The 53,167-nt window shown below is 70.5% G+C and carries 67 protein-coding genes (1 of these 67 cut by a window edge); 21 read left to right on the top strand and 46 right to left on the bottom strand.

The genetic code is table 11. The features are described from left to right. Together IEZ08_RS32920 and IEZ08_RS32915 are read right to left on the bottom strand one after the other, a co-directional pair. On the bottom strand, nt 1–319 hold the beginning of the coding sequence (locus tag IEZ08_RS32920) for an SAM-dependent methyltransferase (protein ID WP_189243713.1). It extends 506 nt beyond the left edge of the window; the window shows 319 of its 825 coding nt (coding positions 1–319); its start codon is at nt 317–319; its stop codon lies beyond the left edge, outside the window. Between the two features lie 99 nt (nt 320–418). Beyond that, nucleotides 419–895: a hypothetical protein gene (locus IEZ08_RS32915; RefSeq protein ID WP_189243712.1), complete on the bottom strand. Its 477-nt coding sequence runs from the start codon at nt 893–895 to the stop codon at nt 419–421. Nucleotides 896–1,107: 212 nt separating this feature from the next. Between IEZ08_RS32915 and IEZ08_RS32910 the strand changes: the two genes are divergently transcribed. Further along, nucleotides 1,108–2,400: a hypothetical protein gene (locus IEZ08_RS32910; RefSeq protein ID WP_189243711.1), complete on the top strand. Its 1,293-nt coding sequence runs from the start codon at nt 1,108–1,110 to the stop codon at nt 2,398–2,400. 5 nt (nt 2,401–2,405) lie between these two features. Here the strand turns inward: IEZ08_RS32910 and IEZ08_RS32905 are convergent, their stop codons facing one another. The 3 genes from IEZ08_RS32905 to IEZ08_RS32895 all read right to left on the bottom strand — a co-directional run bounded on the left by IEZ08_RS32905 (nt 2,406) and on the right by IEZ08_RS32895 (nt 4,684). After that, entirely contained in the window at nt 2,406–2,735 is a 330-nt protein-coding gene (locus IEZ08_RS32905) for a hypothetical protein (protein WP_189243710.1), read from the bottom strand. A gap of 38 nt (nt 2,736–2,773) precedes the next feature. Then, on the bottom strand, nt 2,774–3,607 hold the full coding sequence (locus tag IEZ08_RS32900) for a hypothetical protein (protein ID WP_189243709.1): 834 nt from the start codon (nt 3,605–3,607) through the stop codon (nt 2,774–2,776). Between the two features lie 105 nt (nt 3,608–3,712). Further along, complete coding sequence (locus IEZ08_RS32895) at nt 3,713–4,684, bottom strand: lytic transglycosylase domain-containing protein (protein ID WP_189243708.1); 972 nt, start codon at nt 4,682–4,684, stop codon at nt 3,713–3,715. 139 nt (nt 4,685–4,823) lie between these two features. Here IEZ08_RS32895 and IEZ08_RS32890 point away from each other — a divergent pair, with 139 nt between their 5' ends. From IEZ08_RS32890 to IEZ08_RS32840, 11 genes are all read left to right on the top strand, one after another. After that, nucleotides 4,824–5,279, top strand: a complete 456-nt coding sequence (locus IEZ08_RS32890; RefSeq protein ID WP_189243707.1) for a hypothetical protein — start codon at nt 4,824–4,826, stop codon at nt 5,277–5,279. After that, nucleotides 5,276–5,734 (top strand): hypothetical protein, encoded by a 459-nt coding sequence (locus IEZ08_RS32885; RefSeq protein WP_189243706.1) that lies wholly within the window; start codon nt 5,276–5,278, stop codon nt 5,732–5,734. The genes IEZ08_RS32890 and IEZ08_RS32885 overlap by 4 nt, the downstream gene beginning before the upstream one ends. 12 nt (nt 5,735–5,746) lie before the next feature. Further along, a complete protein-coding gene (locus IEZ08_RS32880) occupies nt 5,747–6,544 on the top strand; it encodes a hypothetical protein (protein WP_189243705.1) in 798 nt (265 codons plus the stop codon). A 5-nt stretch (nt 6,545–6,549) separates the two neighbouring features. Further along, nucleotides 6,550–8,244: a TrbL/VirB6 family protein gene (locus IEZ08_RS32875; protein ID WP_189243704.1), complete on the top strand. Its 1,695-nt coding sequence runs from the start codon at nt 6,550–6,552 to the stop codon at nt 8,242–8,244. 12 nt (nt 8,245–8,256) lie between these two features. Then, nucleotides 8,257–9,696, top strand: a complete 1,440-nt coding sequence (locus IEZ08_RS32870; protein WP_189243703.1) for an SCO6880 family protein — start codon at nt 8,257–8,259, stop codon at nt 9,694–9,696. Further along, a complete protein-coding gene (locus IEZ08_RS32865) occupies nt 9,689–11,173 on the top strand; it encodes a putative type IV secretion/conjugal transfer ATPase (protein ID WP_189243702.1) in 1,485 nt (494 codons plus the stop codon). Before IEZ08_RS32870 ends, IEZ08_RS32865 begins: the two co-directional genes overlap by 8 nt. Then, complete coding sequence (locus IEZ08_RS32860; protein ID WP_189243701.1) at nt 11,170–12,951, top strand: type IV secretory system conjugative DNA transfer family protein; 1,782 nt, start codon at nt 11,170–11,172, stop codon at nt 12,949–12,951. Before IEZ08_RS32865 ends, IEZ08_RS32860 begins: the two co-directional genes overlap by 4 nt. Continuing rightward, nucleotides 12,951–13,883, top strand: coding sequence for a hypothetical protein (locus IEZ08_RS32855; protein WP_189243700.1), 933 nt, complete (start codon nt 12,951–12,953; stop codon nt 13,881–13,883). The genes IEZ08_RS32860 and IEZ08_RS32855 overlap by 1 nt, the downstream gene beginning before the upstream one ends. A gap of 41 nt (nt 13,884–13,924) precedes the next feature. Further along, nucleotides 13,925–14,641, top strand: coding sequence for a hypothetical protein (locus IEZ08_RS32850; protein ID WP_189243699.1), 717 nt, complete (start codon nt 13,925–13,927; stop codon nt 14,639–14,641). 43 nt (nt 14,642–14,684) lie between these two features. Then, entirely contained in the window at nt 14,685–15,470 is a 786-nt protein-coding gene (locus tag IEZ08_RS32845) for a DUF4913 domain-containing protein (protein WP_203863594.1), read from the top strand. A 65-nt stretch (nt 15,471–15,535) separates the two neighbouring features. After that, nucleotides 15,536–15,877 carry a hypothetical protein gene (locus IEZ08_RS32840; protein ID WP_189243698.1) on the top strand — a complete coding sequence of 114 codons (342 nt, stop codon included), beginning with the start codon at nt 15,536–15,538 and terminating at the stop codon, nt 15,875–15,877. Between the two features lie 171 nt (nt 15,878–16,048). On the opposite strand, the gene IEZ08_RS32835 is transcribed toward IEZ08_RS32840, so the two are convergent. After that, a complete protein-coding gene (locus IEZ08_RS32835) occupies nt 16,049–16,285 on the bottom strand; it encodes a hypothetical protein (protein WP_189243697.1) in 237 nt (78 codons plus the stop codon). A 222-nt stretch (nt 16,286–16,507) separates the two neighbouring features. Between IEZ08_RS32835 and IEZ08_RS32830 the strand changes: the two genes are divergently transcribed. After that, complete coding sequence (locus tag IEZ08_RS32830) at nt 16,508–19,210, top strand: SEL1-like repeat protein (protein ID WP_189243696.1); 2,703 nt, start codon at nt 16,508–16,510, stop codon at nt 19,208–19,210. A gap of 16 nt (nt 19,211–19,226) precedes the next feature. Here IEZ08_RS32830 and IEZ08_RS32825 read toward each other — a convergent pair whose 3' ends face one another. Then, nucleotides 19,227–19,412, bottom strand: coding sequence for a hypothetical protein (locus tag IEZ08_RS32825; protein ID WP_189243695.1), 186 nt, complete (start codon nt 19,410–19,412; stop codon nt 19,227–19,229). Here IEZ08_RS32825 and IEZ08_RS32820 point away from each other — a divergent pair. Beyond that, nucleotides 19,411–19,716 carry a DUF8825 domain-containing protein gene (locus IEZ08_RS32820; protein ID WP_189243694.1) on the top strand — a complete coding sequence of 102 codons (306 nt, stop codon included), beginning with the start codon at nt 19,411–19,413 and terminating at the stop codon, nt 19,714–19,716. The genes IEZ08_RS32825 and IEZ08_RS32820 overlap by 2 nt on opposite strands. A 29-nt stretch (nt 19,717–19,745) precedes the next feature. On the opposite strand, the gene IEZ08_RS32815 is transcribed toward IEZ08_RS32820, so the two are convergent. The 12 genes from IEZ08_RS32815 to IEZ08_RS32760 form a co-directional block, all read right to left on the bottom strand. Beyond that, complete coding sequence (locus IEZ08_RS32815) at nt 19,746–19,982, bottom strand: hypothetical protein (RefSeq protein WP_189243693.1); 237 nt, start codon at nt 19,980–19,982, stop codon at nt 19,746–19,748. An 83-nt stretch (nt 19,983–20,065) separates the two neighbouring features. Next, nucleotides 20,066–20,851, bottom strand: a complete 786-nt coding sequence (locus IEZ08_RS32810) for an aldo/keto reductase (RefSeq protein WP_189243692.1) — start codon at nt 20,849–20,851, stop codon at nt 20,066–20,068. Beyond that, nucleotides 20,848–21,447, bottom strand: coding sequence for an AAA family ATPase (locus IEZ08_RS32805; protein ID WP_189243691.1), 600 nt, complete (start codon nt 21,445–21,447; stop codon nt 20,848–20,850). The genes IEZ08_RS32810 and IEZ08_RS32805 overlap by 4 nt, the downstream gene beginning before the upstream one ends. Continuing rightward, nucleotides 21,441–22,049 carry a 3'-5' exonuclease gene (locus tag IEZ08_RS32800; RefSeq protein WP_189243690.1) on the bottom strand — a complete coding sequence of 203 codons (609 nt, stop codon included), beginning with the start codon at nt 22,047–22,049 and terminating at the stop codon, nt 21,441–21,443. The genes IEZ08_RS32805 and IEZ08_RS32800 overlap by 7 nt, the downstream gene beginning before the upstream one ends. A 10-nt stretch (nt 22,050–22,059) precedes the next feature. Beyond that, entirely contained in the window at nt 22,060–23,235 is a 1,176-nt protein-coding gene (locus IEZ08_RS32795; protein WP_189243689.1) for a radical SAM protein, read from the bottom strand. Continuing rightward, nucleotides 23,232–23,747 (bottom strand): nucleoside-diphosphate kinase, encoded by a 516-nt coding sequence (locus tag IEZ08_RS32790; RefSeq protein ID WP_189243688.1) that lies wholly within the window; start codon nt 23,745–23,747, stop codon nt 23,232–23,234. The genes IEZ08_RS32795 and IEZ08_RS32790 overlap by 4 nt, the downstream gene beginning before the upstream one ends. Beyond that, complete coding sequence (locus tag IEZ08_RS32785; protein WP_189243687.1) at nt 23,744–24,742, bottom strand: thymidylate synthase; 999 nt, start codon at nt 24,740–24,742, stop codon at nt 23,744–23,746. Before IEZ08_RS32785 ends, IEZ08_RS32790 begins: the two co-directional genes overlap by 4 nt. Further along, nucleotides 24,742–25,791 carry a hypothetical protein gene (locus tag IEZ08_RS32780; RefSeq protein WP_189243686.1) on the bottom strand — a complete coding sequence of 350 codons (1,050 nt, stop codon included), beginning with the start codon at nt 25,789–25,791 and terminating at the stop codon, nt 24,742–24,744. Before IEZ08_RS32780 ends, IEZ08_RS32785 begins: the two co-directional genes overlap by 1 nt. A gap of 143 nt (nt 25,792–25,934) precedes the next feature. After that, complete coding sequence (locus IEZ08_RS32775) at nt 25,935–26,138, bottom strand: hypothetical protein (protein ID WP_189243685.1); 204 nt, start codon at nt 26,136–26,138, stop codon at nt 25,935–25,937. Continuing rightward, complete coding sequence (locus IEZ08_RS32770) at nt 26,135–26,281, bottom strand: hypothetical protein (protein ID WP_189243684.1); 147 nt, start codon at nt 26,279–26,281, stop codon at nt 26,135–26,137. Before IEZ08_RS32770 ends, IEZ08_RS32775 begins: the two co-directional genes overlap by 4 nt. Nucleotides 26,282–26,285: 4 nt before the next feature. Next, nucleotides 26,286–26,684, bottom strand: a complete 399-nt coding sequence (locus IEZ08_RS32765) for a hypothetical protein (RefSeq protein WP_189243683.1) — start codon at nt 26,682–26,684, stop codon at nt 26,286–26,288. Nucleotides 26,685–26,794: 110 nt separating this feature from the next. Further along, nucleotides 26,795–27,979, bottom strand: coding sequence for a helix-turn-helix domain-containing protein (locus tag IEZ08_RS32760; RefSeq protein WP_189243682.1), 1,185 nt, complete (start codon nt 27,977–27,979; stop codon nt 26,795–26,797). Between the two features lie 239 nt (nt 27,980–28,218). On the opposite strand from IEZ08_RS32760, the gene IEZ08_RS32755 reads away from it, so the two are divergent. Next, complete coding sequence (locus IEZ08_RS32755; protein WP_189243681.1) at nt 28,219–29,280, top strand: DUF8611 domain-containing protein; 1,062 nt, start codon at nt 28,219–28,221, stop codon at nt 29,278–29,280. Between the two features lie 11 nt (nt 29,281–29,291). On the opposite strand, the gene IEZ08_RS32750 is transcribed toward IEZ08_RS32755, so the two are convergent. The 9 genes from IEZ08_RS32750 to IEZ08_RS32710 form a co-directional block, all read right to left on the bottom strand. Beyond that, a complete protein-coding gene (locus IEZ08_RS32750; protein ID WP_229803769.1) occupies nt 29,292–29,801 on the bottom strand; it encodes a hypothetical protein in 510 nt (169 codons plus the stop codon). Nucleotides 29,802–29,958: 157 nt separating this feature from the next. Continuing rightward, nucleotides 29,959–30,489 carry a hypothetical protein gene (locus IEZ08_RS32745; protein ID WP_189243680.1) on the bottom strand — a complete coding sequence of 177 codons (531 nt, stop codon included), beginning with the start codon at nt 30,487–30,489 and terminating at the stop codon, nt 29,959–29,961. Between the two features lie 33 nt (nt 30,490–30,522). Further along, nucleotides 30,523–30,855, bottom strand: a complete 333-nt coding sequence (locus IEZ08_RS32740; RefSeq protein WP_189243679.1) for a type II toxin-antitoxin system Phd/YefM family antitoxin — start codon at nt 30,853–30,855, stop codon at nt 30,523–30,525. Nucleotides 30,856–31,123: 268 nt separating this feature from the next. Next, complete coding sequence (locus tag IEZ08_RS32735; RefSeq protein ID WP_189243678.1) at nt 31,124–31,405, bottom strand: hypothetical protein; 282 nt, start codon at nt 31,403–31,405, stop codon at nt 31,124–31,126. Nucleotides 31,406–31,532: 127 nt separating this feature from the next. Beyond that, entirely contained in the window at nt 31,533–31,844 is a 312-nt protein-coding gene (locus IEZ08_RS32730) for a hypothetical protein (RefSeq protein WP_189243677.1), read from the bottom strand. A gap of 121 nt (nt 31,845–31,965) precedes the next feature. Next, nucleotides 31,966–32,343 (bottom strand): hypothetical protein, encoded by a 378-nt coding sequence (locus tag IEZ08_RS32725; RefSeq protein WP_189243676.1) that lies wholly within the window; start codon nt 32,341–32,343, stop codon nt 31,966–31,968. Nucleotides 32,344–32,483: 140 nt separating this feature from the next. Beyond that, complete coding sequence (locus IEZ08_RS32720; RefSeq protein WP_189243675.1) at nt 32,484–33,272, bottom strand: WDGH domain-containing protein; 789 nt, start codon at nt 33,270–33,272, stop codon at nt 32,484–32,486. Next, nucleotides 33,272–34,156, bottom strand: a complete 885-nt coding sequence (locus IEZ08_RS32715; RefSeq protein WP_189243674.1) for a hypothetical protein — start codon at nt 34,154–34,156, stop codon at nt 33,272–33,274. Before IEZ08_RS32715 ends, IEZ08_RS32720 begins: the two co-directional genes overlap by 1 nt. A 142-nt stretch (nt 34,157–34,298) precedes the next feature. Next, nucleotides 34,299–34,601: a hypothetical protein gene (locus IEZ08_RS32710; protein WP_189243673.1), complete on the bottom strand. Its 303-nt coding sequence runs from the start codon at nt 34,599–34,601 to the stop codon at nt 34,299–34,301. A 75-nt stretch (nt 34,602–34,676) separates the two neighbouring features. On the opposite strand from IEZ08_RS32710, the gene IEZ08_RS32705 reads away from it, so the two are divergent. Together IEZ08_RS32705 and IEZ08_RS32700 are read left to right on the top strand one after the other, a co-directional pair. Further along, on the top strand, nt 34,677–34,970 hold the full coding sequence (locus tag IEZ08_RS32705) for a helix-turn-helix domain-containing protein (RefSeq protein WP_189243672.1): 294 nt from the start codon (nt 34,677–34,679) through the stop codon (nt 34,968–34,970). A 265-nt stretch (nt 34,971–35,235) separates the two neighbouring features. Beyond that, nucleotides 35,236–36,138: a hypothetical protein gene (locus IEZ08_RS32700; protein ID WP_189243671.1), complete on the top strand. Its 903-nt coding sequence runs from the start codon at nt 35,236–35,238 to the stop codon at nt 36,136–36,138. A gap of 55 nt (nt 36,139–36,193) precedes the next feature. Here the strand turns inward: IEZ08_RS32700 and IEZ08_RS32695 are convergent, their stop codons facing one another. The 17 genes from IEZ08_RS32695 to IEZ08_RS32615 form a co-directional block, all read right to left on the bottom strand. Further along, nucleotides 36,194–36,394, bottom strand: coding sequence for a hypothetical protein (locus IEZ08_RS32695; protein ID WP_189243670.1), 201 nt, complete (start codon nt 36,392–36,394; stop codon nt 36,194–36,196). Continuing rightward, on the bottom strand, nt 36,391–36,843 hold the full coding sequence (locus tag IEZ08_RS32690; RefSeq protein WP_229803767.1) for a macro domain-containing protein: 453 nt from the start codon (nt 36,841–36,843) through the stop codon (nt 36,391–36,393). Before IEZ08_RS32690 ends, IEZ08_RS32695 begins: the two co-directional genes overlap by 4 nt. A 158-nt stretch (nt 36,844–37,001) precedes the next feature. Beyond that, complete coding sequence (gene ligA, locus IEZ08_RS32685) at nt 37,002–39,104, bottom strand: NAD-dependent DNA ligase LigA (protein ID WP_189243669.1); 2,103 nt, start codon at nt 39,102–39,104, stop codon at nt 37,002–37,004. Between the two features lie 256 nt (nt 39,105–39,360). Continuing rightward, a complete protein-coding gene (locus IEZ08_RS32680; RefSeq protein ID WP_189243668.1) occupies nt 39,361–39,786 on the bottom strand; it encodes an SIR2 family protein in 426 nt (141 codons plus the stop codon). Between the two features lie 26 nt (nt 39,787–39,812). Continuing rightward, nucleotides 39,813–40,790 (bottom strand): hypothetical protein, encoded by a 978-nt coding sequence (locus IEZ08_RS32675; RefSeq protein ID WP_189243667.1) that lies wholly within the window; start codon nt 40,788–40,790, stop codon nt 39,813–39,815. 35 nt (nt 40,791–40,825) lie between these two features. Next, nucleotides 40,826–41,128, bottom strand: a complete 303-nt coding sequence (locus IEZ08_RS32670; RefSeq protein WP_189243666.1) for a hypothetical protein — start codon at nt 41,126–41,128, stop codon at nt 40,826–40,828. Nucleotides 41,129–41,273: 145 nt separating this feature from the next. After that, nucleotides 41,274–41,537, bottom strand: a complete 264-nt coding sequence (locus IEZ08_RS32665; RefSeq protein ID WP_189243665.1) for a hypothetical protein — start codon at nt 41,535–41,537, stop codon at nt 41,274–41,276. Nucleotides 41,538–41,560: 23 nt separating this feature from the next. Next, nucleotides 41,561–42,613: a ribonuclease H family protein gene (locus tag IEZ08_RS32660; protein ID WP_189243664.1), complete on the bottom strand. Its 1,053-nt coding sequence runs from the start codon at nt 42,611–42,613 to the stop codon at nt 41,561–41,563. Beyond that, nucleotides 42,610–42,849, bottom strand: coding sequence for a hypothetical protein (locus IEZ08_RS32655; protein WP_189243663.1), 240 nt, complete (start codon nt 42,847–42,849; stop codon nt 42,610–42,612). The genes IEZ08_RS32660 and IEZ08_RS32655 overlap by 4 nt, the downstream gene beginning before the upstream one ends. Continuing rightward, on the bottom strand, nt 42,846–43,139 hold the full coding sequence (locus tag IEZ08_RS32650; RefSeq protein WP_189243662.1) for a type II toxin-antitoxin system prevent-host-death family antitoxin: 294 nt from the start codon (nt 43,137–43,139) through the stop codon (nt 42,846–42,848). The genes IEZ08_RS32655 and IEZ08_RS32650 overlap by 4 nt, the downstream gene beginning before the upstream one ends. 125 nt (nt 43,140–43,264) lie before the next feature. After that, nucleotides 43,265–44,098 (bottom strand): hypothetical protein, encoded by an 834-nt coding sequence (locus tag IEZ08_RS32645; protein WP_189243661.1) that lies wholly within the window; start codon nt 44,096–44,098, stop codon nt 43,265–43,267. Between the two features lie 135 nt (nt 44,099–44,233). After that, nucleotides 44,234–45,946 carry a PDDEXK family nuclease gene (locus IEZ08_RS32640; RefSeq protein WP_189243660.1) on the bottom strand — a complete coding sequence of 571 codons (1,713 nt, stop codon included), beginning with the start codon at nt 45,944–45,946 and terminating at the stop codon, nt 44,234–44,236. Nucleotides 45,947–46,234: 288 nt separating this feature from the next. Then, the gene (locus tag IEZ08_RS32635) at nt 46,235–47,290 is read right to left on the bottom strand and encodes a tetratricopeptide repeat-containing protein (RefSeq protein ID WP_189243659.1); all 1,056 of its coding nucleotides are present in this window, start codon (nt 47,288–47,290) and stop codon (nt 46,235–46,237) included. Nucleotides 47,291–47,413: 123 nt separating this feature from the next. Then, on the bottom strand, nt 47,414–47,638 hold the full coding sequence (locus IEZ08_RS32630) for a hypothetical protein (RefSeq protein WP_189243658.1): 225 nt from the start codon (nt 47,636–47,638) through the stop codon (nt 47,414–47,416). A gap of 135 nt (nt 47,639–47,773) precedes the next feature. Continuing rightward, nucleotides 47,774–48,268 carry a hypothetical protein gene (locus tag IEZ08_RS32625; protein ID WP_189243657.1) on the bottom strand — a complete coding sequence of 165 codons (495 nt, stop codon included), beginning with the start codon at nt 48,266–48,268 and terminating at the stop codon, nt 47,774–47,776. Nucleotides 48,269–48,371: 103 nt separating this feature from the next. Further along, nucleotides 48,372–49,397, bottom strand: a complete 1,026-nt coding sequence (locus tag IEZ08_RS32620; protein ID WP_189243656.1) for a tyrosine-type recombinase/integrase — start codon at nt 49,395–49,397, stop codon at nt 48,372–48,374. 48 nt (nt 49,398–49,445) lie between these two features. After that, on the bottom strand, nt 49,446–49,685 hold the full coding sequence (locus tag IEZ08_RS32615; RefSeq protein WP_189243655.1) for a hypothetical protein: 240 nt from the start codon (nt 49,683–49,685) through the stop codon (nt 49,446–49,448). Nucleotides 49,686–49,845: 160 nt separating this feature from the next. Here IEZ08_RS32615 and IEZ08_RS32610 point away from each other — a divergent pair, with 160 nt between their 5' ends. From IEZ08_RS32610 to IEZ08_RS32595, 4 genes are all read left to right on the top strand, one after another. Next, nucleotides 49,846–50,955 (top strand): coiled-coil domain-containing protein, encoded by a 1,110-nt coding sequence (locus IEZ08_RS32610; RefSeq protein ID WP_189243654.1) that lies wholly within the window; start codon nt 49,846–49,848, stop codon nt 50,953–50,955. Between the two features lie 5 nt (nt 50,956–50,960). Continuing rightward, nucleotides 50,961–51,923: an amino acid adenylation domain-containing protein gene (locus IEZ08_RS32605; protein ID WP_189243653.1), complete on the top strand. Its 963-nt coding sequence runs from the start codon at nt 50,961–50,963 to the stop codon at nt 51,921–51,923. 291 nt (nt 51,924–52,214) lie between these two features. Beyond that, nucleotides 52,215–52,388, top strand: coding sequence for a hypothetical protein (locus IEZ08_RS32600; protein ID WP_189243652.1), 174 nt, complete (start codon nt 52,215–52,217; stop codon nt 52,386–52,388). Between the two features lie 29 nt (nt 52,389–52,417). After that, entirely contained in the window at nt 52,418–52,705 is a 288-nt protein-coding gene (locus IEZ08_RS32595) for a hypothetical protein (protein ID WP_189243651.1), read from the top strand. A 24-nt stretch (nt 52,706–52,729) separates the two neighbouring features. On the opposite strand, the gene IEZ08_RS32590 is transcribed toward IEZ08_RS32595, so the two are convergent. Then, on the bottom strand, nt 52,730–52,954 hold the full coding sequence (locus IEZ08_RS32590; protein WP_189243650.1) for a hypothetical protein: 225 nt from the start codon (nt 52,952–52,954) through the stop codon (nt 52,730–52,732). Nucleotides 52,955–53,167 lie beyond the last annotated feature (213 nt).

The raw sequence follows: 53,167 nt of genomic DNA, 5'->3' as shown, positions 1-53,167 counted from the left end.
ACACCACCCGGGCACGGGGGTTGATGGGCTGGGCCACATGGTGGACTTCGGTATCGGCCGGCAGCCGGTAACCCAGGCTCACAAACCGGTCGATGCCCAGCTGCGCCAGGTGCGTCACCACCCGGGTGACGAACTGCCGGTCGTCGAGGGCGGTTTTCGCCACCTCGGGGTAGGCGGCCAGGATGGGATCGGCGACCGCTTCGTCGGCGGCGGTGTGATGTGAACCGCCGGTGACGCGGTCGACCACGCCGTGCGGAGTGGACTTGTTGGGGTCGACCTCCAGGGTGATCCTGGGGTCATCTCCGGATAAGGCTGTCACCTCGCCGCTTTCTCCCGCAGGTAGAGCCGCTGTCACGCGAGCAGATCAATGTGGGGGTGATGATAGTGGATCGAGATCGCCGAGGGTCGACGCGGCGGGTCAGGGGAACTCGTCGGCGTCACGGGCCGAGGCGGCAGGCCCGCGCGCCTGCCGGAAGGCATCCAGCATCGCCTTCAGGCCGCTGCGCAGCACTCGCCGTCGCTCCTCCTCGGGCAGATCGGCCAGTGTGCTCAGCTCACGCGTCATGACCGACATCTCCGGATCACGGATGGCATCCAGCAATCCCGCCGCCTTGAGCATGTCACGGTCGCGGCGAAACTCCTCCAGCTCGCGTAGCGTCCGGTCGGCCCGCTCCGACGTGGTAAACACCTCGGGCTCATATCCCAGCCCGCGGGCGATGGCGGCCTGGAGTTTGGGATCGACCTTCGGCCGCCTGTCCGGCGGCAGGTCAACGGCGTTGTAGAGCCGCCCCAGCCAGGTATGGGAGACCTCCACCCCGGTCTTGTGCATGATCCGGTCACGCAGATCGCGGTAGGAGATGCGCCGACCCTGGAGGGCGGAGGTTTCATCCCACAACTTCCGCAACCTCTCGTGGAAATCCACTGCCCTCGGGTCCCCTTCACGCCATCGATACCTGCTGCGGCGGGCCGCTCGCACACCCACAGTTGACAGATCAGTGTACACCAGGCAAGTATGACCACTGCTGTAAACAGCAACACGTCTACCAGCATTGATAGCCGACCGGCAGTTTACATTCTGATCGGTAGCTGCCAGGCAGGAGTAGCCCCGTGCCACCGACTCCCCCCGCCAACCCCTTCGTCCTTCAGTGGTTCGAGCCTTCGGTGCCCCCTGGTCCGGCCCGCCCACAGGTAGCGGTCGCCGATCTGTTCACCGAGCTCCACAGCGCCACCCGAGACGGGCACGAGAGCGCCTCGCCGGCTGATGTCTGGCTGGCGGGCGAGTACGCCCTGCCCCGATGGGAGCGCATCGACGACATGCGCACCCCGGGCCGCTCGCACCTGGTGGAGGCCGGGCCTGCCCGGATGAACGGCGCCGCCATGCACGGGCTGTACCGGCGTCCAATGGCCCCGGGAGCCGACGAGGTGGTGGCCTACTGGCAGGGGCACCTGCTGTGGCACTGGCAGGAGGCCAAAGTGCCCCAGACCCTGCCGGACAACAACCTGCTGAGCGCCTGGAACCTGATTTTGGCCGAGGGACTGTCGCGGCCTGGTGAGCTCACTCCCTACGGCTCGGAGGTCGACCGCTTCACCAACGCCTGGAAGAGCCGGGCCGTGCTGTCCGGCTACCTGCCGTATGCCGACTTCCGGCTGCCCACCGATCAGGCGGTCTCCTGGTGCGCCGCGGCCGAGCGGGCCCGGCTGCCCTACGATCGCGAACCCGATGCGATGCGCGGCTATCAGCGCATCATCGCCGCCCTGCCGCAGACCTACGGGCAGCTGTTCGATGTGGGCGCCATCGCCGCGGCCTACGCCGCGGCGGGCCTGCCGGCGCTGGCGGCCGCCTCCCAGCTGGCCGCCTTGCGCGAGCACCACGACATCCCGCTGTCGGTCTACGCCAGCGTCGAGCTGCCGCTGGCGCATGCGCCGCTGGTGATCCAGGGCCTGACGCTGGGCCATCCGGTGACGATGACGCTGCCGCACGCCTGGGACGCCCTGCCGGTGATCCCGGTGCGAGCGCCGTTCTGGGACGCCGGCGAAGCCGCCGCCACCACCTGGCCGGGCCTGCGCGGCTGCGATCACCCCGGGCGCCACGAGAGCCTGGAGCACCTGGACGCCGAGCGCGGCAGCGACCTGGTGGACTTCGCCCGGGACTACTACCACGACGACTTTGCCGCCGAAGGCCGCCCGACTGCGCTGGAGGACCTTATCCGCCGGCCCTACCTGGTCGCGGTGGCCTACCGCCGGTACCTGGCGACCTTCACTCCCACCCGGCGGGCCATCGGCAGCCAGCTGCACCGGCTGATCTGCTGCCTGCTGCGCGGCATGGCCACCAGCCGCGACGAGCTGCCCGAAGCCCTGCACCTGGAGGCGAAGATCGGCCGGGCCCGGCGCCTGGTGTGAAGCGCTCATGGCAGGCGGTGCAGCATCGCATCGATGTCGGCGACCGCCCGCTCGACCGCCGCGATCAGCCGCCGATGGGCCTCCGCGGGGACTTCGGCAGACGGACCGGCCGCACCCGCCGGTGCCGTATCCACCGGCGCCAGACGGGGCAGCACCGCGGTCTCCACCTCATCGGGGGGGCGATACCGGCTGACGGGCGGCTCGTGCTGCGGCCAGACTCTCGCGTCCGTTGCCGCTGAGCGCTGCTGCGGCACCGGCGTCGGCGGCATGGAGGGCGTCTGCGGCCGGGCATGGCGGCCACGTGGCCGCATCGCCGGTTCTTGGATCATCGTCATGGCATCTCCTCACGCGACGGCGGTAGATGAGCGGGTCATCACGGCACCGGCGGGGGCTCGCTGGGCCCGGTGTAGGGCGGCTCGCTCGCGGTGGGCGCGGGCCCGGTGGGCACCGGTGGCGCCTCGCTGGGCCCGGACTCGGGCAGCGGTGTCTGGCTCGGGATCGGCGCAGGCGTGGGGCGGGCGCTACGGGTGCGCGTCGGGGTGGGGGTGGCCGAGCGGCGCGGCCGGGTCGGCTGCGCCGCCGGCGTGCGGGTGGAGCGAGCCGCCGGCCGGGTCGGCGCGGGCTTCGCCGAGGCGCTGAGGGAGCCGGGAGAAGACGCCTGCGGCAGCGGGGGGAGCGTCTCGAGCGTCACCGGCTGCTCGCTGATCGACGGGCTGGCCGCGGGCAGCTCAGCGGCAGGCGGCTGGCGTGCCTCATCGGCGCCGCTCGGCCACAGCGCCCACACCGCGATCAGCGCGGCTGCGGTGGCGCCGAGAATGGCGGCCCGCAGCGCCATCGGCGGCACGCCGCGGCGGCGCTCACCGGAAAGGTCCCACTCCTCGTCGGCGTCCTGGTCGTCTTCGGGGTCCTGGTCGTCTTCGGCTGCGGTGGCGGCCGGGCGGGCCGCAGGCTCCGGCTCCTGCTTCTGTCGCCGCCTGCGCAGCCACCACGACCGGCGGCCGGGCTCATCATCCTCAGGCCAGAACTTGCGATCGGGGTCGACGTCACCCAGGAGGCCGAGGCGGACCTCCTCCTCGGCGCTGTCGGCGCCCGGGGCGCTGGGCTGGGCGCGGGTCGGATCCGCTGCGCTGGCGGCGTCCGCCAGGTGGCGCAGCGCGGCCGGGCCCGTCAACTGCGGCCCGTCCGGAAGGTCCTGATCTTCGCGCATGGTGGCAGATCCTAAACAAGGTTCATACCAGGCAACAAGAGGGATGACTGATAGAAAATGGAACAGAAAACTCCTGCGGATCGTCGCCTTGTCACCGGGCCGGTATCAGTCGACGGAGATATGCACGTGGTCGAAATGGTTGGCGGTGTGGCCGCCGCGGTCGGTCATGGGCTTCCATCCCTGGCCGGGCAAGCGGGTCTGCCAGATGCGCTGCTTCCAGATGATGTAGCGGATCCCCAGGCGGGCGGCGTGGGCCTGGGCCCAGGCCGCGATGGCATCGCCGCGGGCCTGTTCACCCGGGGCCGGGAGGCGCCCGCCCGTCGAGAGCATGAAGTCGCACGCCCGCCCCAGCGGGTGCTCGCCGCCGCCGGGGATGCCGCCGTCGGGGCGGTAGCAGCCGATGGCGTAGCGCGGGTTGAACTGCGTTTTGATCAGGTCGCGCACGGTGCGCATGCGAGGGGTGATGTTGTCGGGTCCGCTGGGGCGCTCGGGGGCCAGCGGTCCGGCCGAGGCCGGCGGCAGCTTCGGTGCCGCCTTGGCCCGGTAGTTCTCGGCCGTCGCCAGGACGGAGGCGACGTAGGCGTCGGAGTGGTTGTAGGCGAAGATCGCCTTTTTCAGGTCAGCGGGTGCGCCGTGGGCGCACAGGTACTTGGCCGCGGCGAAGATCGCATCGGCGGGGTTGTAGACGTCGGCCCACCCGTCGCCGTCGCCGTCGGTGGCGTACCCGCTGCCGATCGACCCGGCTTTGAGCTTGGCCTTTCCGCCCCAGGTGCTGATCAAAAACTGCATGGGGCCGGCGGCGCCGGCGTGGTTGGTGCCGCTTTTGACCCCGGGCAGCGTCGAGCGGCCGTGGTCGGTCTCGATCTTTCCGATGGCGGCCAGCACGCTCCATGACAGGCCCGGGCAGGTGGGCGCGGCCGCGACATACAGCCGCAGCATCGCCAGCGGGACGCCGTCGACGCTGGCCACCTGGGCGATCGCTTCAGTGTCGGGGGTGAGCGTGGCCGGACGGGCCGCTTGGGTCAGCACGGCGGCCAGGACCGGCAGGCTCACCACGCCCAGCATGAGGAGTCCCACCACCACAATGACAGCTTTTCGCATCATGTGACCGGTTTCATCGTTAATGTCCCCTCGACCAATTGTTGTCAAAGTGGTAAGAGGGTAAGTCATGCGCTTATCTGGCGTAAGGGTCGAAAAGACGCGCACGGGAAAGAATGTGCATCAGGCAACAGGGGAGTGGACACTGATCGGAGCGCACCACCAGGCGGGCACCAGCACGCTGGCCGCCTTGCTCAACCACCGTCAAAGCGGCTTCGCCGTCGAGTTCGCAGCGGGCACGCTGCCCGCCAAGCGGGTGGTGATCGTGGCGCGCTCCACTCCGGACGGGGCCGAGGCGGCCGCGGCCATGGTGACCGACTGGCCGCTGCCGACGCGGCCGGTGCTGTGCCTGGTGGCCGATGTGCCCTTTCCGGCCTCCCGGCTGACCCGTCACCGCATCAAGGTGATCAGCCCCCGACTGAGCGCGGTCATCGGCCTGCCCTACCTGTTCGCGCTGCGCAACCTCGGCAGCGTGGCCGCCGCCGTCCGCCACGACCGCAAAACGACTCATGCCGCCCGGGGCCTGCAGCGCGCCCTGGCGCGTCTGGCCCTTTCGGAGGACACCTCGTCATGACGACCCTGCACCTGCTGGAGGCCGCGGCCTCCTCGGTGAGCTCGGCCCTGCACCTGCAAGAGATCGACTGGACCGCCGTGCCTGCCGCCAGCGGCGGCCTCGCGCTGCCCGGCGACGAGGCCGCCGCCCCCGCGGTGGCCGCCACCACGCCCCCGCCCGGCACGGGGAGTGGCACCACGGGTCCCGGCAACGGGGGCTTCAACTTCCGGGACGTGCCACCCGACGCCCCACAGGAAGTCCGGCAGCTGGGCGAGAAGGTCTTCGGCGCGATGAAGTTCGGCGGCATGGCCATAGCGGTGATCTGCTTCAGCAGCGCCGGGATCATGATCATGGCGGGCAAGACGCGCAACCACAACCTGGCCGCCCAAGGCATGAGCAACGTGATGTGGGTGATCGTGGGACTGGGCGTCCTGCTCAGCACGGTCTCCATCATCGGCTTCTTCGCCAACGGCTAAAGGGACACATCGATGCCTTCGGTCTCCGACCTCGACACCCTGGCCCAGCAGCGCACGCGCCGGGCCCTGATCGGCGCAGGGGTGATCATCGTCATCCTGGTGGCGATCGTCGCGCTGCTGCTGAGCGGTTCCGGCCCCGCACCGGCGCCCTCCCCGCCGCCCCCGGTCGGTGCCGGCACCGCACCGCCCGCCTTGGCGCCCCCGCCGCCGCCCGCCTCGGCGAGCCCGCCGGCGAGCGACGGCTACGTGCCGCCGCAGCGCTGGACGGCGCTGCCCAATGGCACCCTCCTGCTGAAGCGCACCTACCGGGTGGGCTTTCCGCGCACCCCCCAAGGGGCGGCCGCGGCCGCGGCCGCGATGTTCCAAAGTGTGTGGCACCTGGACCCGGCCCGGGCCACTGGTGCGGTGCAGGTCTACTTCGCCCCGGCCGACCAGAACAGTTTCCGCGCCCACGCCGTCACCAACACCCGCTGGATGCGCCAGCAGATCGGCCTGAGCCCCGAGGGCGAGCTCCCCCCGGATGCCAGCGTAGCGGTCCAGGTCACCGGCGTGCAGTGGCGCATCGTCGATGCCAGCAACGTGCTCGTCAGCGTGAACATGACGCTGGATCTGCTGGCCGGCGTCGGCGCGCCGCTGCACACCCTGCCAGCGGCCAGCACCGCGCACCTGCGCTGGCATCCGAATGTGCGCGGCGGCGACTGGCTGGTGGTGCAGGACTCCAGCCAGCAGATGCCGCGGCCCGAGCACGCCGAGCTGGGCACGGCGGCCTTCAACGCGGCCGGCTGGCTGGGCATCCGGCCGGGCGGGTGAGCGCGATGCGTGAGCGGCAGATCAGCAGGATGCGCATCCCGATGGTCGCGCTGGTCATCGCCGCCGCACTGGCGATGGCCGGTGCGGCGCCCGCAGCCGCGGCCGCCCCGCCGTGGTGTCCGCCCAATCCGGTGATCCTGGTGGCCTGCGCCGGCGGCACGGTCGTGGCCGACCGGGCCGATGAAGCCGCCGCCGCGGCGGTGGACAAGACCGTGCTGCAGCCGCTCAACACCCTGGGGATCAAAGCCGTCAACGCCGTCATCGGCTCGTTCGTGGAGCTGTGGATGAGCCTGTCCAGCCTTGATCTCGACAGTCAGGGCGCGATCACCTTGTACAGCACCACGTTGTCGATCGGCTGGCTGATCGCCGCGGTGCTGCTAATGGTTCAGGCGATGCAGACCATGGCGGCCGGACGCCCCGCTCCGCTGCTGCAGGCCTTTCGCGGCCTGATCACCATGAGCGTGATCGCCCTTGTCGGGGTGGGGGTGACCGGGTTCCTGCTGGAGTTCTCCGACGCCCTCGCCGCAATGATCATGGGGGATCTCGTCAAGAACTGCAAATGGCAGCCAGACAAAGGCATGGGCGACTGCCTGATGCAGCAGGAGATCGTCTCGCTGGTCTTGCAAAACGATCCCACCCACCAAGCAGGGGGCGTGGTGCTGACGCTATACACCTTCCTGCTCGCCATCATCTTGATCCTGGTGTTGATCGTGCAGCTGGTGGTACTGCTGCTGCGCAACGCCACCATCCCAATCCTGGCTATCTTGCTGCCGATCGCCGCGGCCGGGCAGGTCGGCGGGGGCGCCACCCGCCAGTGGCTCCCGAAGCTCATCACCGCGGTCGCAGCTGCGATCACCTACAAGCCGATGGTCGCGCTGATCATCGTGGCCGCGGTCCGCCAGGAGCGCGCCAGCACCAGCGCCAGCGGCATGCTGTACGGGCTGTTGATGTTCGGGATGTCACTGATCGCGATGCCCGCGCTGATGCGGGCTTTTGCCCCGTTCGGGCTGATGGCCACCGGCGGCGGGGGCGGAGGACTGCTGCGCACGGCCGCCGATGTGGCGCTCGTGGCCGGCAGCATCTCCAGCGGGGGAGCCAGCTCCGCCGCGGGCGCGACCACCGCGGCCGATCACGCCCGAACCCGGGAACTCACCGACGGCGCCAGCGGCGCGGGCGGCGGGGCGACACCTGCACCGGCCACGCCGCCACGCACCGAACCGGCGGCTGCCTCCCCGCCTGCCGCGCCCCCGGCGCAGCCGACACCTACGGGCCCGCCACCAGCCTCCAACCCCTCCGACACTCCGGCCGGTGCCCCGGCCGACCAGGCCGAGGCACGAGCTGCCGCCTCGGCGACAGCTTCCCCCTCCGACACCGTGCCCATGCCCGCGGTCCCGCCGGATTCGGCGCCCGCCCCGGGCGCACCGGCGCCCTCGGCGCCGACGGAGACCGGTACCACCGTCGCGGCACCCAGCGGCGCCGTCGGCGCGTCCGCCGATTCCGGCACCTCACCGGTCCCGGCCGGCTCGGTTGCCCTCGGCGCGGCCGCCGGCCTCCAGCAGCAGGTCGGCGAGACCGCCCTGCCCTCTGCCGGGCCCCTGGCGGCCGAAACAGCCCCGGCACCGCCCTCACCGGCCCCCGGCGACGGCCTCCCCCGCACCCCGCCTGCCACCACAGGATTGACCATCCATGACCGCAGCTAACGGATGCCGCCCATGACGAGCACCTCCCACCCCCGCACGTATGGAGGCTGGCGGGAGGCGCGCAGCGCGGGCCTCGGTCCGCTGGATGCGCGTCAGACCGCAGTCGTGCTGGCCGCCATCCTCATTCCGATCTTCATCGGGTTCGTGGCCGGCATCACCGTGACGGTGTACCTGCTGCCCGTCACGGTCCTGGTGGCGGCGGGCGCGATCGCCCGCCGCGACGGCGTCCTGGTCGTGGCGCACCTGCGCGCCTGGGCGCGCTGGCGCTGGGCCGAATGGCGTACCCACACCACCTACCTCGGCTCGGTCTTCACGCCCGTCGGACGCCCTTGGCACCTGCCCGGCGTACTGGCCCCCACCCGGCTGCTGGATGTGGCCGACCCGGGCCGCGGCCGCATCGGCATCGTGTGGAACCAGCGCACCGGCGCCATGTCGGCCACGCTGATGCTCAGCCCGGCCGGAGCGCTGCTGGCCGACACCGGTGACGTCAACCGGCGCGTGGCCGGCTGGGGGGCTCTGCTGGCCGGGCTGGCCGACGACGCCACGATCCGCCACGCCGCGCTCACCGTCGAACTGGTGCCCGAACCCGGCACCCAGCTCACCGACCACGTGCACGACCGCCTCGATCCGGCCAGCCCGGCCCTGGCCCGCTCGGTCATGGGCGAGCTGGTGGCCACCGCGCCGCGCACCTCAGCTCAGGTCCGCACCCGGCTGACCATCACCTGCGATCCCTCGATCGGCGCCGCCACCCCCCGGCAGGTGCCCGACGCGGTGGCCGAGCTGCTGCGCACCCTGGGCGGACTGGCCATCTCCGCGGCCGGCGCCGAAGTCGTCGCCCGCGCCTCGGCCAGCGACATGATCCGCATCGTGCGCACCGCCTACGACCCCGCCAGCGAGGCCGTCACCGACGGCTGGAACGACTTGCGCTGGCACGAGGCCAGCCCGATTCACGCCCGCGAGGGCTATGACCTCTACCGCCACGACGGCGCCTACTCGGCCAGTTGGGTGCTGGCCGAGCTGCCGCGCCAGCAGGTCACCCACGACGTGCTGCTGCGCCTGCTCAGCCCCGGCCGCCATCGCCGCCGCATCACACTGCTGTATCGGACCCTGCCCCGGGATATGGCCGCCCAGCTGCTGGAGCGGGAGGTCAACGCCGCCGCCACCCGCGAGGAGCTCTCGCGCCGCGCCCGGCGCTCCTCCACCGCCCGCGACCGCGCCGATGCCACCCGCGCGGCCCGCGCCGCCGCTGAAGAGGCCGCCGGCGCCGGACTGGTGCAGGTCTCGCTGTATGTCACCGTCACCGTGGCCGAGCGCGCGCAGCTGGCCGAGGCCTGCCGCGAGGTCGAGCAGGCCGCCGGGCATTCCCGGCTGCGGCTGCGCCGCGCCTACGGCGGCCAGGCCGCCGGGTTCGCGGTCGGCCTGGGCTGCGGGGTGTACCCGGCCGATGGCTAAGCAAAGGCGCACCCGCGCGACCCGGCCGCAGCCCGCGCACCTGACAATCGACGCCTCCCAGGTGGCGCCTCGCCGCGGCTGGAGCCGCGGCCGCGCCGCCCACATCGCCTCCGGCACCGTCTACCTGGGCACCAGCGTGCAGGTCGCCGGACTGTTCCCCTTCCCGCTGGCCGGCGGCCTGCCCACCGAGGGCGTGCCGATCGGCGCCGACCTGCTCACCGGCGAGCTGGTATGCCTGGATCCACCCGGCTGGGTCGGCACCCTGACCACCAACCCGTCGGTCTGGCTGCAGGGCTCCCCCGGAACAGGGAAAAGCGCCTTGGCCAAGCGGTTGAGCCTGGGCCTGGTCGCCTACGGCTACACCCTGCTGTGCCCCGGTGATGTCAAGGGCGAATACGCCGGCCTGGTCACCAAGCTCGGCGGGCAGGTGGTGCGCGTCGGCCGAGGCCTGGACGCCATCAACCCGCTGGATTCCGGCCCGCTGGGCCGCGGCCTCGACCAGCTGCCACGAGGCGAGGCCGAGCGGATCCGCGCCGAGCTCAACGGCCGCCGCGCCGAGCTGCTGCACGCGTTGCTGGCCACCCCCCACGGCCTGGGCCGGCGCCCCAGCGCCGAGGAGAGCGCGGCCGTCAACGCCGCGGTGCGCATCGCCGCCGAGGCCTCCCGCGCCGATCCGACCATCCCGGACGTCATCAAGGTGCTGCGCACCCGCCCCGCCGCGATCTGCGAGCGGCTCATCGTCTCTGAGGAGGCCGAATACCTGCGCGCGGTCCGCGGCGTGGTCGCCGCCTTGGAGAACCTGTGCGACGGCCCGCTGAGCGGTCTGTTCGACCGGCCCACCAGCAGGCCCTTGGACCTGGACAAGCCCGCCTTGACGATCGACCTATCGCACCTGCTGTCGGCCGGCGACGACGTCGTGGCCGCCGGGCTGCTGGCCACCTGGTCGTACTCCTATGCCGCGGTGGACACCGCCCGCGCGCTGGGGCGGATGCCACGCCCGGTCGTGCTGCCGCTGGACGAGCTGTGGCGGGCGCTGCGGGCCGGGCCGGGCATGGTGGCCGCCATGGACGGCATCACCCGACTCAACCGATCCAAGGGCGAGGTCAGCATCATGATCACTCACAGCCTCCAGGACCTCGAGGCGCTGCCCACCGAAGAGGACCGGGCCAAGGCCCGCGGGCTGATGGAGCGCTGCGACACCGTCGTGCTGGCCGCGCTGTCGGTCGGGGAACTGCACCGCATCAGCCAGCAAAAACCCCTCACCGACGGCGAGATCGAGCTGGTGGCCTCCTGGGCGGCGCCGACCGCGACCGGCCTGGACGGCACCTCCCAGCTGCACCCGGGCCGCGGCAAGTACTTGATCAAGATCGGGCAGCGGTCCGGAGTCCCGGTCCGGCTGCAGCTGACCGCCACCGAGCAGAGCCTTTACGACACCGACGCCGCCATGCGCACCCGGCGAGAAAGCGCAAGCTCATGACCTCCCCCAGCCCGACCAGCCCCTTCTCCGAGCCCGCCCCGTGGATCCTCGCCGGGCTGCTGGCCACCGCCTTCGGCCTGACCGGCATCATCTGGCTGGGCGGCAGCCTGGGCGCGCTTGCCGTCAGCGGTGCCTGGCGGCCGCCGCCGTTCTCCCTGGCCACCTTGCTGTCGTTTGTGAGCGGAGATGCCGAGCATCTGTGGCCCGGTGCCTCGCCGCTGGCGGTCGGCATCGGGATCGTCGGGGTCGCCGCCACAGGGCTCGGCACCCTGGTGCCGCTCGGCTTGGCCGCCCACCGGCGCTTTCACACCCAGCCCGGCCTGGCCGGCCGACGTGACCTGCGGCCCTTCAGCCCGCGCGGCGCCGCCGAGCGCGCCCGCACCCTGCGCCCTTCGCTGAAGGCCGTCACGCATCCCGCGCCCGATGAGACCGGCATGCTGCTGGGCGAGCACGCCGGGCTGGAGCTGCGCAGCAGCTTTGAGGATGTGGAGCTGCACCTGATGGCGCCGCGCTCGGGCAAGACCACCGCGATCGCCGTGCCGCGGGCGCTGCGCGCGCCCGGGCCGGTGCTGCTGACCTCCCGCAAGGCGGATGTGTATCTGGTCACCGCCGCCCCCCGGCGCGCCCGCGGCCGGCTGTGGGGTTTCGATCCCCAGCAGATCGCCTACTTGGAGCGGCAGTTCTGGTGGGACATCCTCGCCGAGGCCCGCACCGTCGAAGGTGCCCGCCGCCTGGCCGGGCACTTCATCGCCGCCTCGCTGTCGGCCAGCGAGCGCGGCAACTTCTGGGCGCTGGCGGCCGGCAACGTGCTGACCGCGCTGTTTCACGCCGCCGCCGGCGCCGGCCGGCCCATCACCGAGGTGCTGCGCTGGCTGGGCAACCCCGCCGATCGCCTCCCGATCACCTTGCTGCAGGAGGCCGGTGCCACCGGCCTGGCCGATCACCTGCAGCGCACCGTCCGTGGCGCCCCCGAGACCCGCGACGGCATCTATGAGACCGCCGGCCAGTGCGTGGCCTGCCTGCTGGATCCGCGCATCGTGGCCTGGGTGCTGCCCGATGCCCACCGGCCCGCTTTCGACCCGCACGCCTTCGTGGCCTCTACCGACACGCTGTATCTGCTGTCGGACAAGGGCGCCGGATCGGCCGCGCCGCTGGTGGCCGCTCTGACCGATGCGGTCTTCCAGGCCGCCATCCGCCGGGCCGAGCGCGCCGGCGGCCGCTGCGACCCCCCCGTCCTGCCGATCTTGGATGAGGCCGCCAACATCTGCCCGATCGAGAAGTTGCCGGACTACTACTCCTACCTGGGCTCGATGGGCATCCCGGTGGTGACGATCTTGCAGTCCTACAAGCAGGGCGCCGATGTGTGGGGCGAGGCCCGCATGGACGCGCTGTGGTCGGCGGCCACCGTCAAGGTGCTCGGCGCGGGCCTGGACGACGCCGACTTCGCCTCGAAGATCTCCACGCTGATCGGTGATCACAAGGTCATCGAGACCAGCGTCTCCTACAGCAGCAGCGGCCGCTCCACCAGCGCCTCCCCGCGCACCGAACGCATCTACCAAGCCGCCGACGTGCGGGCCCTGCCCAAGGGCACCGCGCTGCTGCTGGCCACCGGCATCCGCCCCGCGCTGATCAAACTGCGGCCGTGGATGACCGAGCCCTACGCCGCCAAGCTCGCCGCGGCCGCCCAGCGGGAACAGCACGCCCTGACCCGCCGCGCCCAGCACGCCCTCGCCGCCACAAGCTCCCGATCCGCACCCGATGAGCATGGAGAGCGCTGATGACCGTCACCGACGAACATCTTCAGAGCGCCGGCGCCGGCATGCTGGCGGCCCTGAGCGAGCTGGCCTCACCCGCCCCCGTCTCCGGCCCCTCCTCAGCCGAGACCGGGCCGGATGCCGCTCTCACCGAGGCCGATGTGACCGCCGCCTTTGCCGCCATCAGCGCGCACCTGCACCGGCTAAAGCACCTGACCAGCCTGCCGACCAGCGAGAACGCTCTGGCCAGCGCCGGTTTGCAGCACTTTCGCGAACAGGTCGGCCTGGCGCCGCCCAGCCAGGCCGACCTTGCCCGGGCGCGTTTCGACCTGGCCTCCGAATGGCGAAACGTCACCCCCCCAGCCGCAGAGGTGCGAAAGGCGCTGGCCTTTCCCGAAGTGGCCGCCAGCCCGCACGGCCAGCGTATGGGCGCCATCTACGCCACGCTCACCGAGCTGGATGCGAAAGTGCGCGCCGTCGCCGGCCGCGCCTACAGCCGGCTGCTGGCCGACGGCCGGATGCAGACCTTCCTGGCGGTTGCCGGTGCCCGCATCACCCACAGCATCGCGACGGCCGCCGCCGCGGCCCACGACACCCTGCAGCGGCTGGACGGGCACATGAGCAACATCGCCGCCACCTACCAGCGCCGAGATGCCCTCACAACGCTGCAGAATCTGCGCCAGGTACGCGAGGGCAGCGACCACGGCGCCGGCCAGAACACCGACCTCCCGGCCAAAGCGCATCCTGCGCCCGCCCCGGCGGCCGCGCCGACGCCGCAGCCCGCCGCGACCACGCCATCGGCGACGCCCGCGCGGCCCCCCGGGCGGGCGGCGGCCGCGCAGCGCGTCTCACCCACCGCTGGCGTTGTGGGCGCTGTCCCGCCCCGCACCTCCCCCCGCCGCCCGGCGGCACCGGCCATCCCGCCGCAGAGCCGCCGCCCCGGGCCGTGCCGGTAACCGGCCCGCGCTTTTCCGACCCGACAGAAGGTGTGCCGACCATGACCGACCCTCTCGACTCCGAAAGCCTCGACCGGACCTTCATCGGCATGATGAAAGCCCTGAGGGAGTACGGCGGATCGCCCGCCGCAGGCTCCGATCGCATCGAGGCGGCCTTCGAGCAGCTGAAGAACCTGCTGGCCAACCCGCTCTCCGAAGGATCCGCCGTTACGCCCGACGGACCTGCCGCCCCCGTGCCGCGCTCCGGCCCGGCCGCTTCGGCCTGGCCCGAGGCCGCCCGGCACCCGCAGGTGGAATCCAGCCCGCACGGCCAGCGCATCCAAGCGCTCCTGCAGGGCAACGCCGAGCTGGGCCGCGCGATCAGTGCCGCAGCCGGCCAAAACTACGCGCGCTTCGTGGCCAGTGCCGGCATGCAGCAGTTCATGGTGACGGTGGGATCCCAGGTCTCTCGGGCCGTCGCCGACAGCGCCGCCGTCTTGCACACCCGCCTGGCCGCCACCGCGACCACCCCTGACGACCACCAGGCGCTCAACCAGCTGGCGCAGCTGCAGGCCAGTGCCGCCCGGACCAATGACCATCTGCGCGGCCTTTCCGCAGCAGCTGCCGCTGGCGGGGCGGCGCGCCCAAGCGGGCGGGTGTCAGCGGCACACCAACGCTCTCCTAGCGCCCCGCAGGCTTCTGCGCCCTTTTCGCCTCAGCCCCGATCGAAAGGCCCCGCGGCGGCGTCACCGAAGATCCGCCAAGGCCGTACCCGGTGACCCGTCCGTTGCCCTCCTCGCCCCGATAAGGACCTGACAGACCATGACCGACGCTGCTACCCCCCGCCCGCCGCACGACGCCGACGATCTGTCCACCCGACTGGACCGGCTGGCAGAGCTGGTCGCCACCCAGGCCGAAGAGCTCGCCATGCTGCGCGCCGGCGATCGGCTCGCCACCCAGCCCGGCGCCGCTGCGACCGAGGGCGACTCGGCCGCTGAGGCACCAGCGCAGCACCAGCCCGCCGGACCGATCTTCATCGTGCGACTGGAGGATGCCCAGCTGCTGGAGGAGGTGCAGGCCTTGGCCACCTGGGTGCACCAGGTGCTGGTGCCGGTCTACATCAGCGAGCCGACGCCCAGCGCCCCCTGGTGCCCGATCTGGTGGGAACACCCGGGCGTGCTGGCCCGCCTGCACGCCCTGTGGCTGGCCTGGCAGCAGGAGACCGATCCCGAGGCCGGCGGCTGGAGCGGCCCATCGACGTGGCACATCCACCATCTCGACCCCACCTTGGCCGCGCTACGCGCCCCCGACGGGCCACTGGTGGAGTGCACCACCGACCCGCGCGCTCCCCACCACACGCGCCCGCCGCGCTATGCCGAGCGCGTCACCGCTACCGAGCTGGATCTGCTGGACGCCCTGGCCGTCGACGGCGATCCGGTGGCCGCCGAGCACCTGGCCACGCTGCTGGCCGGGCGTGGTGATGAGGCGGGCCTGCGCCAGCGCGCGGCGGCCGGAGATCTGTGGGCGACCGGCCAGCTGAGCTGGCTGCCGTATCGGGATACCACCAGCGTCCAGGCCCAGCGGCTGCGCCGGTACGGATTCGCATGAGCCGCAACGGAGGCGGGCCAACGCGCCGCCCCAGGAAGGCCCGGACCGATACGGGAGCGCCGCGGATGCGGACCCATGAACTGATGTGCCCGGTATGCGGGGCGCTGGCGAATGTGACGTGCGTTCAAGACGGCCAGGAGCTGCCGGAGATCCACCCGTCCCGGACCATGCCGATCTATGAACGCAACTGGCGGGCGCAACGTGGCTGGGTGCCGCCGGAACTGCTGACCCGCGAGGGCGCGGGCACCCGCAGCCGGGCCGGCGCCGGCAGGCGCGCGTCGACCCTGCCTGCGGCCTTGCCGAGGGTGCTGTCTTGCGAGCCCGGCCCGGACGCTCCCCATGGCGATATCACGGTCTACCGGGACAACCCCTACCAGGACCGGCCGCGGCGCCGCGACCGGCGCTGACCGGCTTCCAGCCCGGCCCGGCGGGCCGGGCTCCCGCCGAGGCGGTGACCATCGGGGGGTCTGCTCCTTGCGCGACCGCCCGGCCCCCGGGAAGCTGTCGCGTCGGCTTCCCCGGGGCCCGGACCGCGCACCCACCCGCCGCTGGATGCGAGCTTCGTGACCAAGACGGCCTCATGCGAGCAGGCAGTCCTGCTGCAGGCCGCTGGAGGGACGCTGCCGGTCCCCGTCGCTGTAGGCGCCCACAGCGGCAAAGAAGATCACCAGCGCGGCGCCGACAGCACCACCGGCGGCCAGGACCGCGCGGGCCCAGCCCGACCCGGTGCGCAACGTGATGAAACCGGCCGCGCAGCCGATGTTGACCGCGACTGAGACCGCCAGTACCAGCGTCAGCACGTCGATTGACGTCATGAGACCTCTCCCTCGACTCATCTGTCGATGTGAGCCCCCTGCATCTGCAGGAGGCCGGTGAAATCGAGGGTTGCTGCCCAGGCCGCTGTCCAGGCGCATCGTGCAAACTATTGGACGATTTCGCTGTATCTGCCCAGGCGCCTCTTCTACGCTCCGTGAAGAGCCCCAAGTGTCCAACACGTTGTTGGACAGGCCGCGGCCAGCGGATGGGAGGCATGGCAGGTGAGCGAGCCCGCCGGACAGGACCCACCGACGCTGTTTGATGACCTGCACCAGGTGGCCGTACTGCGCAGCACCGAACTCGGTGGCCAGCCGTCCTATCGACAGCTGGCCGAGCAGACCGACATGCAGAAAAGCACGATCGAGAACTGGCTGAAGCGCCAGATCTTTCCGCGTGACCGCGACCAGCTGCTGAAGATGATCGAAATCATCCGGACCGAAGCGCACGCGCAAGGCAAGATCACCGACCCGGTTGCCGCACTGCTAGACCCAGCCCGGTGGAAGAAGACCTATGACGCTGAGTGCGATCGCCGCGCCGGCCGTAACCGCGACACTGCTAACAGCGCCATTGCCAGCACCATCCAGCAGGAGCTAGAACACCGCGCTCGCTGGCAGACACTGTCCGACCGGCCCCGGCCCGTCAGCGCCTGGAGCGCCAAGCAGCTCGGCGTGCATGGGGCGATCGCGGGAACCAGCTCCCGCCGCGGCGACTTCATCGTGCCCACCTACATCCCCCGTGAGCACGATCAGCGCTTGCGCAACCACCTGTCCGCCGCGGTGGGTCGGAGGGAAACCACGCTGGTGCTGGTGCGCGGTACCTCCTGCTCGGGGAAAACCCGCACCGCGTTCGAGGCCGTGCGCGCGGTCGTGCCCGGCTGGTCGTTGGTCTCTCCCAAGACCGCCGACAGTCTGCTGGCGTTCCTGGCGGTCGCCGGGGCCGAGCCGAACATGGTGCTGTGGCTCAACGAGGTCCAAAACGTCCTGCAAGGTCCGGCTGGGGAAACGGCCGCGGCCGGGTTGCTCACCCGATTGGAAGGTGACGAGCCCACCCTCATCATCGCCACGCTGTCGCCTCTCCATAAGAAGCTCACCGCTACCCCAGAGGCAGGACACCCCGACCCGCACCCACTCGCCCGCGCGCTGCTGGCCCAAGCCCACCTGGTCGACGTACCAAAGGCCTTCCCCCGCGATCAAGCCGCTGCGCTGGCCACCCATGCTGACCCGTCGCTGCGGGCTGCCGCGCGATCAGGAACAACTGACATTACCCAGACTCTGACGGCCGGCCCGGCCCTGGTCGACCACTACGAAAACCCCACCACTCATGAAGGGATCTACGGGCGTGCGGTGATTGAAGCCGCGATGGACGCTCACCGCCTGGATGCCACCGGCCCTCTGCCACTGCGCTTCCTGGAAAATGCCGCCCCCGGCTACCTGAGGGACGACGAACGAGCCGCAGCCGACGACGATTCCTGGTTTTCCTCAGCCATGGCCTACGCCCGCATCCGAGTCAAAGACGTCGTCTCGGCGCTGCAGCCAGTGGCTCGCCCTACCGGGATGGGCGCACTGCCAGGTGTGGTGACCTTAGCCGATTACCTGCAGCAGTATGCCCGCATCACCCGCAGTGACCAGTGCCCGCCAGCGACCTTCTGGCAGGCCGCTGTCGAGCACCTCTCCGATCCCAAGGCTCTGCTGGCCTTAAGTGAGGCCGCCGCTGCACGCCTGCGCCGCCGTCACGCCGCCCTGCTCTGCCAAGGTGCGGCTGAAGCTGGAGATCCTTCCGGCTGGGCGATGTTGGCGCTGGCGCGGGAGCTGGTAGGGGATCGGACTGAAGCCGAGCGTCTGGCCCAGCTCGCCGCCGAAGCCGGAGATGCCTCCGGCTGGGTGGCATTAGCCCTGGTGCGGGAGGAGGCTGAGGCCGAGCGCCTGTATCAGGCTGCGGCCGAAGCCGGGAGCCCTTACGGCTGGGTGCAGCTGGCCCTGATACGGGAGAAGGAAGGAAACCAGGCAGAGGCCGAGCGTCTGGCCCAGCTCGCCGCCGAGGCCGGAGACGCTTCCGGCTGGGTGCAGCTGGCCCTGACGCGGGATCAGGCAGGAAACCAGGCAGAGGCCGAGCGCCTGTATCAGGCTGCGGCCGAAGCCGGGAGCCCTTACGGCTGGGTGCAGCTGGCCCTGATACGGGAGGAGGCAGGGAACCAGGCAGAGGCCGGGCGCCTGGCCCAGCTCGCCGCCGAGGCCGGAGATGCCTCCGGCTGGGTGCAGCTGGCGCTGATACGGGAGGAGGCAGGGAACCAGGCAGAGGCCGAGCGCCTGGCCCAGCTCGCCGCCGAGGCCGGAGATGCCTCCGGCTGGGTGCAGCTGGCCCTGATACGGGAGGAGGCAGGAAACCAGGCAGAGGCCGAGCGCCTGGCCCAACTCGCCACCGAAGCCGGGAGTCCTTACGGCTGGGTGCAGCTGGCTCTGACGCGGGAGCAGGCAGGAAACCAGGCAGAGGCCGAGCGCCTGGCCCAGCTCGCCGCCGAGGCCGGAGATGCCTCCGGCTGGCTGCAGTTGGCCTGGATACGGGAGGAGGCAGAGGATTGGGCAGAGGCCGAGCGCCTGTATCAGGCCGCGGCCGAAGCCGGGAGTCCTTACGGCTGGGTGCAGCTGGCCCTGACGCGGGAGCAGGCAGGAAACCAGGCAGAGGCCGAGCGCCTGGCCCAGCTCGCCGCCAAGGCCGGAGATGCCTCCGGCTGGCTGCAGTTGGCCTGGATACGGGAGGAGGCAGAGGATTGGGCAGAGGCCGAGCGCCTGTATCAGGCCGCGGCCGATGCCGGAGTCAGTAGTGAGCTGGTCCGTTTTATCGAGCGCCGGGGGGACGGTTCGGGTAAGGAACAGAATCTGCGGTACGGGCTGGAGCCGGACGGTACAGTCTCTGACCCGTGGTAGGCGGCGCGGTCGTCGGCTACAGGCCGACCAGGCTCAGCACGCCCCAGGTGATGGCGGCGGCGAGGAGCGCTCCGGCGAGGGTCTGCGCCAGGTCGTGATGGCTGATGCGGATGCGGGCCCAGCCGATCACCGCCACCAGGAGTGCGCCGACGATCAGGGTCGGTGCGGGCGGCCACAGGTGCGCCAGCACCACCAGGATCATGGCCGACTACCAGATTCCGCCCGACCTGCTCAATGCGCAGGTCGCGTTCTACATGGCAGATGCCGAGTGTGAGCGGCTGGCCGCTGCGCTCCCGCCGTCCACCGCCGGCGGGGCCTCCATCAGCGACGAGCAGCGCGACGAACTGGATAAGGCCCGCGCCAGGCGAATGGATCTGGTCAACATCCTCTACGACGACACCCACCCGTGGTGGAGCGAGGTCGATAACCGGTACTTCGCGCGGATGGCGCTGTACAAGGCCGCCAAGACGAAACTGGCCGCGAAGGCTGGGAAAGCCTCATCCTGACCGCGTGACCGCCAGGGCGGGAGCCGACATCAGCCGTGGGGAGGCTCGGCCTCGTCGTCGGCGAACATCTTCTCCAGCTCGGTGATCTCGCGGAGCCGCTCCAGGTGTGGAGCGAGAGCTTCCATGATCTGCTCGTGCAGCCACGGAGGTGGCGGGTCTTCCGGGTCGGGTGTGGGGGTCGTCACGAGGACCATCGTGGCGTCCGCGGTGATCGTCCGCAGGGAGATCCGGCGGCGGGTGGGACAGCCTCCCGGGGGCTGTCCCACCCGCCGTTCTCCCGGCCTTCCCGGCGTAGCCGGTTGGGTGTGGGCTACGGCCGAGGGCGGAGAGCTCTACCCGTGCGAGCTGATCACCGCATGCCGCCGGCCGCAGTCTGGGCGGCCCGCACGAAGGTGGCCAGGTGACGCGGGTTGCTGGTAGCGGGGATCGGGGCAACGTGAACGCCGAGGGCGAGCAACCATCCCAGGGACTTTTCAACCCCGGCGGTGGCCGCGAGCCGACCCGCGTTCAACGGCCGATACGGCACGTAGGCAATGCCGTTGTCGGCGCAGTAGTCCACCGCCGGGTCGTCGGGCTCGTCCAGGTTGAGGCAGTTCTGCACCGCGGCGATCGGAGTGATCACGCGGGCCTGGCCGATCTGCTCGGGCGTGACCTTCGACAGGCCGATGGCAGCTACCTTCCCCTCCGCGACCAGGTCAGCCAGGACGCCGACCTGGTCGGCCAACGGCACCGCCGGGTCGATGCGGTGCAGGTAGCACAGGTCGAGACGCTCGACAGCCAGACGGCGCAGGCAGGCCTCGACGGCGGCCCGCAGGTAGTCCGGCCGGCCCAGCGGCCTCCAGAGGTTCGGTCCCGGGCGGATCAGCCCGACCTTCGTGGCCAGCAGCAGCTCGTCGGGGTAGGGGCGCAGAGCGCGCCGGAGGAGGTCCTCGACGGTGTGGGGGCCGTAGGCGTCGGCGGTGTCGATGTGGGTGATGCCCAGCTCGATCGCGGAGCGCAACACCGCCGTGGCGGCGGCCGGGTCGGCGGGGGCGCCCCAGGTACCGGGGCCGGTCAGGCGCATGGTGCCCAGGCCGAGGCGGGAGACGCGCTTGCCCGCGATGGTGATGGCGCCGCCGGGCAGGAGGCTGCTCATGAGGCCGGCCTGTCCGTCGCGGCGGCCACGGCGGTCTGCACCGCGGCGGCGTGCTCAGCGTGGGTGACGGGCAGGTAGTCGGGCCGCCGGTCGGCCAGGAGCTGGTGCAGGTGCCGGTCCACGGCCGCCCGGAACTCCGGGTCGGCGTAGTCGGGGTCCTTGCCCGCAGGCACGGCGTGCGGGACGGCCGGATCCAGGACGGTCGCCATGATGAGCGCCTGGCGGCTGGTGTGCAGGTCGGCCAGGGCCGTCAGCCGGTCGAGGACATCGGGGTCGGGCTGCTGGCCGCGGTGCTCGGCAGCGGCCAGGTAGTAGGCCAGGGCCGTGTAGGCGGTGCGGCCGCAGATCACGACGTCGGCGCCGCGTTCGGCTTCCAGGGCGGCCGCGGCTTCGCTGGTGATGATCCATTCGGTGGAGGCGGGGGTGTGCCGGGTCATCTTCGCAAACCCGAGTGCGGCCGCCCGGGTGGCCAGGCCGCTGACGCGGGCCACGATCAGGCCGCCTGCGCGTAGTTCCATCTCGATGCGGCGAGCCAGGGTGGTGGTGCCGGTGCCGTGTGTTCCGGCGATACCGAGGCGAACGGGGGTGGTCACCATAGGGTCTGTTCCTCGTGGTCGGGGACGGTCACTGCCCCGGGCAGGCCCGGGGGGACGGCCACCGCGGTCAGAGCGTCCCAGGTCGGGTAGCGGCCGGCGAGGGTGAGCAGGAGCCGCGCGGTGGCGTGGGCGTCGAAGGCGGCGCGGTGACGGCGGCCGGGGATGTCGCCGGTGGTGATGCCGGTGTGAGCCAGCAGGGCGTCCAGGCCGTGGCCAGGCGCTTCCGGCAGGGCGGTACGGGCCAGGCGCAGCGTGTCCAGGACGCCGGCGGGCTCCCAGCCCGGCAGGTGCCGCTCCAGCACCCGGTAATCGACGTGAGCGTTGTGAGCGGCGATCCACACATCCCGAAGGGCGGCGCGGACGGCCGGGGCGACGTCGGTCCAGACTGGGGCGTCGGCCACGTCCTGGTTGGTGAGGTGGTGGACGCGGGTGGCGAAGCGGGAGATCGGGCGCGGCGGCTGGATCAGGGTGCACAGGGCCGGCTGCGGCACCGGCCGCCCGCCCTCGATCCGGATCGCGGCGACCTCCACCAGGTCCGGCGGGGTGGCGCCGTTGCCCTCGACATCGACGACGAGCAGGGGCGGCCAGGTGCCGAAGTCCACGGGGTGCCTCCTATGCGGTCGCGGCGGGCCAGCCGATGTCAGCGCGGCCGTGCCGGCGGTAGTGGTGGGGGTGCTCGCGGGCGTGGACCTGGTAGCCGTGGGTGTGCTGCAGGTAGTAGCGCGGCGGCTCGTCCAGTCCTTCCACCATGATGGCGCGTTCGGTGACCTCCACGCTGCCGGTCGCGCCGAGCGCGCGTGCCTGGGCGGTGACGACGTCGAGGTCGGGGGCCTTCCAGGCGTTGCGGCAGAGCTCCAGCTGGGCGATGGGGCAGATGTCGCACAGCTCGCGGATGCCGTAGTGGCCGTTGTAGTCGGCCTCGCCGTGGGCGTAGGCGACACCGCAGCTCGTCTTGCGGAACAGCGGTCCCCACGGAGCGGTCCGGTTGCCGGGCCGGTGGAACGCCTTGAGGATCCGCTGCTCGGACTCCTCCGGCATGATCTTGCGGCGGGCGGTGTCGGCGTACGGCTCGGGCAGGCCGTGCTCGCGGTAGTAGGCGGCGATCTCGGCGCGGAAGAACAGCCCGGTGAACACCGTGGCGTGCGCGTGCTGCGACAGCTCCAGCGCCCGGCCGATGTGGTCGTCGCTGTCGTTGAGGCCCGGCACGATCGGCCGCCAGTACAGCACGGTGCGGTACCGCTCGGCGTGGGCGTACAGGGTGCGCAGGCTGGCCGCGGCGATGGCCGAGTCCACCGGTTCAATGCCCGGGTGGTCGATTCCCGAGTGCGTCACCAAGATCGTGATCCTTAGGTGGCGGAAGCCGTTGAAGACGGCGCAGTCCTCGGGATCGACGCGCCAGCGGGTGATGACCAGCACGTGGTTGGTCAGCTCCCGCTCGTCCAGCAGCCGCAGCACGTTGAAGGTGTGCGGCTTGACCGCCGGCAGCATCGGGTCGGTGGCCCGGTTGAAGATTTGCAGCGGGGTGCGGTGTGGCTGGAAGTAGCGGTGGCCGACGAGCAGCTCGACGGCCGTCTCGTCGGCCAGCAGCGCGCGCGGTGCCTTCAGCTCGTAGGCGTCGAACAGGTGGCGCACGCAGTAGACGCACTCCAGCGGGCAGCCCACGATGTGGTTGAGCGACAGTCCCGACTTGCGGTACTCGATGGGCTCGGCGAGCTCCGGCTTCAACGCGGCGACCTGCGCGGGCGTCAGGATCGTCAGGGGGCGCCGAAGGCGCGGGATGGCGGTCATGTGGTGCTCCCATCTGCAGCAGGGGTGAGCAGGTGGTGCTGGCCGGGGCCGTACCAGATCGCGAAGTCGCGCTCCACGACACCGGCGTGATCGCTGGTGTGGATCAAGTTGTTGATCAATCTCCCCTCGGCGCGGGCGGTGGCCAGGTCATCGACGCCGAAGCGTCCACGGATCGTGTGATCTGCGGCGATGCCCGGGTCGGTGGGGCCGATCAGCGTGCGCAGGCGGGCCGCGGCGTCCGGGCCGTGGCCCAGGGCGACCATCACCCGGGCGCCGACGTACAGGCGGCGCAGCGCGGCCGGCACGTCCAACCCGAACTCCTGCGACACCTGCGGGGGCAGCAGGTCGTCGTAGTGGGCGAAGACCTGCTCCTCGGTCGGAGAAATCACGCGGCGGGCCGTGATGCGCACCTGGCGGCTGAGGCAGCCCAGCACCTCCTCGGCCAGGCCGCGCTGTAGGCAGTCGGGCTTGAGCAGGATCACCGACCAGGCCGACCAGTCCACGCCCGTCATCGCCGCTCCCCTGTGCTGGGGAGGCGGTCGGGCCAGCGGCAGGCGATCAACCACCGGTGCTGTGGGGTGAGCGCGGCCAGCACCTCAGCCGTGATCGGCTGGCCGCCCTGGTGGGTGATCTGCCGGTAGACCTCCCACAGCAGCACCACCTGCTGCCAGTACGGCTCCAGCGGCAGCGCGGCGACCTGCGCGGCCGTCAGGGCGCACCGGCCGGCGCGCAGCTGCTCCTCCCAGTGCAGGATCTGGGCCACGGTGGTCCAGGTGGTACCGACCGGCATCGCCTCGGCGGGCGCCGGTGGGGCGGCAGGTTCGGCGAGGATCGCCTGCGCCTGCGGCAGGTCCGGGGTGTTGAGGTGCATCGAGGCGACGTGGTGGGTGTAGGTGCCCAAGCCGACGCCGAGCTGGAGGGCGGCGAACTCGGCGAGGAAGGTGAAGGAGAACACGTCGCACAGCAAGCCGATCAGGGCGTCGTTGCCGCGCATGAACACCACCGTGTGCAGGTGGCCCGCGCGGATGAGGAACTGCACCGCCAGGGTGCAGGCGACGTCGGGGTTGGCCGGGTCGGCGAACTCACCCGGCCGCATGATGGTCATGGCGGCGCGTTTGCTGTCGGGGTCCTTGCCCAGCAGCTCAAGGGCCCGGTCGAACTGGCTGTCCCCGCGCGGGGCAAAAAGCCGGGGCCCGTAGGCGGTGCCGGTCAGGCGCCGGCCATCGGCGGCCAGAGTCCGGAGCCGCGGCGCGTAGTAGCCGATCATCTCCACGTCGTCGCGGCCGGACAGGTACCACAGCACCTCGGCGTAGTTGAAGACGATGTTGGTCCGGCGGGCGGCCAGCGCGGGGGTACGGTGGCGCGGGTCGGCCAGGGTGAAGGAGACGTTCAGCCGCTCGCGGGAGTGGTTGCCGCGGGTGGAGGTCTCGTGCTGCGGGTGCGTGCTCACCAGCTCCAGCACCGCCCGGTAGGCGTCGTGGAAGGTCGCGAAGACCGGCGGCTGCATCACCGCTCACCTCCGACGCCGGCGTGCGTCGCCTCGGCCAGGTCCGTCATGAGGGTGTTCAAGGTCGCTATCTGCTTCGACACCCGCATCGGCTCCAGATGCCGAAGGCACAGGTCGATCAGCTCGACGTGCTCCGGCGTACCGGCGATGCCTTGCAGCCACTCGATGCGTTCGATCACCTCGCCGGCGTCGGCGGCGTGCAACACGCCGGGGGTGGCCTCCTGCGCGCAGGCGATGGTCGTCGGGGTGATCGGCATGCAGCCCTGCACCACCGCCTCGCCCAGGCGCTGGGTGAGCGCACCGGCTCTGGCATACCGGTCAGGCAGCAGCATCACCGTGGACAGGGCGCCGCGGTAGATGCCGCCGATGTCGGGGAACGGGCAGCGGCCGGTGAAGTTCACCTGCGGCCACGCTGCGGTGCGGGTCCACTTGCCGGCCACCCGGTGCGGGAAGCGGGCCGCGGCGGGCGCGAAGAACTCGGTAAACGCCTCATCGCGGTCGTACTGGTTGCCGACGTAGGCCAGCGCCAGCGGCCGGGGCGTGGCGGCGAGTCGCTCGGGGTCGGCGGCGTCGATCGTCTCGTCGGGGACCATGTTGAACAGCACCGCGGCGCCGGGGACAGGGCGACGGGCGGTGTCGCAGACGATCACGTTCGGCAGGCTCCGCAGGGGATCGTCGGCGGGCATCTGCCGGTCGGTGTCCCAGATCACCGTGGGTGTCGCCCGGCCGGTGGTGTAGTGGTCAAGCAGGTCCTGTTGCCGGTGCAGGTCGCAGGTGTGCCCGGGGCTCCCGCACGGGGTGGTGTTACGGCCCGGCAGCGGCCAGCGCCATTCGCACAGCAGTACGTCGATGGCAGGGAAGGCGGCATCCCACTGGTACGGCAGCGCGTCCCCGGCTTCGGTCAGGTCGCGATTGGTCTGCAAGAGCACGAGCTGGTGGCCGAGCGCGGTGAGCTCGTCGATGATCGGGCGGCGCCAGAACCGGCCGCCGTCCGGGGTGTCGAGGATGCCGGGGCCGATGAACCCCCAGAAGCTGAAGCCGATCTTCACCGTGGTCTCCTATCGCTGGGAGAAGCGGTAGAGGGTCCCCTCACGAGCAACACGGGGAAGTCCGGCGCGCTGCCGCCCGCGAGGGGAGTGGATCCGGCGCGGCCGCGCAGGAGCTGCGCCCTCACTGCGTGGCCGCGCCGGGGTCATGAGGGCGGCCCGAGGACGGCGTCCCAGGCGGGCCCAGCCGGACGCGGCACACCGAGCCGGTCGGCCACCGCCTCCAGCTCGTCCCGGTACAGCTCCCACCGAGTGACGAGCCGGAGCAGCGCGGGCTCACGCTGTGCGGTGGCGGTGGGCACCTGCTCGGAGAACAGGCCGCCGGTCAAGAACTCGCGGCGCGTGATCATGTGCGGTCGTCCGGGATGTGGAAGGCGGTGGCGCCGGGCATCGCCCAGAGCAGGTAGTAGGGCGGGAGCTTACGCACCTCCTCCGCGGGCGCGCCGTCGATGTCGGCGGGCGGCTCATTGGCCGGAGGCGGGGGTGTGGGCACGTCATTAGAGCGCAGCGTCATCATGGGTCAGGGCTTCCACGTAGGAGTCGGCGATGTGACCAGCGGTCCCCTCACGGATGCGCTTCACGACATCGGCGCGGACCAGCACAGCCCGGTGCTTGGCGAGACGCTCGGCCGCAGCGCGGACGGTCAGCGTGAAGACGAGTAGCGGCCGTGTCCGGCCGGGGCTGGCCGCGGTGGGGACGGTCCACCAGATGTGGTGGCCGTTGGTGCGGACGACCAGCCCAGCGAACACCGACAGCAGGGCGTTGCCGGACGCCAGCAGGTGCACGTCCACGTCGTGGACGCCGTGCTCAGCCGCCAGGAGGCCGGCGAGCTCATGGGCCACGCGTTCGGCGGAGCTCACCGTTCCTGCGCCGGGACAGGTGGTGAGGAGGGTCACACTCCGACCGTAAGGCGGGTGTCACACCACGTCATTGACACTTTGGTTGAGCGCCAAGTGGAAGTATCAATAACGCAGGTCAGCGGGGCCACTCAGTGGCGCCGCGGGTATCAGTAGGCGAGCCCGACCATGTCGGCCAACTGCCGCATCTCCACCGTCAGGGTACGGCGCTGGTTGAGCAGCCTGCCGAGGATGTCCCGGGCGTACCGCTGGGCAGGTAGCCACTCCGGCGCGATCCGCGCGAGGTCCTGGAGCACCGCGAGCGCCTCGGCGCTGCGGCGGGTAGCGACGAGCGCCGAGGCCACGTCGAGCCGGTGCCGGTTCCGGCTGGCCGAATGCGCGTGCAGGACCGTCTGCGGGATCCGCTCGGCGATCGTCAGCACCATGTCCGGCTGGTCCATGATGGCGGCATTTTCTGCACGGATCATCGCCACCGTAACCGGCCCGAAGGTACGCGTGGTGGAGGTGTCGGAGACGGCCTCGTGGCCGATGCGGGTGGCCGCCGCGCGGGCCAGGGTGATGGAGTCTTCAGCCTCGCCGGGCCGGTTGTCGCGGATCGCCGCGTTCGACACGCCCAAGAGCAGGCGTCCCCACAGGGTGAGTTCGGAGGTGGTGGCGCGAGAGAAACGGGGTTCGATGTCGTCGGCCCACCGGGTGGCCAGGCGGCGGGCCTCATCCAGGTGTCCCTGGCGCAGATGCAGCCAGACGAGGGTGTTGACCGCGGCGGCGGCGTCGAGCCGGTCATCGGCGGTGTCCATCGCCTGGTGCAGTGTCGGTTCGGCGATGTCGAACTGCCGGGTCTGGGTGAGGATCCATCCCGTGGTGTTCAGCACGCGGGCCCGGACGGATCGGCCGGCGCCGTTGAGTGCCTCGGCGTCGGCCAGCAGAGTGGGCAGAACGGTCGCGATGTCGGTGTAGCGGTTGTCAGCTAGCAGCGGCTTCAGGTCGGCCAGGCCGCGTCGGACGCCGTTGACGGTCGGCGCCTCATCAGATCGGGGAACCTGGCCGAGCAGCGCGCGCCGGGTCGGCTCCCACAGGTCAGGGTACGGCTGTTCGGCGGTTTCCTCAGTGTCGCCCGCGCCGCCGACCAGGTCGGTGGTGGAGACCCGCAGGGCCACGGCGAGCTTGCGGACGGTCTCCAGACGGGTGCCCTCGACAACGCCCTGCTCCAGCTTGGACACCAGACTGAACGAGACACCGGCGAGACGAGCAAGCTCACGCTGGGTCAGGCCGCGCCTCTTCCTGACTGCGCGGAGCCGTGGAGCCAGAGCGGCCATCGTGCTACCTTCGGGCATAGCCCTACACCTCCTGGGACTTCGACATCCTCAGGCTACGGTCGTAGGGCTTATCCATGTCTAGGGTTGGCGACTAAATCCTGCGGGTCCTCGCCCCGCCGCGCTGCCCCGCGGCCACACCAGCGCGCCCATGCTGAGAGATCTACCTGGGGTTGATCGGGCATCGGCCATGCTGGCGATATGTCCTCTCTCGCATGGGATGCGGAGCCGGTCGGCAGGCTGGCCATCGGGGAGCGGCGATGAAGCAAGAAGCCCGCATCCTCAAAAGCCGGGCGATCTGCTCCTTCACCCGAGCTGCCATCGCCTTCAACGGCCTCCATGACACCGGCGGACGACAGACCGAGGTCCTGCTGTTCACCCAGCACGCCTTCGAGATGCTGCTGAAGGCGGCTCTGATCCAGCGGAAAGTATCGGTCCACGACTCCGACAAGAATCAGAGCATCGGCTTTGCCAAGTGCCTCAACCTCGGGCGGGAAACACTCAAGATCACAGAAGCGGATGCTGGAACCCTCCAGGCCATCGACGCGCTGCGCGACGCCGAGCAGCACTGGTACTGCACCGTCCCCGAGGGGGTGCTCTACACCCACATGCGCGCGGCCGTCACGCTCTTCGACGAGATCTTGCACCGAGCCTTCGGCGAGCGGCTTGCCACGCACCTACCGGAGCGGGTCCTGCCGATCTCCACAACGCCCCCGCAGCATATCCAGACGCTCATCGATGAGGAGTTCAGCCAGGTCCAGCGGCTGCTGAAACCCGGCCGACGCAGAGGCGCCGAAGCTCGGGGCCGAATCCACGCGTTGCTGGCTCTGCAGTTCCACGCCGGCGACATCGGCGACATCGGCGAGTGCGACGTTAAGCAGGCCGAGCAGGCCATCCGAAGAGGAAAATCGCGACAGGAGGTACTGCCCAACCTCGACACGGTAGGCACCGAGATCACCGGAGAAGGCATCAACGTCACCGTCCACTTCACCAAAAAGCATGGTGCCCCAGTGCACTATGTGAACGCGGAAGAGGAGGGTGCAGCCGCCGTCCGGACCATCGACAAACTGACGCAATATCCCTGGACGCGCGCCAAGCTGGCGAAAAAGCTCAAGATCGGCACCGAGAAGGCCTGTGCGCTGCGCTGGCATCTCAATATCGAGAACGACCCCGACTACCACTACACGGCGAAGCGGAACAACACCGTCATCGAAGAGTTCTCCCAGAATGCCTACCTGAAGATGAAGGAGGCACTGGACTCGCCGCAGCTCGACATAGATCAGATGATGCGGAACTACCGAAACAGCCGAAATCGGGGATGAGCCTCACCCCACTACATCCCGACCAGTGCCAGCGCACCCCAGGTCGCCGCCGCGGCGACGAGGGCACCAGCGAGGGCCTGGGCCGGGGTGTGATGGGAGATACGCACCCGGGCCCAGCCGATCGCCACAACCAAGAGCGCGCCGACGGCGAGCGTCGGCGCAGGCGACAGCAGGTGCGACAGCAGTACGGCCGCCCCGGCCGCCACCCCCGTGTGAAAGGAGATCTTCCAGACCAGGGTGATCGCGCCCAGCACGATGATCCAGCCGAGCATCACTGCGGCTGATGCGATCACCGCGCGCGGCGCCCCCAGGGCGATCAACGCGGTCAGTCCGGCCGCCACCGCGACCAGCCCTGCAAGCATCGGGCCGGTGCGGCTGGCCCGCTCGACCACGTGGATGGAGTCCAGGCGGCCGCGCCGCACCCCCAGGGCGATCACTGCGGCGGGGATGCCCGCGCACACCAGCGCGGCCAGCAGCCCCCAGGCGGCGCCGATCCATCCGGCGGACAGGCCCCCGGCCATCACCGGCAAGGTGAAAGCGACATATTGCGGAGCGAAGGCCTCAGTCAACGCACGGGCCCAGTCCAGCCCCGCAGCAGCTGCGGGCTGACTGCTCAGCGACTGATCTACCGCGGTGCCCTTGGACGGTCCGGGTGCTGAATCGGGTCTCATCGGCTCATCACCGGATACCTCTCCGGCCCCGGGGGAGCGGGGCCCGCCCGACGCTGGGTGTGCTACCGGCCACCCGGGACGCACGCCCAGCCGCCGCCTCCGGCGTGGCGTCCTTACCTGAGGGGGAGGATAAGCCGGCGGCCGCGGCACGGGACAAGGGCTGGTCCTTGCCGTAGCCGACGGAGCGGCCCAGCCGCTGGGCGGCGGTGGTGTAGACCACGAGGTTGGGCCGCGCGCCGATGGCCACGATGTGCACGATGGGCGGACGTCCTTCGCCGCGGAAGCGCTTTTGGTAGACGATGCGCCAAGGGTTTTCACCGCGCTCGCGCTCCTGCAGGGTGTTGAAGTACACCTTGTAGCAATCATGCAGGTCGGCGATGCCGTTGTCGGTGAGCGGCAGACCGCTTTTTTGACCCGTCACCACGGCATGCAGCATCAAGATCGCCTCGTGGCGGTGTGCGTCGCTGGGCAGCCTCCAGAGGTCTTCTTTGACGCCGTCGCCGTAGGAGACCGGAAGACGACGCCGATCTGGGGTCATGATCGGCAGGGTAGTACGCGCGGCGGTGCCAAGCTACCGTCCGGGGGGATCTTCGAGGATCGCCGGGTCGACCCCCGCATCGACGGCGAGGTCCTCCAATGTCGTATAGGTCGCTCCGCCCGCGGCCTCGGTCGCGGCCAGACGCTCGCGCAGCGTCGGCGCTGACAGCAGATCCTCCAATCTCTCGGCGTCGACGGCCTGCATCAGCGCCTGGTAGAGCGGCACGCTCAGCATGACCGCCTGAGGCCCGCGCTGATCACCGATGAACACCGGGGGCGCCTGCAGGCCGTCGGCGGCCAGGCCAGTGATCAAGCGCGGAAAATCGGCCTGCGCTGCGTCGACCAGGTTCTGAGGGGAGTCTTCCATGATCACACCTTAGTTCGTTGACGGGTCCATGCACCGGGTGACTCCGATTGCAGGCCCGCGCCGGGCTGGTTACGTGCTCGGGAAGTGCTGTCTTCTCGTGTGCCGGGCGGCGAGAGCGCCGGTGGGCTGGGGTGTGGGGGGACCACGGGCTCACCGCTGCCCAGCGTCTAGGGCCGGATCCGGGAGGTACGGCCTTCGCTTTCGCGCCAGCCCGGCCAGTAGCGGACCGGAGTCCCGGCCGGGTAGCGGTCGTTCCAGGCGTTGGCGGTCATCGGAGCGCCGTCTTCCCGTTGATCACACGGGCCACGTTGAGGGCGTGCCGGTCGGCCATGCCGCGCGTCTTGGTCCACCAAGCTGCGCTCTCCAGTAACTTGGCGAGCTCTGCCCTGAGTGGTTCGGACATGCCCTGTGCGGTGGTGACCACCCACGGGGTGCCGCAGTGCTTGCAGGGGCCGGGCTCGAACAAGGTGCCCTCGGGTGGCTGGCAGGGGTGCGAGTGCTCGCAGCGGAGCTGACGGACGGTAGTGGTGAGTTCCTCATAGGGGTCCATCTCAGGGCTTCCTCGTGGGGAACAGGGATGTGGACGGCGGCTCTGGTGACCGCATCGGGTGCATGGTCAGGCACGGCTGGGCAAGGCTCTGCACGGCGCTCATCGCAGCTCCTGCCCGGTCGGCAGGTCACCGCAGGATGTCTGGCTGCTCGATCGCATCGGTACGTCCCGCAGGGTCAGGGGCGGCCAGCAGGGCCAGCAGATCGCGCATCGCCCAGCAGATCTCCGGCTCACCACCGGTTCCGCGGTCGATCTCCGCGTTGTAGAAGCAGGCGTACCAGGTGGCCAGGTTCTTGATGACGAAGCGGACCTCAATGCTCAGGCCGGAGCGCTTCAACTCCAAGAACACACTGCGGTGGCTTTCGTGCTCGCTCACTGCGAAGCCCGCGGCGTGGGCGGCGGTGCTGACCTTGATGACAGCGGCTCGGGGATCACGCATGGCCGACTATCTCCTTGATCTTCTCAGACGGGGGTGGTTTTCCGCAGTGGATCGCAGCCTCGGCTTAGGAGGTGAGCCGGACGTCCGGGGTGCTCGCGCGGTGCGGGAACAAGGGAGCGCGCTATCGCCAGAGCGGGTGGGCGGTCGGGGTGATGCGCCACCAGGGCCGGGCGAGTGCCACGGCGTCCGCGGTGAAGGCGGCTGCGGCTGTGGGGTTGGTAAACAGGTAGGTGGTGTAGTCATTGCCGCCGGAGCGGGCCTGTAGCGCCTGGGTCTGTTTCGCCTGCCGGGGCAGGGTCTTAAACAGCGCCTGCGTTTCTTCGGGATCTTCGGGGTCGCCGTGGGCGATGGTGACCGGGTGCAGGCCGGCGGCGGCCAGCTCGGCCTCGGCGATCTGGGCATGCCCGCTCAGAAACCGTACCCAGGCCAGGGCGTTGTGCGTGGCCAGCTCGTGTTCGTGCGCGCCGGTTGGTGGCGTGTACTCACTCGGCGTACTCATCGAAGCCAGGCCGGTGCCCTGACAGTGCGGGCAGTATCCGGTGACAGCAGCCGCTCCCTGACAGTGACGGCAGGAGCAGGCGGGGCACAATCCCGGCCCGTAGTCGGCCGGACCACCGCATGAAGTGCAGACAGCGGACATCAAGGTCCCCCAGGAGAAGAAGGGCGATCATGACGGGCAGAACCGGCCGAGCCGTTCACGAGTCGGCGCAGACGGCGGTACTTCTCATCGGTACTGTGGCCGTCCCACACCGGTCCGGCTGGAGCGGTGACCCGGGCGACGTGGTCGAACAGGTGCAGGTCGTGGGGGTGGAGGTGCCAGGACAGTTGCCCGGCTGGAGTGTCGAGGTAGATTAGCGCCATGTCCGGTGCGCTGAGGTCGTTCTCCACGATGACGGCCGGATGCTGACCGGCCAGGTAGGCGATCAGGGCGGCGCGTTCGGCGTACACGCTGCGCAGCGGATCAGCAGGCCCATCACCGGCCCCATCATCAGGCCCGTCCCCGGGCGCCTCCGCTTCGGCGTCGCCGAGCTGGTCGGCGAGAGCCGCCTGCACGCCGGGCGGGATGGTCCACAATCCGAGGGCTCCGGTGCAGGCGATCGGCTCGGGCAGAGCGCGGATCTCGCTCAGGCGCCAGTGCCACATCCCGGGCACCGCCCACGGTGAGCACGTGCGCTTGCCGGGGCACTGGTGGCTGTCGGTGAGCTGGGCAACGGCGATGATCGCACCGAAGGCGAGATCACCGGCCGTGCGCAGCGCCGCCCGTCCTTGTTCGGTCGGCACCCTTGCGTCCCGGTCGGCGCGCAGGCTGGCGTGGATCGCGATCGGGCCGCGGTAGGTGGTGCGGCGCGAGCGGTTCTCGATGTCCTTGGCGCCGATGGTGATCAGGTGCGCCCAGGGTTGCTGGACGGACAGGGCCTTGACGGCCATCACCGCGGAGCCCCTTCCTTTGCCGGGTCGTTAGTGATGGCCTTCTCGACCATCGGGCACGGCCAGGGAACGATCTGAGCCGGGAGGGTGGCCTTGGCGTCGCTGGTGCACCTGACACAGATGAAGCTGCGGCCGAAGTCGATCTGGGCGGATGTGGCCGGCTCGTGCTCGGCGAGCACCGGGTGCAGGTCTGGGCGGTCGGGGACGGTGATGGGCGGCGGGTCGCTCACCACGGTGACGGCGTGAAGCTCCATCACCTGCGAGTTGCGGCCGTTGCGCATTCGCTGGGGGATGTAGTACAGGGCCGCGCGGCGGGTGGCGCGCTGCTCTATGCGCACCTCGTGCAGGCCGCTGGCGTCTTCCATGCCGTTGGCCTCCAGCCAGGCGGCCACCGCCGCGACCTCGGCGGGGTCGGCGTACAGGGCGTGGAAGGCCGGCAGCTTCCAGATGACGGGACCGGGCTCGTCATCGCCCAGCCGCTCGCGGCGCTGCTGGATCTCGCGGCGCTCGTCCTCGGCTTCCTGCTCCGCCTGCCGCCGGGCGGCTTCGGCTTCGCGCTCGGCGCGGATCATCTCCAGCTCCCGGTCGTAGCCGGAGGGCTCAGTGACGTATGCGCGCAGCTGGGCGTGCTCGGCGGCCTCGCGGGTGGGATGGCCGCACGACAGTCCTCGCGGCCCCCACGACGCCCAGGACGGGCCGGACAGGCCGCCGTCGTCTTCTCCCCATCCGGCAGCGGCCTGCGGGTTGTAGGAGCACCAGTAGGTGCCGCCGAGCACGATGCCATCCACGATGATCAGGAACTCATCCGGGGCGAGCTTGGAGGTGCCCTCCAGGCTGTCATAGCCCGCGTATCGGGGTGTGCGGGTCAGGGTGAAGCTTCTCACTGGCCAGACTCCTTTGCGTCCATGACGCTCTCGGCCCAGCGGCTTCCAGCCCTCCACACCGCCGGGAAAGCGATCAGGGCGGTGCAGGGGGCAGCCCTCGGGCTCTGCCGGGCATCGGATGGCGTCGGTGCGGTGGTGCCGCTCATCGGCCGGATCCTTCGACCTGGCCCGGCTGGGAGGCCACGGTCGCAGCGGGGCCGACGATGAGGTGGACCCGGCCGTCGGCGCCAGCGTCGATGCCGACCAAGGTGAGCTTCTGGCCGGTCTCGGTGCGCAGCACGACGGGGGTTTCGTCGTCGCCGCATCCCTTCAGGGCCATGACGACGGCGTCGACCACGACGTCGTCGTCGGTCCAGTCGCGCATGTCCCAGGAGAGCTTCGCCGGCGAGGTATCGGTGGGGGACATCCGCTGTTCGTCTGCCGGGCTGGTGTGGCGCGCGTCCATGGGTGTCTCCCTACCATCCGAATGTTGACTATAGTCTACATGGTGAAGTTGCTTATAGTCCACACCCGGTGGGAGATGCGATACCGTGCTGTCGTGCCGCGCTCCCCGATCGATCCCCACGCCGACGCTGTCGTGCTGCGCCGTCAGGCGTTCGGCCGGCGACTGCGCGCACTGCGCGAGGAGGCCAAGCTCACCCAGGCGGCCGTTGCCGCCGCAGCGGGCCTGGACCGCTCGTTCTACGTCGGCGTCGAGGCCGGCAAGCGCAACATCAGCCTCGACAACGTCTTCGCCATCGCTGATGCGCTGGGCGTGCCGGTCGAAGCGCTGTTCGCCGGACTGCCACAGGCCCTCGACCCCGCTGCGCAGTAGCCCACGGCCAAGGCAGACGGCAGCATCGCAGGCATAGCGTCGACGTCACTGCCAGCCCCTGGCGCTGTGGCCGCATACGTTCACCGGGTTGACGCGGAGGGTATCTCGGCCGGCTGGATGGACACCAGTGAAGACACCGTGCGCGAGGCGATGCAATGACAGCGAGCTCGCCGCCGTGGCGGACCCGAGCGACGCAGAGCGCCCGGAAAGTCACTTATCGAATGCTGTGGCATGATCGCCCACCATGAGATGGCGAGTAATACCGGTGATCGTGCTCGGGCTGACCGCTCTACCTGTCCCCGCGCAAGCAACCGGGGTAGATGTGGTGGCCGCCGTGACGCGGCTGCAAAGCCAGGGAGCCGCAGTGAAGATCTATCAAAGGACCAGTGCGGGCTGGCCGGCCGATCCACGCATGGAAGCGCTGCCGATGCGGGAGTGCGGACGGCGGGCTGATGCGCCCGTGGTGACCGGCCTGGCCACGCTGGGCCGCGGCGGCGTGGTGGCCGCCGACATGAAACGCCAGGTGGAAACCTCCGAATGCGCGCTGCGGTTCCTGAAGGAGGATGCCGCCAACGGCGACCAGCGGGCGGCCGACCAGGTCAAGATCGCATCAGCGGTGCACCGGATGCGCACGGTCGGCGGCCGCCTGTATGTTTCGGGGCCCGCCTACGGCAGCGGCACCGGATGGCGCACCCTCGGCAAGGCCCCCGGCGGCGCAGCGCTCTACGGCGACCAGATCATCGACCCCTTCGATGTGGGCACCCTGAAGTTCCTCGTCAAGACAGCGACCATCAACAAGGCCGGCCCCCCAGAAAACGATGCCGACGGTCGCCGGGTCAGCAAGACCTGGCAGTATCGCGGCACGACCACCTTCGCCGCCCTGTTTCGCGCCTCCAAGCCGTTTCGCGACATGCTGGGCGGCCGACTCGACCCGAAGGCCGGCAAGATCTCCTTCATGTGGGGCGTGCACACCGACCGCAGAGGCGTGCCGGTGACGGTCATCACCTACTGGTGGCCGCGCGGCGATTACCCGCTGGCAGGAGCGACCGCCGCCACCCGCTACAGCTGGGATGTGAAGGCATCCATCGCGGCTCCGGCCACCATCGGGCCCGGGCGGGATCCCTACAGCGACGACCTGGTGGACGCCTACCGCATCCCACACCGGTGACGTTTCCTGCGCCTGCCGACGGTGACCGGGCGTCCCGGGCGCTGATCGAATGTGATCAGCGCCTATCCAGCCGGCCGACCAGCAGCGGGCCTGCGGCCAGCAGGCCGAGGGTGACGGCGATGATGGTGATGGCCGACAGCGGGCCGGGTCCCAGCAGGTGCCGCAAGAGCGCGATGAATCCCGGGATCAAGACCAAGTCGCCGGCCAGCACCAGCCAGACGGCGCATCCCAGCCTGTCGTGATCGCCGCTGCTCATGGGCGGGCTGCGGCCGGATCCAGGTCATAGACGCTGACGGCGACGCCGCGCTCCACCAGACAGGTGATGATCAGCGGCTTGATACGTTCCCACTCGCCACCAGCCAGACCTGCACCGATGCGCGGAGCATGCACACTGGCTTGACGGGCGGCGGCGGCCTCAGCCAGTGCGGTCAGGCACTGCTGCAGGGCCGCATAGCGGATGGGCGCGCTGTGGTCGCCGCGGCGTACGCCTTCGGCGGTGCGCAGCCCGGCGGCGGTGCGGATGCCGTGCTGGGCGACCATGTTGGCCACCCACAGCTCGTCGGCGACCTGCACGAGCTGGACCGCGCCCAGAGTGAAGCCGTCGCCAGTGCGGGACCAGGCGCGGTAGGCGGTCTTCGGTTCGGGCCAGCGACGGGAGATCGCGGTGACGAAGCCGCGACCCCAAAATCCGGCGTCGTTGCACACGTGAGCGATGATCTTCGGGCCGGTTCCGGCGGGGGCGGTGGCGTCCCCGATCCGATAGGTGATGGCAGTGATGAGCGGTCTCCTTCAGAGGTTGGCGGACACGCCGGTGGGCGGGCCGGCTGAGGTCAGCTGGCCCGCCCGCCGGGGTATTTCGGGGACTACAGGAACGCGGCGACCATCTCGGCGAACTCCTCGCAGGTGACGATTCGCACGCCCAAATCCTCGGCCTTGGTGCGCTTGGAGCCGGCCTTCTCCCCGGCGACCAGCAGCGCGGTCTTGGCCGAGACGCTGCCTGATGCCTTGCCGCCGGCGCGCTCGATGAGCTCGTTGACCTGGTTGCGCGATAGCTCGGCCAGCGGGCCGCTCATCGCCCCGGTGGCCACCACCGACATCCCGGCCAGCGGCAGCCCGGCGGCCGCCGCGGTGGTGTCGTCGGCGCCGTCGGTGCTCGTGCCTGCGGCTGCGGTGGCACTGGCGCCGGGTTCGGTCATGTTCACCCCGGCCGCGATCAGCTTGTCGATCAGCGGGCGCAGCTCGGCCAGCTCCTCGATCATGAGCTTGGCCTTCTCGGTTCCCATGCCCTCCACCGCCTGGATCGCCTCGGCGTCGGCCGCGAGGATCGCCGCCATCGAACCGAAGTGCCGGGCGATCCGCCGCGACATCGACCGGCCGGTGCCGCGCACGCCCAGCGCGCAAAACACCCGGCTGAGCGGCCGGGTCCTGGCCGTCTCGATCGCGGCCAGCAGTTTGCCGGTGCTGGCCTCGCCCATCCGCTCCAGGCTCAGCACCTGCTCGCGCTTCAGGAAGAACAGGTCGGCGAAGTCGGCGATGAAACCCGCGTCCAGCAACTGCTGGATGCGGGAGGCGGCCAACGTCTCGATGTCGAGCTGGTCGCGCCCGGCGGCATACACGATGGAGGCCAGCGCCCGGCAAGTGCGCCCGCGCACGCACCGCCAGCGCTCCTGGCTGGCGTCGATGCCATCGCCGCAGTGGGGGCAGGCCTGCGGCACGCTGATCGGCTGCTCGTCGCCGGTGCGCAGATGGACGACCGGCGCCTCAATTCTTGGAATGATGTCGCCGGCCTTGTAGACGGTCACCGAGTCGCCCAGCATCAGGCCGCGCCGGGCGATGTCGGCCGCGTTGTGCAAGGTGGCGTAGGTGACGACGCTGCCGTCGATCTCGACCGGCTCCAGGATGGCGCGCGGGGCGATGATGCCGGTGCGCCCGACGTTCCACTCCACCCCGACCAGCTTGGTGATCTTCTCCACCGGCGGGAGCTTGTAGGCGATCGCCCAGCGCGGCGCCCGCGAGCTGAACCCCGCCTGCTCCTGGTCGTCGGCCAGGTCGGCCTTGATGACCACACCGTCGATACCGAAGGGCAGATCAGCGCGGGCGGCGGCGATCTGCTCGACGCGCGCCTGGATCTTCTCCACACTCGCCGCGACGATCCCGGCCACCGGGGTGCCAGCGGCGGTGGCCACACCGAGCCCGGCCGCCACGTCCATGATCTGGCTGTGCGGCAGGCTGCGCAGCCGGACCGCCAGCTCCGAATCGTCGGTGGGCGGCAGCGGCAGCGCGCCGTAGCCGAAGAAGGTCAGCTCACACACATACGGCCGGTCCTTGGCCCGCAGCGTGCCCGCAGCCGCGCTGCGCGGATTGGCGAAGGTGGTGCCGTCATGCGCGGTGCGCTTTTCGCACGCGGCCTCGAACTGCGCGGTGGTCATCATCACCTCACCGCGGATCTCGATGGTGACCGGCGAGGTGAGCTTCTCCGGCAGCCCGACGATGGTGCCGATCGCCCGGGACACATCCTCACCAGCCGTGCCGTCCCCGCGGGTGATGAGCTGAGTCAGCCGGCCGTGCTGGTAGCGGGCCGAGATCGCCAGCCCGTCGAACTTCGGCTCCACGCTCCAGGCGGTGACCGACCGACCCAGGCGGCGCTCCAGCCCAGCCGCCCAGCGCTCCAGGCCGGCGGCGTCGAAGACGTTGTCCAGGCTGAGCATCGGCACGGTGTGCGGCACATCGCCCTCCACCGCGCCGCCGGCGACCTTGCCGGTGGGCGAGTGCGGCAGCACCTGCTCGGGATGCGCCTGCTCGTAGGTCTCGATGCCGCGCACCAGCCGGTCGTAGGCGTCGTCGTCGAGGCCGGAGGTGCCGTCGCGGTAGTAGGCGGCTGCGGCGTCCACGGCCAGCTGCACGGCTTCGGCGTAGGCGGCCTGGTTGGCCAGGACAGTCAGGGGGGCGGCGGGCGCGTCGTTCATGGGTCCATTCTCTCCAAAGCGACCGACATTCTCGGGTGCGGAAATGCGGGGTGAGCTGGGGATCGTCGCGCGTACGGACGGATGGGCACGCAGCGGGGCGTGGTCATTCACACAGGTCTCCGTAGGAAGCGGGTCTGCGCCGGTTGTCCGGCGCCGAGGCCGTCTCGACCACGGGTTCTGCGCACTGGGGCGGCCCGCCCGCAGGGCGACCGCGCAGCGGCGGGGCCGCCCCAGTGCGCAGGTTCCGTGGTAGGCCTCAGGCGGGCGCCGGACCGGCGCAGCTCTCGACCTCGCCCTCCGTTGAATGGCACGAGACCTTGCCCGCGACCGCTTCCTCGCGGCTGCTCTGCCACATCCACTCATCGTGCTCAAGCGCTTGTGGTAGGCCACGACGGCAAACACGTACCTGCTCGTCGTCTCGCCCGGGTAGAACCTTACTGATCACCCTCTCAGCGAGAGTCTCACCGTAGGTCACCACCAGCACCCTGGGATGCTTTCCGGCCTTGGTCCGCTTTTTCCACAGGTGCGTCAGCTCGTCGTTGACAATCCCATCGCCGAAGCCATACCCGGCGATCAACCACTTCTCGGCCACCAAGGCTCTCTCACTGAAGATCTGATGAGCCAGACCGAACGGTGGCGTCCGGGCGAGCCGGCGCTTTCGCTCCTGATTGGTGAGCAACACCGGCGGGTCCTCAACTTCGCGCCGCTCTAGCAGCCCGTCCGCCACATGCGGACCAGGGCGTCGCTGAGATGGGTTTGGATCTGGGCTAGCCGCAGCGCCGCGGTGACGACGAATCGCTGGCCGTAGGCGAAGTCGTCGTGGGTCGGTGTGTAGTTCTCCGGCGGGTACACGTGGCGGCCGCCGTCCGCGGTGTAGACGACGGTGGGCGTGAGGTGCTGGAAGCGCAGGTAGTCGTGGTACTCCACGCCCAAGGTCAGCACACGCATCGCGGCCTGGAGCTCGCGCACCGTCTCGCTGACGTCGTGCAGTTCCCGGACCACCTTGGGCACCACGTGCGCGCCCCTGGGAGAACCCTCGCCGATGGCCCGGCGGAACTCGCCCTCGCGCGGCGCTGAGGGCAGGTTCGGACCGAAAGCGAACGGCGCCCGTCTGCCGGTGGAGGTGATATGGGCCCGATACAGCTCCTCGAAGGCGTCGACGAGCAGCGCCATGCCGCCGGTGTGCTCGCCGTCGTGAAAGCACTGCTCGGCCTGCTTGAGCAGGTCCCGTGGTTTCTCCTGCGGGACGAGGTCGGACATGGTGATGGCGTCGAACGCGATGCCGAACACCATCGGGGTGTTGGCCTCGAAGAAACCGCTGGCGTCGGCGCGGGATTGCTCGATGGCGTCGGGTCCGGGCCAGGTGTTGGCGTGCTTGAAGGCGTTGCGCAGGTCGGTGAGCCGCTTGATGCCGTTGCGGCCGTCCAGGGCGACACCGTTGGCATCCTTGCTGGGGTGCAGCCCGCCGAAGTAGCGGTCAACAAAGCCGCCTTTGTCCGCGATGGGAACCCCCAAGTGCTCACCGGCCAGCATCAGGAACATCTCGATGGCGTCGTGGAAGGTGAGGATGCAGGTGAAGTTCAGCGGGCTGGGAAGATGCGACTGATCCACGCCGTGCTGGTGCAGCATGCGGATGAACGCCAGCCGGGTCATGGTCGCGACCGGCAGCCGGGACGGGGTCGTCATGGGTGCCTCTTCCAAGGTCGGGGTGAGTAGCCACCCTAGGTGGCGGCCCTATCCTTCACCGCTTGATTTCCGGCGTGTTCTTGCTCCCGAGGCCCGGCAGGGGTTGTGCCGCAGTGGTAAACAGCCGCGACAAGGGCGGGGATGACGCCGGCGTCCCCGCTGATCAGCCGGGTCAGCAGGGGCTGGATGTCCGGATCGGCCGCCAGGTGCCGGACTTGGGCGCCGACGTGGGCGAGGCTGCGGTGGCCGCCGATCTCCATCGAGGTGAGGATCAGGTCGATCAGCTGCTCATCCGACAGCGGGCCGCCGTCGGGGACGCACCCGTGCGGGCAGGCCATCGCCGCGTTGGCGCCGGCGCCCCACAGGCGGCAGGCGGTTGGCCGGACGGCGGCGATGTGGGAGGAGAAGCTGAGCTGACCCCGGGCGCGCGGCGGTCGCCATCGATCCGGATGGTTTTCCGCCTGGATCCGGACGGGGTACGGGTCAGGTGGCGGGGTCGTCCTGATCAGGGACGGCAGGGCTGAGCGGGAGCCCTGATTGCCAGCGTCGCCAGGAGGCGATCAGGTCTTTCCGCCAGGAGGCGTTACGCAGCGCGGAGGAGGCCAGCCATTCGGCGGCCCGTTCGCTGTCGGGGTCGATGCCTTCGCGGGCGAATTGGAGCGCGGTCCAGGCCAGCCGGTCGGCGATGCCCAGCAGCGGGTTGGTTGACGACCGCAGGCGGGGTTCGCTGATCTGCTCGATGTGCACGGTGCGGGTGCGGAGTTTGTTGGTCAGGCGGGCAGCGTTTTCTTGTGCAGGACGCCGCGGGCCACGACCCGGGGGCGCGTGCTGCGGACGGTGGTGCGGTCGGTGGTGATGTCGGCGGCGCTGGCGCTGTCGATGATCAAGTGGATCTCCTGGCCGGGCTCATAGGTAGCCAGGCCCTGGCAGATGGCCTCCAGTTCGGCCGATACGGCGTTGGTGCGGGGCGCGGTGTACCAGCCGAACCAGGCGTGGCCGTCGCCGCGGACGGCGGCCCAGGCGCCGATTTTGTGGGTGCCGCCTAAGCCGTTGTCGGTGGAGGCGTCGGTGGCGATGCAGGCGGGATCACCGTCCAGGCCGGCCAGGTGGAGGGTGTAGGGGCCGTGGGTGCTGTCGAGGGGGATCCAGTCGGTGCGGCGGTCCCGGGCGCGTGGCTTTTCGGGCTGGTGGCCGGGGTGGCCGGGGGCGTGCCAGGCGGCGCGCAGGCTGGCGCGGCTGGTGCAGGTGCGCAGGGCTTCGGAGGCCATCCAGCGTTGGGCTGCGGGGTCGTCGACGGCGATGCCTTCGCGGACGAATTGGAGTGCGGTCCAGGCCAGGCGGCTGGCCAGGTTTCTCAGCGCGATGGCGGCCTGGTCGGGGGAGGTGCTGGTGGGGTCGATCAGGTACAGCTCGATCGGCCGTCGCCGCAGGTGGTGGGCCAGGTCCTTCACGGTGCCCGGGTGCAGCGCCTTGCTGGCCGGGGGAAGTCCTTGGGCCAGGCGGGTGGCCGCGGAGAGGGCGGCGGCGGAGGTGGTGGCCAGGCGGACACTCTGGTGGGCGGGCACGCTCTTCAGCGCCCAGCGCATGGCCTCCAGCGTGGCGGCGGTGGCGTCGGTGCGGGGCGCGGTGTACCAGCCGTAGCGGGCACGGCCGTCGCCGGTGACCGCGGCCCACACCCCCAGGGTGTCTCCGGTCAGGGCGGTGACGGCGATGAGGTGGGGGTCGCCGTCCATGTCGGGGAAGAACGCGCGGTAGGGGCCGGTGTGAGTGTGGATGGGCACCAGGCTGTCGGGGGGTGAGGGTGCGGGTTCGGTGGCGTTCATGTGTTGGGCTGGATGATCCACACGGAGACGTGGTCGGCGCCGTGGGTGTAGACGATCCGGTAGGCGTCTCCTGTGATCTCCATGGCGCCCGGGATGCTGCCGTAGGGGCGGGCGCCGATGGGTTCGGGGTCGGCGACCAGATCCAGGATGGTGTCGGTGATGGTGCGCCGCAGGACGGTGGCCGTGGCGGCCAGGGCATCGCTGGCGGCCGGGGAGAGCACCAGGCGGCGCTTCACCGGGCGGGCGGCGGGGTGAGGCCCATGGCGGCGTACAGGTCGGCCGGGTTGTCGTAGGAGGTGACGGCCAGGGTGCCGGCGTCGGCGTCGGCAATCATCTGGGCGACGGCGGCTTCTTCGCGCTCCCGGCGCAGGGCGACCAGGTCGCGGTAGTCCTCTTCGCTGATGATGACGGCGCGTTCTTGGGTGCTGCGACTGATGACGGTGGGGGTGCGGCGGTGCACGGCGCGGGCGATGAGGTGGCCCAGCTGCTTACGGGCGTCGGCCACGCCCATGGGTTCGGTGCTCATACGTCTACCGTACCCGCAAGATGTACATGATGTACATCTTTCTCGAGGTCGCCCAGCTGTACGGCGCGACACCGGCGGTCCGGGGCCGCGCCGTACGGGCGCAGGAGGCGGGGACGGCCATCAGATCACCTCGCTGAGGAAGAGCGCACCGGCGCCAGGAACCGGCGAACCCACAGCGGTGTGCCGATGAGCAGGCGCTCAGCTGGGGTCTGCGCGTTGTGGGTGTCGCTGTCGTAGAAGATGCGCACGCAGTACTCCATCGGTACGGCGCTGGCTGAGCCCAGCGCGCTCAGACGGCCGCGGCCCTGCAGCGCCGCTACCCGCTGGGGTAGGTCGGCTGCCCCAGCCAGGGCGCTGAGCACGGCGGCAGCCTGGTGAGGGGAGGAGTCGTTGCCCTCGAAGTGGGCATAGGGCGTGATCAGCTGCAGGGTGACGGTCCGTCCCGCGCGGGTGGGCACGCGAGTGGTCTGCACCGCCAGCCGCTCCTCATCGATCATGCAGGTGCGCAGGAGGCTCCATCCGGCGATGTAACGCACTCCCGCCGCGGGATCGTTGGCGAGCCAGGCCGGGCGCAGCAGCCGTTCGGCCGCCTCGGTGACAGCCGGCCGGGATCCGCTCGGAGCCAGGTTGCCGGCCAGGGTCGCGGTCTCGGGGGAGAAGACCTGGTAGTCGGTCACGGTGCGGCCGTAGCGGGCATGCGCGGTCTGCTTGCGGCGCAGCCCCAGCGCCTGGGCGATCTGCGACCACGTTGCCGAGCGGCTACGGGTCGCGGCCTCGACCAAGCCGATAATCGCGCTTTCGATCACGGTGGCGTGGGCCTGGGCGGCTGCCAGCGCGGCGATGTAGTCGCCGGCGAGCACTTGCCGAGCGGCTTGCTCACCCTCCCGGCCCAGGGCATGCAGGCGGTCAGCGAGATCCGGGTTGTGCTGGGCCAGGCGATCCAGTGGGGAGTCGGTCACCCCTCCAGCGTACAAAAAATTGGACGCCGTTACGCGGTCTACTATTTTGGACGGTCCAGGGGGCGTCTCCTCTACCGGCTTGCCACCGTGCGGGGCGGCACGAGGCCCGTGGGAGCGCGCTGCGAAGAGCGCCTACTACTCAACCGCAGGGGCAGGCAGCACAAGCGGACCCGCCGTGGCCGTGGCCGTGGCATTCGGGCCAGGGATAACGGCGATCTGGTCGCCCTCGGGCTCGCCCAGGCGAGCGTCCTGGTAGAGCACGTGCATCGCCCGATCGAGCACGATCTCCTGCCCGCCCAGCCGCACGCTCATCACCCGCGCCGCCCACAGACGCACCTCCTGGCTGCCTTCTCTGACCTGCGCCCGTGCGTCGGCAGGAATCGGCAGCCGCTCCCAGGACGTCGTGATCCGCTCCCCGTTGAGCAGACGGTGAAACAGCAGCAGCTTGCTCAGCTCCGATGCGTCGATGTGCTCGGGCACGACGATCCGCTGCGCGGTGTGGCGCTGCAGGGTCCGCAGCGCCTCCAGCACCTCGATCAGCCGCGGCCCCCACGCGCTCGCCCCATCGATCTCCCCCAGCCTCCACGTGGGGAAGATCGGTTGTCCATCCCGCACCGCCAGCGTGATCCCGGCGCCGGGGACAAAGGACGACACTAGCCGGACCGCGGGCAGCACCTGCGCCGGAGTTTTGCCCGCCGGCGGATGCCGCTGCATCCGCAGCCGGCTGCCTTCGGGCCCGTTCATCAGGAACTCGAAGTCCACCACCCCGCCGGGGTCGCGCACAAAAAGCCACTGTCCCTCCCCTTGAGCGCCTTGGGCGTAGCGGATGTCGACCACGTCCAGTTGGCCCAGCGGCGTGCCGTCCGGGTCGAGGAGCCGCACCTCCAGCTCCGGCAGTGCCTCGGCGGCCCCGGGCGGAATCATGATGTGGATGCGCCCGGCGCCGGTGCCCGGTGTCAGGCCGGGCGGTCCCTCCACGGCGGTGACCGTGGCGGGCACGTCTCGCAGCGGTGCGCCGTAGTGCAGGAAGTCGTGCACCGCCTGCAGTTCGCCGGAGCCCTGGTCGAGCTCGAAGACGACGGAGGTGGTGATCGGCCGCAGGTAGGCCGACTCGGCGCAGCGGGGCAGGGTCCACAGCACCACGTAGGTGTTCTCGTTCAGTTCCTTGTACTCGATGAGCGCCGCCGTAGGATGGGAGTAGACGTCGGCATTGTCCCAGGGCAGGTCCCGAAGCCGCCCGCTGCGGACTTCGATCGTGTAGGTATAGAGCGGGTCGACCTCGTTCAGCGCGGCCGCAAGAGCGGTGTGCCGGCTCACCACCGCCTCCAGCAGGCCCTGGCTGCCGAGGCCCGGCTCAATTCGGGATCCGCCGTACATGGCCTGCGTCAGCAGCTCCTGCAGCCGCACCGCACCGTTGCCGAAGAAGTAGTCGACCAGGCGCGGGTTGTTGGCCGCCTTGCCGTCGAGCCCCGCACGGTCCATCCAGTAGGCCGGAAACGACTGGCCAGCGGTGAGCCCGTTGAACCAGTCCAGCCGTTTGTTGGACGGGTTGAGGGGGGTCACCAGCGTCCAGGAGCGCACGCGGCGCACCGGCAGCATCTCGGTGAGGAAGGTCTTCCAGGAGTCCTCCACCGCCTTTCTCTGCTTGCCGTCGAGCGGTCGGGTGTAGCGCTTGACCTGGTAGATGTCGAATCCCCCGTCGGGGTGTTCGATCTGGATGTCGACGCCCTGGTCGCCTCCGGCCGGGGTGATCCGGTTGCCGTGCGGGTTCTCCAGGAGCAAGAGAGCGGCGACGAACCGTTCGATGAGGTCGCCATCCAAGTCGGCGTCCCACGGCACAGGAGTCATGGCGACCAGCAAAGCATGCCGCACCGGTAATAAGTATCACTCTCCGCCCATAGAAGATTACGGAATCAATCTACTTATCCAGGCAAGAGGGCCAGGATCGAACCGCGGATGCACAAGGGACGGAAGGCGCCGCGCTCAGATATCAGGCGTCGGACGGGTGTCGGCCGAGGCGTGTGCAGAACCGGGAGGCAGTAACGCCAGCGGGCTGGCTTGTGCACGCTCCAGGGCTCAGTCTCGATCATGCGGCGCTGTGATCGCCGGTGGGCGCGGCGGCATTGTTGATCTTGTTCATTGCGTGTCTTCCGAGCGGGCCGTCGTATCGGCCCGCTCACAGGATTCCGTCCTTGGTGAAAGGGAATGACGGGCCCGCAGGATCGTGCGGACCAGCGGGTGCAGTTGGATGACCTGCTCCGTCAGAACGAGCAGCAGGCTGTGGGAGCGCAGCATGCGGACACCGTCGAGGACATCGGGAAGGGAGAGGCCGAGCTCGTTCAGTGCCGACCGTGGCACAAGCGCCCGAGGGTCCCTCACCAGAGCCATGAGCACGGTGATCGCCTCAGGCGAGTGCTCGACGATGGTGGCCAGCGTGCTATCCCAGACATGGGCAAGGCTGGTGCCGTCGGCGGTGCGGTACTGCAGCAGGGGGACGGGGCTGGAACGTAGCTGGGTCAGATAGTCCGACAGCGGCAGACCGGTACTCGCCCGATGGGCAAGGACTTGGTGTAAGGCCCACGGTATGTGCCCCAGTTCCGCGGCGACCTCGGCGGCTGCGGTCCGGACGCTACCCGTCGGGCTTTCACCGCCGGACAGTAAAGCGACGGCGTCCTCCGGTTCGAGGCCGTCGAGCTTGATGACCTGTGTTCCCGCCCATTTGCGCCAGCCATATACATCTCGCCGGGTGGTGATGATCAGGCGTCCGCAGTCGTGAAGCTGGGCCACCAGGGCTGCGACATGCTGAGGCCGGTCCACAGCATCGAGCACGAGCAAGCAGCCGGGGTTGGCCTGCAGCCAGGCCAGTGCCACGTTCGCTGCCCGCCTGGAGCCCAGTTCACTGGTCCAGGGATTGAGGTATGCGGCCAGCTCGGCCAGGCCCCCCTCTACCTGCTCAGCGGTGGATGCTCGCATCCACCAAGCGAGAGTGTAGTCGGACCGGTGTTCATGGGCGTGGCGCAGTGCCAGGGCGCTTTTGCCTGCTCCCAGCACGCCATGGATGACTGTGGAGCCGATCGGTGAAGACTGCTCCAGCAGCATCAGCTCCACTGCTCGGCCCACAAATATGCCGTTCTCGGGCGGCAGATTGCCGGTGAGGTCAGGGACATCCAGGGACATGTTCATCTCGATCATTCCTCGGTAGGTGATCCGTCTTCAACTGTGGAACTGCCCGACGGTGTGCGCCCGTCATCGTGGCGAACCTGCCGGGCGCGGGCGCGGGGGCGGGCGCCGGTGCATCAGGGATGGGCAGATCGCTCACGCCGCGCTCCCGGCGGCGGCCAAGCCGGCGTTGAGGACCGCCAGCAGGTCATCCAGCAGCGCTCCGGTGCCGGGGCGCAGCCGGCCGCCAGAGCCGGGACGCACGCGCACGCCCGCCTCCAGCAGCTCGGTGCGGGTCAGCACGACGCGGGCGATCTGGCCGTCAAAGACGGTGTTGGGGTCAGCACGGCGCACCGTGCCATCGGTGTCGATGACCAGCACGCTGTGCCGGGCGGCTGCGGCGCTCTCGCCGCGGGCCAGCAGGGCGCAGGCATGGGTGCGGGTGATGCGCGGCGGGCGGGTGGTAGGCAGGGCAGGCTCCTTTGCTCGGCGCGCCCGCAGGCGGCGGGCCCTGTTTCAGGGGCTGGGTGCATCCACCGTCAGGTGCGAGGCGAAGCGGTCGGCGGTGTGAGTCACGTTCCAGCCGCGTTCGGCCAGCGCCGCCAGCAGCGCGGCGGCCGGGCCGCAGGCGAGCGGAGCGTCCTTGGGGTAGCGCTCGGTCAAGACGATGAGCAGCCGATGGCCGCCTTCAGCGGCGGCGAAGGCCTCTCCCACCTGGGCGATGAGCGGCCTGCTGCGGGTGGCGCGGATGAGCTGGCGCACCGCGTCGCGGCTGAGCCCCGCTGATCGGGTGCCGGCGCGATCGGGCGGGATCTGCTCGATCAGCGGACGGGGCGGTAGGCCCGTGCCGGCGCAGCGGGGCAGGTGGCGGCCGCCGACGCAGATGTCGGAGCGGTGGCGGCGCAGCCTGCCGTCGGTGGTCAGGCCGATGTCGGTGCGCTTGCACATCACGCAGCCGCCGTGCGCACCTGGGCCGGATGCTGCAGGGATGTGAGCGGGGACGGTGCTCATCGCAGGCTCCGTTCTGCGTGTCATTCACATTCAGGGCTGGTGAAGTGCACGTATTCGGAGGGCGCGGTTGTTGCATCAAACGCAACTTCGCCTGGTTGACTGCCTACAGCCCGATGCCGTACAGCGGGTTGTCCTCCCATTCGTCGATGACCTGCATGTAGCCGAGCATCTCCCGCGAATAGGGGGCCCAGCCGCCCTGGCGGGCGATGGCGATGGCGTCATGCTTGGCGCGGCGGCCCTCGGTGGCCATGCCCGAGCGCAGCCCGTGGGCGGTGCGGTGCCCCAGCCCGGCGCGGGCCGCGGCCGCGGTGAGCGCATCGCCCACGCCTTCAGGACTCAGCCGGTTGCGCAGGCGGCCGTAGCGGTCGATGTGCCGAAACGCCGCCCCATCGACCAAGCCGGAGGCGGCCAGCCAGGCCCGCCAGGCCCGCACCGGGCAGGTGGACAGGTGCTGGCCGTAGGGCACCTTGGGAAAGCGCTCGGTGCCGGTCTTGCTCCAGCGCACGTGGATCTCCAGGCCGCGCTCGACCTCGGTGACGTCGCCGATGTCGAGCGCCGACAGCTCGCTGCGCCGGGCGCCGATGGCAAAGCCCAGCAGGAACATGGCGCGGTCGCGCACGCCGAGCAGGCGGGGCGGGCAGGCCTCGCAGATGCGCCGCATCTCCGCCACGGTGAAGGCGGGCGCTTTGCCCCGGCCGCGCCGGCTGCCGCCGGCGGGTTCCTGCGGGCTCTCGGCGTCGGGTTCCCGGGTGCCCTCCTTCATGATCTTCTTGCGGGCGACGACCAGCGCCCGGCTGGCCGCCTCGGCCACGTGCGTCTCCAGCGGGCGGCCGGCCGCCTTCAGCGCCGAGCGCAACCCGCCGATGCGCCGCTGGATGGTCTTGAGCGCCTTGCCGGTGACCACCAGGTGCTCGATGTAGTTGACGATGGTGTCGGCGTCGATCGGCCACTCGGGCAGGTTCTTCTCGGTGCAGTAGCGCACCCAGGCGTTGACGTCACTGAGGTAGGCGCGCTTGGTGTTGGGCTCCAGTTCCTCAGCCAGGAACGCCCGGGCCGCCGCGGCGCGCACCGCCGGGGAGGCCGCAGCCGGCCGGATGGCGAAGGAGGTGTCGGGTTGTTCGGTGCTCATGGTCTGCTCCTGTGGCGGCGAGGTGGGGATCGTGGCGCCCTGCGCGCCTCAGGCGCCGCGCATGGCGCACACCAGTCCCATGAGCAGCTTCACCCCGGGCTCGTGGCCCTCCAGCAGGGCGATGTAGTGCGCCGCCGAGATCAGCACGCCGGAAATGTCGTCATCGCTCAGGTGTGGGCGGATCACACGTAGTTTGTCAATCAGTTCGGCACATGTATCGATCTCCTCCCGGGTGAGGTCTTTTGTCACCTCCGCGAGATCGACGGCATACACTGATCGGTTTTCCATACTTCCTCCTTTTATCCCGTTTTGTCCGATTCGCTTGACCCCTGATAAGGGGAGACTATCCGGGGTTAGTCGCTCCCGGCAATAAATCGTCGGATTCCGTTTCGTATCGAAGGAAACCACTTTTCTTATGTAACGGAACGCAAGCTGTTAGGGTGGTGGAGTGGATGACCGCCCGATGCCCGCCGCTCCGGAAGCCGCACCGGCCGCGCCGCCCCACTGTGAGGGGCCCGAGTGCACCAACCCGCTGCCACTCCCAGCGCTGGACGCCGAGGGCCGCCGCCTCGGCGGCCGCCCGGCCAAATACTGCTCGGCCTCCTGCCGCATCGCGGCCCACCGCCTGCGCACCGCCCGCAACGCCCCGGCGCTGGGCGAGGCGGTGGCCCGCGCCCAGGACCTGGCCGAGACCCTGCTGCAGGCGGGCCGGCCCTGGCAGGCCGCCCTGCACGCGCTCAGCGCGCAGCTGGACGAGCTCACCAGCGGCGCCGTCGGCCAGCTGGCCGCTGCCAATGAGGCCGCCGAAGAGGCCCGCGCCGCCGCCGCGGCCGCCGAGCAGCGCGCGAGTACGGCCGAGCGCGAGCGCCGCCAGGCCCTGCAGGCGGCCCGTGAGCAGCGCCAGGCCCGCGAGCAGGCCGACGCCGACGCCGAGGCCGCCCAGGACGCCGAGCGCCAGGCCCTCAAAGCGCTGGCCGATGAGAAAGGCGCGCGCGCCCGTGCCGAGAGTGCTGCCGATGCGGCCATCGCCGCTCGCGAGGAGCTGGCCGAGCGCCTGCAACGCACCGACGAGGCGCTGGCCGCCGCGCGCGCCGAGACCGCGGCGCTGCGCCAAGCCGGTGAGAGTGCCCGGGCCCGGGCCGAGGCGCACGCCGCACAGCAGGCCCAGCGCATCACCGAGCTCGAGCGCGCCCTGGCCGAGCACGACGGCCAGCTCGCTGCGGCCCGGACCGAGCTTGTCCGGCTGGCCGAGCAGCAGCGCGCGGCCACCGGCCGGGCCGAGCAGGCCCAGGACGAGGCCCGGCAGCTGCGCATCGAGCTGGCCGAGGCGCGCCAGGCGGCCGAGCAACGACGCGACACCGCTGAGGCACGAATCGAACAGCTGCGTACCGACCTGGAGCAGGCCCGAAAGCAGGGCGCTGAGCAGCAGAGCGCGCTGGCCGCCGAACGCGCCGCACACGACGCCGCCCGCGAACAGCTCGCCGACCTGCGCGCCCAGCGCGACCGCCTGCAGCAGGCTGGCGCCTACGACACCGCGACCACCGAACAGAAGGAGTGACCCGCATGGACGCACCCGACCATCGGCCCTCGGCCGCCTACACCCTAGCCGAGCTGGCCTTCCTCACCCTGGGCGCCTCCGCCGGCCGTACCGCCCAGCTGATGGAGGCGCTGGACATCGCCATCGACCCGCGCGAGTTCGCCGAAACCGAACTGGCCCGCACCAGCCGCGACCCGGCGACGCTGCGCACCCTGGCCGCCAGCACCTACGCCAGCGTCCGGCGCGCGGTCGCCGGCAACCCCGCCACTCCGGCCGCAGCGATCCGGGCCCTGACGCGCGAGGCCGATGACGTCACCGTGGAGAGGGCGACCTGTCATCCCGCCCTGCAGGTAGCCGACCTGGAATTTTTGAGCCTGACCGGGTCCGGTTTCGTGCGGGCGGGCGTGCTGCGCCACCCGCGGGTGCCGCAGCATCTGGTGGATCGGGCCACCGGCGACGCCGACCCGTATGCGCGCGCGGTGGCCGCCGGCCACCTGCGGGTGCGCGAGGAGGCGCTGGCGCGCCTGGCCGTCGACGACGACGCCATGGTGCGGGCCGCGGCCGCGGGCCATCCGCGCCTGCCTGTGCTGGCGTTCCCGGTGCTGGCCGCTGATATGGATCGGTGGGTGCGGATCGCCCTGGCCGCCAACCCCCATCTGCCGGAGGCGCAGCTGGTCCTGCTGGCCGCCGATGCGCAGGTGGAGGTGCGGGCGGCCGCGGCCGCCGGCCCCGCGCTGACTCCGGATGTGGCCGCGCTCCTGGCCGATGATGTGGAGCAGGTGCAGCGGGCGCTGGCCGCCAGCTTGTTCTGCCCGGTGGGGGTGCTGCGGCACCTGGCCCGGCCGCGCTGCCGCACCGCGGTCCGCCAAGCCGTCGCCGATCATCCTGCCTGCCCGGCCGATCTGCGCCACCACCTGGCCGCGCGCGATCGCTCCATCTACGTGCGCCAGCGGGCCGCCGCCTGGTTGAAGGGGCCGGTGAGCGGATGAGACGGTTCGTGGCGACCATGGCCTGCCCGTGTCCACCCCGCCGCGCGCCTATCGCTGCCCACCATCAGCAAGGCCTCATCGATCGGCTCATCGCCAATTCCTCCTCGCTCCTGTTGCACCGGGCCTGCCCTCAGCTGTCCCTGACCCGCCGCACTGCCCACGTGGTGCATGAGGTGACCAGCCGAACCATTGAAGAGGCCCTTCGGGCCACCGAAGATGTGCTGTATCCCTTCCTGACCGCCATCGGACCTGACATCCTTGATCATTGCCCGTGCGAAGGAGATACCTCCGGTGATCCCCCTTCCTGACCAACGGCTCGGTGAGGTCATCGTCGACCCCAACCTGCCCGAGGCCGACCAGCAGGTGCTGCGTGCGGCTCCCCTGAATCTGCTGATCCCCCCCGACCGGATCCCGCCGCCGGCCCTCGAACGGATGATGACCGCCTATCCGCGCTGCAGCACATGAGCGGCATTCCCCTCGAACGGAGACCCGCGATGACAAGGCCATCACCTCCCATCCGCATGTGGCACCTGGCGCTCGCCGTGTTTATCTTTGGTGCGCTGACGTGGGCGCTCGGCAGCCTCCTGCACGCTTATCTCGCCGACATGTTCGTAGAGACGCGGCTCGCCGGGGCACCGGCGCCCGATGGGAAGAGCGGGTGGACGGACGTCCTTGCCCTACTCGGCCAGATCGGCATGCTCGCCACCGTCTCGGGGGCGATATGGACGATCGCGCTGTTGCCCATGGAGCTGGTCCTGAGGCGCAACCGGCTGAAGATCTGAGCTCAAGTTGCCGTGGCCTTGCGGTCACTGGCGCGCGTCGTGAGCGCGCGGCACGTGCGCGTAGTCCTGGCCCGGCAGCGGGGTGATCTCGGCCGCGGCCACCTGCCGGTCGGTCAGGACCGCGCGGCGGCTGGCGGCGCTCTCGTTCACGGTCAGCCGGGTGATCTGCGCCCACCACGAGCTGCCCTGTGGCATTACCGCCTGGCGCCAGCCGCGCAGCAGCACCACCTGGTCGGCGTAGGCCACCAAGGGCGGCAGCGCGCCCGGGCGGCGGGGAAGGTGCTCGTAGAGCTGGCCGTCAAGCTCGGCCAGATCACCATACGGCAGGCGGTGTTCGACGACGGACGGCGCTGCGGTGATCGGCTCACCGGGCAGGATCCAGCAGATGTGCGCCCACGGCGGCTAGGGCGTGTCGTCAAAGTGTCATAACCACATCAACAACGCCGCCAGCGTGACCGCGGC

The organism is Planobispora rosea, assembly GCF_014648175.1.
Classification (GTDB): domain Bacteria; phylum Actinomycetota; class Actinomycetes; order Streptosporangiales; family Streptosporangiaceae; genus Planobispora; species Planobispora rosea.
The sequence above is the reverse complement of the archived record's forward strand: the minus strand, read 5'-3'. Positions and strand labels throughout refer to the sequence as shown.

What these genes read in the sequence shown, in the direction of transcription:
- IEZ08_RS32905 (WP_189243710.1), bottom strand. Translation starts at nt 2,735, where the DNA reads ATGACGATGATCCAAGAACCGGCGATGCGGCCACGTGGCCGCCATGCC.
- IEZ08_RS32900 (WP_189243709.1), bottom strand. Translation starts at nt 3,607, where the DNA reads ATGCGCGAAGATCAGGACCTTCCGGACGGGCCGCAGTTGACGGGCCCG.
- IEZ08_RS32885 (WP_189243706.1), top strand. Translation starts at nt 5,276, where the DNA reads ATGACGACCCTGCACCTGCTGGAGGCCGCGGCCTCCTCGGTGAGCTCG.
- IEZ08_RS32880 (WP_189243705.1), top strand. Translation starts at nt 5,747, where the DNA reads ATGCCTTCGGTCTCCGACCTCGACACCCTGGCCCAGCAGCGCACGCGC.
- IEZ08_RS32875 (WP_189243704.1), top strand. Translation starts at nt 6,550, where the DNA reads ATGCGTGAGCGGCAGATCAGCAGGATGCGCATCCCGATGGTCGCGCTG.
- IEZ08_RS32870 (WP_189243703.1), top strand. Translation starts at nt 8,257, where the DNA reads ATGACGAGCACCTCCCACCCCCGCACGTATGGAGGCTGGCGGGAGGCG.
- IEZ08_RS32865 (WP_189243702.1), top strand. Translation starts at nt 9,689, where the DNA reads ATGGCTAAGCAAAGGCGCACCCGCGCGACCCGGCCGCAGCCCGCGCAC.
- IEZ08_RS32860 (WP_189243701.1), top strand. Translation starts at nt 11,170, where the DNA reads ATGACCTCCCCCAGCCCGACCAGCCCCTTCTCCGAGCCCGCCCCGTGG.
- IEZ08_RS32855 (WP_189243700.1), top strand. Translation starts at nt 12,951, where the DNA reads ATGACCGTCACCGACGAACATCTTCAGAGCGCCGGCGCCGGCATGCTG.
- IEZ08_RS32850 (WP_189243699.1), top strand. Translation starts at nt 13,925, where the DNA reads ATGACCGACCCTCTCGACTCCGAAAGCCTCGACCGGACCTTCATCGGC.
- IEZ08_RS32845 (WP_203863594.1), top strand. Translation starts at nt 14,685, where the DNA reads ATGACCGACGCTGCTACCCCCCGCCCGCCGCACGACGCCGACGATCTG.
- IEZ08_RS32840 (WP_189243698.1), top strand. Translation starts at nt 15,536, where the DNA reads ATGCGGACCCATGAACTGATGTGCCCGGTATGCGGGGCGCTGGCGAAT.
- IEZ08_RS32835 (WP_189243697.1), bottom strand. Translation starts at nt 16,285, where the DNA reads ATGACGTCAATCGACGTGCTGACGCTGGTACTGGCGGTCTCAGTCGCG.
- IEZ08_RS32820 (WP_189243694.1), top strand. Translation starts at nt 19,411, where the DNA reads ATGGCCGACTACCAGATTCCGCCCGACCTGCTCAATGCGCAGGTCGCG.
- IEZ08_RS32825 (WP_189243695.1), bottom strand. Translation starts at nt 19,412, where the DNA reads ATGATCCTGGTGGTGCTGGCGCACCTGTGGCCGCCCGCACCGACCCTG.
- IEZ08_RS32810 (WP_189243692.1), bottom strand. Translation starts at nt 20,851, where the DNA reads ATGAGCAGCCTCCTGCCCGGCGGCGCCATCACCATCGCGGGCAAGCGC.
- IEZ08_RS32805 (WP_189243691.1), bottom strand. Translation starts at nt 21,447, where the DNA reads ATGGTGACCACCCCCGTTCGCCTCGGTATCGCCGGAACACACGGCACC.
- IEZ08_RS32795 (WP_189243689.1), bottom strand. Translation starts at nt 23,235, where the DNA reads ATGACCGCCATCCCGCGCCTTCGGCGCCCCCTGACGATCCTGACGCCC.
- IEZ08_RS32790 (WP_189243688.1), bottom strand. Translation starts at nt 23,747, where the DNA reads ATGACGGGCGTGGACTGGTCGGCCTGGTCGGTGATCCTGCTCAAGCCC.
- IEZ08_RS32785 (WP_189243687.1), bottom strand. Translation starts at nt 24,742, where the DNA reads ATGCAGCCGCCGGTCTTCGCGACCTTCCACGACGCCTACCGGGCGGTG.
- IEZ08_RS32775 (WP_189243685.1), bottom strand. Translation starts at nt 26,138, where the DNA reads ATGATCACGCGCCGCGAGTTCTTGACCGGCGGCCTGTTCTCCGAGCAG.
- IEZ08_RS32760 (WP_189243682.1), bottom strand. Translation starts at nt 27,979, where the DNA reads ATGCCCGAAGGTAGCACGATGGCCGCTCTGGCTCCACGGCTCCGCGCA.
- IEZ08_RS32755 (WP_189243681.1), top strand. Translation starts at nt 28,219, where the DNA reads ATGAAGCAAGAAGCCCGCATCCTCAAAAGCCGGGCGATCTGCTCCTTC.
- IEZ08_RS32750 (WP_229803769.1), bottom strand. Translation starts at nt 29,801, where the DNA reads ATGGCCGGGGGCCTGTCCGCCGGATGGATCGGCGCCGCCTGGGGGCTG.
- IEZ08_RS32745 (WP_189243680.1), bottom strand. Translation starts at nt 30,489, where the DNA reads ATGACCCCAGATCGGCGTCGTCTTCCGGTCTCCTACGGCGACGGCGTC.
- IEZ08_RS32740 (WP_189243679.1), bottom strand. Translation starts at nt 30,855, where the DNA reads ATGGAAGACTCCCCTCAGAACCTGGTCGACGCAGCGCAGGCCGATTTT.
- IEZ08_RS32735 (WP_189243678.1), bottom strand. Translation starts at nt 31,405, where the DNA reads ATGGACCCCTATGAGGAACTCACCACTACCGTCCGTCAGCTCCGCTGC.
- IEZ08_RS32730 (WP_189243677.1), bottom strand. Translation starts at nt 31,844, where the DNA reads ATGCGTGATCCCCGAGCCGCTGTCATCAAGGTCAGCACCGCCGCCCAC.
- IEZ08_RS32725 (WP_189243676.1), bottom strand. Translation starts at nt 32,343, where the DNA reads ATGAGTACGCCGAGTGAGTACACGCCACCAACCGGCGCGCACGAACAC.
- IEZ08_RS32720 (WP_189243675.1), bottom strand. Translation starts at nt 33,272, where the DNA reads ATGGCCGTCAAGGCCCTGTCCGTCCAGCAACCCTGGGCGCACCTGATC.
- IEZ08_RS32710 (WP_189243673.1), bottom strand. Translation starts at nt 34,601, where the DNA reads ATGGACGCGCGCCACACCAGCCCGGCAGACGAACAGCGGATGTCCCCC.
- IEZ08_RS32705 (WP_189243672.1), top strand. Translation starts at nt 34,677, where the DNA reads ATGCGATACCGTGCTGTCGTGCCGCGCTCCCCGATCGATCCCCACGCC.
- IEZ08_RS32695 (WP_189243670.1), bottom strand. Translation starts at nt 36,394, where the DNA reads ATGAGCAGCGGCGATCACGACAGGCTGGGATGCGCCGTCTGGCTGGTG.
- ligA (WP_189243669.1), bottom strand. Translation starts at nt 39,104, where the DNA reads ATGAACGACGCGCCCGCCGCCCCCCTGACTGTCCTGGCCAACCAGGCC.
- IEZ08_RS32675 (WP_189243667.1), bottom strand. Translation starts at nt 40,790, where the DNA reads ATGACGACCCCGTCCCGGCTGCCGGTCGCGACCATGACCCGGCTGGCG.
- IEZ08_RS32670 (WP_189243666.1), bottom strand. Translation starts at nt 41,128, where the DNA reads ATGGCCTGCCCGCACGGGTGCGTCCCCGACGGCGGCCCGCTGTCGGAT.
- IEZ08_RS32660 (WP_189243664.1), bottom strand. Translation starts at nt 42,613, where the DNA reads ATGAACGCCACCGAACCCGCACCCTCACCCCCCGACAGCCTGGTGCCC.
- IEZ08_RS32650 (WP_189243662.1), bottom strand. Translation starts at nt 43,139, where the DNA reads ATGAGCACCGAACCCATGGGCGTGGCCGACGCCCGTAAGCAGCTGGGC.
- IEZ08_RS32640 (WP_189243660.1), bottom strand. Translation starts at nt 45,946, where the DNA reads ATGACTCCTGTGCCGTGGGACGCCGACTTGGATGGCGACCTCATCGAA.
- IEZ08_RS32635 (WP_189243659.1), bottom strand. Translation starts at nt 47,290, where the DNA reads ATGATCGAGATGAACATGTCCCTGGATGTCCCTGACCTCACCGGCAAT.
- IEZ08_RS32625 (WP_189243657.1), bottom strand. Translation starts at nt 48,268, where the DNA reads ATGAGCACCGTCCCCGCTCACATCCCTGCAGCATCCGGCCCAGGTGCG.
- IEZ08_RS32620 (WP_189243656.1), bottom strand. Translation starts at nt 49,397, where the DNA reads ATGAGCACCGAACAACCCGACACCTCCTTCGCCATCCGGCCGGCTGCG.
- IEZ08_RS32615 (WP_189243655.1), bottom strand. Translation starts at nt 49,685, where the DNA reads ATGGAAAACCGATCAGTGTATGCCGTCGATCTCGCGGAGGTGACAAAA.
- IEZ08_RS32605 (WP_189243653.1), top strand. Translation starts at nt 50,961, where the DNA reads ATGGACGCACCCGACCATCGGCCCTCGGCCGCCTACACCCTAGCCGAG.
- IEZ08_RS32595 (WP_189243651.1), top strand. Translation starts at nt 52,418, where the DNA reads ATGACAAGGCCATCACCTCCCATCCGCATGTGGCACCTGGCGCTCGCC.